Here is a 57,510-nt window from a genome sequence, read left to right as displayed (position 1 = left end):
CCCGGCCGCGCCCGCGTTTCGGCCGCGAGGCGCGGATCAGATGGCCGACCACGTCGCGGATGTGAACCATGCCGCGCGGGTCGTCGAGCGTCTCGCCATAGACAGGCATGCGCGAATGGCCGCAGCGCTCGAACGCGTTCAGCAGGTCGCCGAGCGTCGTGGAAAGCTCGACCGCTTCAATGTCGGCGCGCGGCACCATGACGTCCTCGACCCGCAGTTCGCGCAGCCGCAGGATGTTGTTGAGCATCGCCCGCTCGCCAGGCGAAAAGGCGGTGTTGTCGTGGGTGTGCTGGGACAGCGCGTCGGCGAGATCGTCGCGCAGCGACGAGCCGTTGCGCAGGCCGAGCGCCGCCATCATCCTCTCCCAGAGGGAAAGGCGGCCATTGCCGGCGCCATATGTGGATCTACTCGATCCCTCATCTCCCTCCTCGGGAGAATTCGTCTCGCTGCCAGGCGTCTCGCCCGCGGCGATCATCGTGTTCTCTGTCATGGCCCTGTGGTCGATTGCACCCTTCAGTTATGCATATGGATCGGCAATGGCAAGACTTTCGAGAATATTCCTCTCCAGTCCCTCCATCTCGTCGGCCTCTTCCTCCGTCTCGTGGTCATAGCCCAGAAGATGAAGGAAACCGTGAACGAGGAGATGCGTCAGATGGTCTTCGAAGGTCTTGCCCTCGTCGTCCGCCTCCCGCACCACGGTCGAATACGCGATCGCGATGTCGCCCAGCGGGACCGGGTCCGGCCCGGCGACGGCAGGCGGCGCGGCGGGAAAGGAAAGCACATTGGTGGGCTTGTCCTTGCCGCGCCACGCGCGGTTTATCTCCCTGATCCCGTCATCGTCAGTGAACAGCAGGCTGACGGCGACGTGGTCTTCCAGATCGGCTTCGCTCACCGCAACGGCCGCGCCGATGGCCCGGCGCGTCAGCGCCAGCAGGTCCGCCTCAGGCGGCCAGGCGCCCGCCTCGACCGTATGGTCGAGGACGATGGCAGCCCTGTCCTGAGCATCGATTGCAGCGTTCATCGGCGTTTTCCGGGTCAGCCCCGCGCCTGCCGATCATAAGCCTTGACGATGGCGGCGACCAGCGGATGGCGCACGACATCCTTGTCGTCGAAGCGGACGGTGACGATGCCGGGAACCCCGTTCAGGACTTCCAGCGCCTCGACGAGACCCGATTTCGTGTTCGGCGGCAGGTCGATCTGGCTCGGATCGCCGGTCACGATCATGCGCGCGTTCTCGCCCAGGCGCGTCAGGAACATCTTCATCTGCATCGGCGTCGTGTTCTGCGCCTCGTCGAGGATGACGACGGAGTTGGCCAGCGTGCGGCCGCGCATGAAGGCGAGCGGCGCGATCTCGATGACGTCGGCGGCCAGTGCCCGCTCCACCTTGTCGGCGGGCATCATGTCGTAGAGCGCGTCGTAAAGCGGCCGCAGATAGGGATCGACCTTCTCGCGCATGTCGCCGGGAAGGAAGCCAAGCCGCTCGCCCGCTTCCACCGCCGGGCGCGACAGGATGATGCGGTCGACGGCGCCGCGCTCGAGCAGCATGGCCGCATAGGCGACCGCCAGGAAGGTCTTGCCGGTGCCGGCGGGGCCGATGCCGAACACGAGCTCGGAACGTTCCAGAGCGCGCATATAGGCGTCCTGGTTGGCCGAGCGGGCGTGCACCGTGCGCTTGCGGGTCGAGATCTGCGCCGCCGCGAGCTTGCCCTTGCCCTCCAGCGTCGGGAGGACAAGCTGGTCGTCTGCCGCGATGGCCAGGCGCACTGCGCCATCCACGTCCGAAGCCGCGATCTCCGCCCCGCCCTGCGCCATCTCATAGAGATAGTCGAGCGCGCGGCGGGCCTGCGTCGCGGCCACGCTGTCGCCCTTCACGGAGAGCTGGTTGCCCTTCGAGCGGATGTCGACGCCGAGCGCCTGCTCGATGCGCGCAAGATTCTCGTCGAAGGGTCCGTAGAGGGCGCTGGCCAGCTTGTTGTTATCGAAGGTGAGCACGATGTGCGCCATGTCCGATGCCCCGGAGGGCAGGTTCTTCAACTCAGTGCTGGCGGTCAAACGCCTCTCCTTTAAAACACCGGTTCAGAAAACAGGCTGTTGGAGCCTGCGTCCGTGATTCGAACCCTGATAATGTCGCCGATTTCGCCGGCCTTTTCATCAACAATAACCGGCTGGAGCCAGGGCGAGCGGCCGACGCGCTGGCCCGGCTGGCGACCAGGTTTTTCGAGCAGGACATCGAGCTTCCTGCCGACGAGGCTGGCGGCGAAGCCGCGCTGCTGCTCCAGCAACAGCGCCTGCAGCGCCTGCAGGCGCTCGTTCTTGACGTCTTCGGGTAGGTGACCGTCCATGTCCGCGCCCGGCGTGCCCGGCCGCGGTGAATATTTGAACGAGAAGGCCTGCGCATAGGTCACATCGCGGATGAGGCGCATCGTGTCCTCGAAATCCGCGTCGGTCTCGCCGGGAAACCCGACGATGAAATCGCCGGACATGGCGATGTCGGGCCGGGCAGTGCGAATGCGGTCGATCAGCCGGCGGTAGTCGTCGCCGGTGTGCTTCCGGTTCATCGCCTTCAGGATGCGGTCGGAACCGGACTGCACGGGCAGATGCAGATAGGGCATCAGCGACGGAAGGTCGCGATGGGCGGCGATCAGCGCGTCATCCATGTCGCGCGGATGGCTGGTGGTGTAGCGCAGACGGTCGAGGCCGGGGATTTCGGCCAGCCGGAACAGAAGCTCGCCAAGGCCCCACTCGCGTCCATCCGCGCCTTCGCCATGCCAGGCGTTGACGTTCTGGCCGAGCAGCGTCAGTTCGCGAACGCCGGCCTCGGCCAGTTGCTCGGCTTCGGCGACGATCTGCGCCACGGACCGCGACACCTCGGAGCCGCGCGTATAGGGCACAACGCAGAAGGTGCAGAACTTGTCGCAGCCTTCCTGCACCGTGAGAAACGCCGTCACGCCCCTGGCGCGCACCACCTTCCGCTGCGGCGCGGGCAGATGCTCGAACTTGTCCTCGATGGCGTAATCGGTCTCGACGATCTTCTCGCCGCCCCGCGCGCGCTTCACCACCATCGGCAGGCGGTGATAGGTCTGCGGGCCGATCACCAGATCGACCGCGGGCGCGCGGCGCAGGATCTCCTGGCCCTCGGCCTGCGCGACGCAGCCGGCCACGCCGACCACGGTCTCGCGCCCGAGCGCGCCGCGCTCCTGCTTCAGCTGCCGGATGCGGCCAAGCTCGGAATAGACCTTCTCCGCCGCCTTCTCGCGGATATGGCAGGTGTTCAGCAGGATCAGGTCGGCATCTTCGATCCGCTCGGTCGGCGCATAGCCGTCCGCCGCCAGCGCATCGGACATGCGCTGCGAATCGTAGACGTTCATCTGGCAACCGTAGGTCTTGACGAAAACCTTCTTGCCGTCGGGCCGCGCTTCAACCGCGTCGCGCGTTGCCGTATCGCCAACGCTTTCGAGGGAATAATTCTGTTCCATGCCGGTTTCCTAACGGTTTTGCGTGTCAAAAAACAGACGATTCTTTGTCCGCTCAGGAATTGCCGCCGCGCAGCATCGCCCTCAGCATGCCGCGCACCTGGGCCTCGGCCTGGCGGGCGACCGTCTTGCGGTCCCCCTGCGCCGCGAAGGGGATCGGGTCGCCGTAGCGAACCGACACGTCGAGCGGACGGGCGGCGAAGACAGACCGCAGGTGCGGCACGAGATCGGTATCGCCGATCCAGGCGATCTGCGCGCGCTCGCGCCGGTCGAGGCGAAGCCCGCCCTTGCGCGTGTAGGCCAGCGCCACCGGCTGCACCGTGACCTGTCCGGTCTGCGACCCCGCCAGCGCCATCTGCGCCGCGCTGAACAGGGTGCTGTTGAACGGCAGCAGGCGGTTTCCGTCACCCGTCGTGCCTTCGGCGAACAGCACCATGGGATCCCCGTCCGCCAGGCGCTCGGCGATCTCGCGCGCCTGATCGGGCGAGGCGCGCCGGCGCTCGCGCTCGACGAAGACGGAGCGCTGCTGACGGGCGAAGGTGCCGAGCACGGGCCAGTGGCGCATCTCCGACTTGGCGATGAAGTGGACACCGTCCAGCGAGCCGAGCACAAGGATGTCCAGCCACGAGACATGGTTGGCGGCGATCAGCAGGGGCCGGTCCGCGACCGCCGCGCCCTCGACCTCCAACCGCACGCCCAGAACGCGCAAGGTCATCCGGTGCCAGAGCCGGGGAATGCGCCGGTCGCTCATCAGCGGCGTGCGCAGCGCGATCTCCTGCACCACCAGAAGCGGCAGGGTGTAAAGAGCGACCGTCAGGATCGCGATGAGGAAACGCAGGGTGCTGAGCATCAGCCGGTGCGGCCTTTCGGTTTGAATGTCACCACGCATGGCGCCGGATCGCCGTGCGTCCTTTCGGGCGCTCTAAGGACAATCTAAATCATTGATGGAGCAGCGGAATAACCGAGAACCGGATCCCACTTTCAGTCCGATGCTCTAGCGAAGGTCCCGGCGCATGACAAGCGCGCCGGTGCGCATGCCTTTCGCATCGCGGTAGTAGTCCGGCCGTCCGCCGACCTGATGGAAGCCGAGGCGGCGGTAGAGCGCGATCGCCGCGACATTGTTCTCCTCGACCTCGAGAAACAGGGCTTCCGCCCGGTCGGCGTGCAGCCGGCGCAGCACCGCGTCCATCAGCTGCCGTCCAAGGCCCTGCCGGCGCTGTCCGCGCGAAACGGCGATGGTGAGGATTTCCCCCTCGCCCGCGGCCTGACGCGCCAGCACGAAACCGACGGGCCGGCCCGGGCGCCTGCCGACCGGGGAGACGGCAAAGCCGAAGACGGCATCCTGCGACAAAAGCGCCTCGAACTCGGCGTCGCTCCACGGTCGGGCGAAGTCCTCACCGTGCAGATCCGCGAGGACCAGGCTGTCGGCGACTTCGAGCGGACGCACCGCATGCTCCGTATGTCGGGAGAAGAGCGCCATCAGATCTCCTTGCGCGGCAGAACGAAATTCTGCTGCGGGGTCGCTTCCGGCGCGCGGAGATAGAGCGGCCTGGGTTTTTCCCCGGCGTCTCCCTTTGCGGCGGCGAGACGGGCATAGGTGGCGATGTCGGCGGTGGCGTCCGCCGCGCCCATGTCGAATGTCCTCCCTGAGGCGGCGGCGACAAGTTCCGCCGCGCTGCCGCACAGGACCGGGTTTTCACGCGCGGCCCATTGCGCCAGGATTTCAACGGACAGGCTTGCGGGTTCGAGCAGGACGCCGCCATCGGAGCCGAACGCGGCGGCGAAAAGCTGCTCCGGCCGCTGGCCGAGCACCACGAGAACCGGCCGGCCGGGAAACGCCGCGCGCGCCTCGTCGGCCAGCGCTTCCAGCGTGCTGACGCCGGTGGCCGGAATTTTCAGCGCCAGTGCCAGGCCGCGCGCCGCCGCCACGCCGACGCGTACGCCGGTGAACGATCCCGGCCCGACGCACACCGCTACAGAGGAGAGACCGGCATAGCCGCATCCCGCGGCGCCGAGCGCCTCCTCGATCACGCCCATGACATGTTCGGCATGTCCCTTGCCGAGATCGCGCACGGACCGGCCCAGCTCGGCATTCGCCACGCTGTCGTAAACGGTCGCCGCGCACAGCCGTGCGGCGGTATCGATGGCAAGGATCCTCACGGCGCGACGACACCCTTCAGGGGCAGGCGATACTGCGGCAGAGTGCGTCCCGGGATCGAGCCCGAGGGAGTCCGGCCCGTCAGAACGGCGCCGCAGCGCTCGTAGAACGCGGCAGCCCCGGGATCCGCATCGAGGACGAGCGCCGGCGCGCCGCGTCCCGCCGCCTCGTTCCTCGCCCAGTCGAGCAGCGCCTTGCCGACACCCCGACCCTGAAGGCCGGGTTCGGTGAACAGCTTGGCGAGTTCCGCTTCCCCGTCCTCGAACAGGAGTTCGGCCACGCCGGCGGGGACGCCGTCGATCTCTGCGACCATGATCGCCGCGCCGGGCCTTGCCGGATCGACCGTCAGCTCGGCGCGGCACGCCTCGATGAAGGCCGCGTCATAGCCATGCACGGCTTTCGAGCGCAGGCAGAGCTCGGTCAGGGCCGGCCCCTCGTCAGCCGCCGGTGGCCGCAGTCGCAGCATCCGCCCCGTCCCGCTTCTTGAGTTCGATCCTTCGCGCATGCAGTACAGGCTCGGTGTAGCCGTTCGGCTGCTCGCGTCCCCGGAAGACCAGGTCGCAGGCCGCCTGGAAGGCGATGGAGCCGTCGAAGTCGGGCGCCATCGGGCGATAGAGCGGATCACCGGCATTCTGCCGGTCGACCACGGCGGCCATGCGCTGCATGGTCTCCATCACCTGTGCCTCGTCCGCCACGCCGTGATGCAGCCAGTTGGCGATGTGCTGGGAGGAGATGCGCAGCGTCGCACGGTCCTCCATCAGGCCGACATCGTCGATGTCCGGCACCTTGGAGCAGCCGACACCCTGGTCGATCCAGCGCACCACATAGCCCAGAATGCCCTGCGCGTTGTTGTCCAGCTCCTTCTGGATTTCCTCCGGCGTCCAGTTGGGGCGGGTGGCGACCGGCACCGACAGGATGTCCGACAGTTTCGCGCGCGGCCGGTCCCTGAGCGTCGCCTGCACCGCCTGCACATCGACCGTGTGATAGTGGGTCGCATGCAGGGTGGCGGCCGTCGGCGAGGGCACCCAGGCCGTGTTGGCGCCGGCCTTCGGGTGACCGATCTTCTGCTCCAGCATCGCGGCCATCAGGTCGGGCATGGCCCACATGCCCTTGCCGATCTGCGCATGGCCGGAGAGGCCGCATTCCAGGCCGATATCGACGTTCCAGTTCTCATAGGCCGCGATCCACGCCGCCTGCTTCATGTCGCCCTTGCGGATCATCGGGCCGGCTTCCATCGACGTGTGGATCTCGTCGCCCGTGCGGTCGAGGAAGCCCGTGTTGATGAACACCACGCGGTCCCTCGCGGCGCGGATGCACTCCTTCAGGTTGACGGTGGTGCGCCGCTCCTCGTCCATGATGCCCATCTTGATCGTGTTCGCCGCCATGCCGAGCGCCTGTTCCACACGGCCAAACAGCTCGACCGCGAAGGCCACTTCCTCCGGACCGTGCATTTTCGGCTTGACCACATACATCGAGCCGGCGCGGCTGTTCCTGCGCCGGCCGTCGGGGCCGATGTCGTGCAGCGAGACCAGCGCCGTGAACATGGCGTCCATGATGCCTTCCGGCACCTCTTTGCCGTCGCCGTCGAGGATCGCCGGGTTGGTCATCAGGTGCCCGACATTGCGCACCAGCATCAGCGAACGGCCGGGCAGGACGAGCTTGCCGCCATCGGGCGCGGTGTATTCGCGGTCGGGATTGAGGCGGCGGGTGAAGCTGCTGCCACCCTTCGTCACCTCCTCTGCGAGATCGCCCTTCATCAGGCCGAGCCAGTTGCGGTAGACCGCGACCTTATCCTCGGCATCGACGGCGGCGACGGAATCCTCGCAATCCTGAATGGTGGTGAGCGCCGATTCCAGCACCACGTCGGCGATGCCTGCGGCATCCGTCCGGCCGATCGGGTGATCGCGGTCAATGACCACTTCGGCATGGAGGCCGTTCGTCACGAGCAGCACCGCCGCCGGTGCTTCGGTCGCGCCACGGTAACCGGCGAACTGCGCCGCGTCCTTGAGGCGGACCGCGCCACCACCGGTCTTCACGACAAGCTGACCATCGATGACGGAAAGCCCCGTCGCCTCGGACCAGGAGGCGCCGTCGAGCGGCGCGCTGCCATCCAGGAAGCCGCGCGCCCAGGCGATCACCTTTTCGCCGCGCTTCGGATTGTAGGCCTTGCCCTTCTCGGCGCCGTCCGCCTCGGAAATCGCATCCGTGCCGTAAAGCGCGTCGTAGAGCGATCCCCAGCGTGCATTGGCGGCGTTCAGCGCGTAGCGGGCGTTCATCACCGGGACGACGAGCTGCGGCCCGGCGACCAAGGCGATCTCGGGGTCCACATTGGCGGTGGAAACGCTGACCGCGCCGCCCTCGGGCAGCAGATAGCCGATCTCGCGCAGGAACGCCTGGTAGGCGTCCTGGTCCACCGGCGCGCCATTGTCGCGGTACCAAGCGTCGATCTTTTCCTGAAACGCATCGCGTTTGGCAAGCAGCGCCCGGTTCTTCGGCGCCAGATCCCCGACGATGGCGGCCAGCGCCGTCCAGAAGCGTTCGGGTTCGATGCCGGTGCCAGGCAGTGCTTCACTTACCGCAAAAGCGTGGAGTTCTTCTGCAATCCTCAATCCATGAAGCTCGACACGGCTCGTCATCTCGACACTACTCCTCATCCCGATCGTAGAAATGTCCGTTGCTTTCACCATGCCCGGCGCAGCGGGTCAATTCGCCAGTCGGTTGAAGCTGTATCGTCATGCATCGCGGTGACGGGCGACGCGGGGCCGGCCCGCGGCCTCGGCCGTCACAAACGCTTCGACAAAAGTTCGCTGCCCGTCCGTCTCGACGGCCCGCACGTCGCGTGCGACGCGCAGCTCCGCGTCCTGCGCGCCGGCGGCGACCGCCCGCTCGAACGCCTCGGCGCGCAGCATCTCCTCGGCGAAGGACATCGCCTCTTCCTCGCCGTTGAAATCGTGGATCGCGCCGGCCGTGCCGACACGGAAGACGCCCTCGCGCGGCTGTCCGACATGCGCCTCGATCCGCACCCGCACCTGTCCCACGACCGCGCCGATGGCATTGGCCACGTCCGCATGCTCGGGCAGCACGCATTCCTGTCCCAGAAATTCCGGCAGCTTGGCATAGTGAAGCGGCGCAGAAGCGCCGAGGCCGATCACCGGCCGGTCGAGCGCCAGACCGAGGCGCACCATGCCCACCTCCCGGTCGAGCGCGCGGCGCATCAGCGGGTCCATGACCAGGCTGCCGCCGTCCAGCCCGTCCTCACAGAGCGCGGTTTCGAGGAGCGCTTCGGCGGAACGGCGCGTGAGGCCGTCCAGAACCCTGGCGCTGAAGACTTCCGGAGACGGCGCCAGCGCCATGCCATTGCCGTCGCGGCGGCGGGCGAAGAGCATGGCTCCAAGCCGCGCCGCTTCCGCGTTCCAGCCGGATTGACGCTCCAGAACATGGGCGGCGTCGGATGGCGTGAAGCCGACGAGAAGCGCGAGGCCGCGCGCCACGAGGCGCCCGAGCGTCGCAAGCTGCGCGTTGGAGGTCAGCAGACTTTCCAGCGGCTGGGGCGCCGTTTCGAGCCGTTCATGCAACGCCCGCTCGCCCGGCGTCAGCCCGGCGGCATATCGCGCCGGGACACCGCTCAGGCAGGCAAACCGGCCATCGTGGCGGGCGGCCGTCGCCCTCTCGCCTTGCCGCCTGAGCACCACGAGGACGGCGTCGCCGTGGAGATGGGCGGCGAGCGACAGAGGCACCACCCGTCGCGGCCCCAGAAGAAGGCGCGGCTTCAACACACCTTCCTCGAGCGCCACCTCGGAATCGCCGCCGAGGCCGAAGGTGCGCATGGCGACCGCCTCCACCATCGTGCGATGGCCGCCGACGCTGGCGCCTTCCGGATCGATACGGGGATGGCCATCCTGAAGAACGGCGATGTCGGTGGTGGTTCCGCCGATGTCAGAGACGATCGCGTCGGTCAGCCCCGTCAGGTGCCGGGCGCCGACGAGGCTGGCCGCCGGTCCGGAAAGAATGGTCTCGATCGGACGGGCGCGGGCGAAGGCTGCGGAGACCAGCGCGCCGTCGCCCCGCACCACCATCAGCGGCGCGGCGATGCCGCGGGCCTCAAGAAAGCCTTCCGTCGCCGCCACGAGCCGGTCGATCAGGGAGACGAGGCGCGCGTTGAGCAGCGTCGTCAGCGCACGGCGCGGGCCGCCGAGCTGGGCGGAAAGCTCATGGCTCGCCGTCACCGGAAGGCCGGTGGCGGCGCGGATCAGGTCGCGGACGACAATCTCATGGGCCGGATTGCGCACCGCGAAATAGGCGCAGACCGCAAATGCGGTGACGCTGCGGCCCAGCGCCTCGACCTGTTCCTCCAGGGCGCCGGTGTCGAGCGGCGTCTCGTTGCCGTGAACGTCGTGACCGCCGGGCAGGAACAGCACGGGATCGGACCCCAACGCGCCGCGCAGGCCGGCGCGCTCCAGATCCGCCTCCTTGAAGCCGATCATGACGAGCGCAACGCGTCCGCCCTGCCCCTCGACCAGCGCGTTGGTCGCCAGCGTCGTCGACATGGAAACGAGGCCGATGGCGCCCGGCCGGGCTGCCGCACGCGCCAGGACCGCGTCCACTGCCCCGGCGATCCCTTCGGCCAGGTCGTGGCGCGTCGTCAGCGCCTTCGCCTTGGCGACCACGCCGGCGCGCTCGCCGTAGAGAACAGCATCCGTATAGGTGCCGCCGGTGTCTATGCCGAGCATCAACGTGTCTGGAGACGTGGTCGTATCGTTCATTTCCGATGCCTGGTCCGCGCTGTGACGCCAGGCCCGGATTTACCCCATGCGGCCGTCCGGCGAAAGGGCAGGGTCGAACAGCCGTCCGGCGCCTTGGGCATGCCGGTCGAGGCCGAGCAGGCCCATGGCGCCCCAGGCGCCCGCAAGCGCGCTGGAAACCACCGGCATGCCGCTGCGCCGCTCGACCGGCCCGGTCACCGGCAGGGTCCGCAGGCCGCCGCAGGAGATGAACAGGGCGTCGGCGCCCGGTGCCGCCTTGCCGGCCTCCACCCCCAGATCGATGAGGGCTTCTGTCGTCACCGTGGCGATTGTGTCCACATCCTCGATGTCGAGCGCGCGCAGCGCCGCCACCTCGAACCCAGCCCGCTCCAGATAGTCCGTCAGACGGTCGTTGACCGGATCGCTGTAGGCGGTGGCGACGGCCAGACGGCGCGCGCCCAGCGCCTCCAGCGCTTCGATGACGCTGTCGGTCATGGTCGTTGCAGGCAGGCCCGTGGCCGCCTTCATGCCGGCGATCAGCGCGTCGTTGAACGCCGCCCCGCGATAGAAGCTGAGCGAGGTGCCCATCAGCGAGATGGCCTCCGCGCCGCGTTCCCTGAGGCTGACGGCGAGCGCCTCCACCCGTTCGATCACGGCGTCGTATCCCTCGGGCGACAGCGCCTTCAGCGCCAGCCCCTCGGCAATGAAGCGCGCGCGGCCGCCATAGAGCTCCAGCGGCTCGGGCGGCACGTCGCCGGCCGCCGGAGGCACGATCATGCCGATGGTGGGCAGGGGCCGCATCGCCTTACCCCTTGCCATGGCCGGCAGCCGAGTGCCGCTCGGCGAACGCCTTCACGGCGTCCATGTCGAGATCGAAGCCCAGGCCCGGCCGCTCCGACATCGCCATCCTGCCGCGCTCAGGCTTCGCCAGCCCGGTGAAGATGCGTTCGCAGACATTCACCGCCGGGACGTGATACTCGACCAGGCCGCCATTCGACACGCCGGCATGGAGATGCGCGTTGTGGAAGGGCCAGCCGCCGCCATTGGCGATCGGCGTGGCGAAGGCATCGGCCATGGCCGCGATCTTCTGCGCCTGCGTGAAACCACCGCCGATCACCACGTTCGGCTGCAGGACATCGACGCATTTGCCGGCCAGCAGGTCGCGGAAGCGGAAGGAAAGCCCCTCGTTCTGGCCGCCGGCAAGCGGCACCGGGCTGCGGCGGCGCAGATCGGCCAGCCAGCCGATGTCGTTCTTCAAAAGGGGTTCCTCGAAGAAGTCGACATTGAAGGGCGCGACCGCCTGCGCCAGCTTGTAGGCGCTGTGCGGATCGAGATTGCAGTTGGCGTCGATGAAGAGCTGGACGTCCGGCCCGACAGCGGCGCGCACCGCGCCAACCCGGCGCGCATCCTCGGCGATCAGCGCGGCCACGTCCGTCACGTCGCGGCGGCGCGTCGCCTCGGCCGCGACCGTCATCTTGAGGCGCGTGAAGCCCGCCTCGACCCAGCCGGTCGCCGACTCGACCAGCTGCTCGATGGACAGGAAGTTGAACCCGCAGGTGACGTAGACCGGCACCTCGCTGCGCGCCCCGCCCAGCAGCCGCCAGACCGGCTGACCCAGGATCTTTCCCTTCAGGTCCCACAGCGCGGTGTCGACGGCGGAGATGGCATGCGTGGCATAGCCGGTCTGGCCGCGCGGGCTCATCAGCCAGAACAGCTTTTCCCAGATGGCTTCCGTGGCTAGCGGATCCATGCCCTCGAGCGCCGGCGCGGCGACCTCGCGGATCGCCTCGGCCACGGTGCGTTCCTCGGTGATCGCGGTGAAGCCATGCCCGACATGTCCGTCGGCGGTCTCGATGGTGCAGACCACCGCCGAGAGATCGAGCTTGCGGGTCACGCCCGCCGCCGTGATCTCGGAGGGCACATTCAGGGCGTAGCTGTGGACGCGCGTGATGGCGCGCGTTTTTGCCGAGGGCGACTGCAGCATGGTTATCTCATCAACAAGGAAGGAAGGAACAGGACGATGTCCGGGAACAGGGTGATCAGCAGCGTGCCCAGCGCGAGGATCGCCAGGAACGGCAGCGAACCCTTCATGATCTCGCGCATCTCGACCTTGCGGGCGATGGCCTTGACCACGAACAGGTTGATGCCCAGCGGCGGCGTGATGCAGCCCATCTCCATGTTCAGCGTGACGAAGACGCCGAACCAGACCGGGTCGAAGCCGGCGCTGAGCACGAAGGGCAGGAACATGGGCGCGACGATGACCACGATCGCGAAGGGCGGCAGGAAGCAGCCCAGAACCAGCATCACGCACCAGAGCGCGAACAGGGTCACCCAGCGGTTGTCGAACGCGTCGATCAGGAGGCCGGTGATCGCCGAAACGACGTCGTGGAAGGCGAGGAACTGCGAGAAGGTGTAGGCGAATGCCGCGATGATGAGGATCATCGACGTGTCCTGCACCGTCTTCAGCAGCAGCTCGCGCCAGACCGGCCAGCTGGTGATGCGGTAGATCGCGAGCACCAGCAGGATCGACGCGGTCGCGCCGACGGCGGCGATCTCGGAGGGCGTCGCCCAGCCGCCGTAGAGCGCCAGCATGATGCCGGCCATCAGGGCGAAGAAGGGAACGACCCGCCGGAAGCTGCCGCCTCCGCCCGCCTCGGCACGCTCGGCGCCGAGCGCCTCGAACGCCGCGCGCTCCTGCGGCGAAAGCCGCGACAGGTGCCGCCACATCACGTACCAGGTGTAGATGGAGAACAGCGCCACCAGCATCAGTCCCGGCAGGATGCCCGCCAGGAAGAGCTGGCCGATGGATGTCTTGGTCACCACGCCGTAGAGCAGGAGGACGATCGAGGGCGGGATGAGGATGCCGAGCGTCCCGCCACCGACGACGATGCCGCAGGCCAGCCCCGGCGGATAGCGCCGCGCCAGCATTTCGGGCACGCCGGACGATCCCATCGCGGCCACGGTGGCCGGCGAGGAGCCGGAGATTGCCGAGAACATGGCGCAGCCGGCGATGGTCGACATGCCGAGGCCGCCCGGCACCGGCAGGAGCCGGCTCAACGCCGAGTAGATGTCGGCGCCCGCGGGGCTGACGGCGATGACCGCGCCCATGAAGATGAACATGGGCAGCGCCACCAGCTCGATGGAATCCAGCGACTGGAAGGCGGTCTCGGCGACATAGAGAAGCTCGCCCGGCTCGCCGACCAGAACGGAGGAAGCCACCATGGCGCCGAGCAGCGCATAGCCGATGGGCAGCCCCACCAGGATCAGCGCGAGGAGAATGCCGACAGCGGCGAAGGCGATCGTCAGCGGATCCATCAGTGATGCCCTCCCGCAGGCAGCTCGATGCGCCCGCCGAATGCCCGGATCAGCAGGTCGACCGTAAGCGATAGCGCGAGCAGCGACCCGCCGAGCGGGATCGCCAGATGCGGGATCCACAAGGGCGGGCCCCACAGGGTTTCAGAGCGCCAGCCGCTGTCCCAGGAATGCAGGAACATGATCCAGCCGGAATAGGCGACCAGCAGGAAGAGGCAGAGCGAGACCAGCTCGATGACGGCCACATGCACCCGCGCCGCCGCGCCCCTGAGGGCGCCGGACAGGATCTGCACGCTGATCTGGCCGCCGCTGCGGTCGGTGAAGGCCGCCGACAGAAAGGCGGCGTAGATCAGCAGATAGACGCTGAACTCAAGCTCCCAGACCGTGTTGACGCCGAGCAGCCCGCGCGCGAACACCGCCCATGTGATGACGACTGACGCCACCACGACGCCGAAGGCGGAGACCATGGCGGCGACGGCCGATATCTTCTGCAGCGCACGCCGCAGCCGAAACAATGCTTTCAGCCGCGGCGACTGCCGGTCGGACGCTTCGTGCCGACCGGACCCGGTGTGGTCGAGTGCGCTCATTGCAGGGGCTGTTCGACCGCTTTCAGAACCTCATCGCCATTCGGCACGCTTTCCCGGAAGAAAGCCCAGGCATGCTCGCGCGCCGCCTCGTGCCAGCGCGCCACCTGATCCTGCGAGAGTTCATGGATCGTGACGCCGGCGGAGCGGAAGCTCTCGGTGATGCGCTTGTTGTCCTCCATCGTGCGGTCCGCGAACCAGACCTCGGATTCTGCGATGGCGTCCATCAGCGTCGCGTAGTGCTCCTTGCCGATCTTCTCCTCGACGCCCGGGGCCAGGAGGACGGCATGCATGGCGCCGACGAAGCCCGGCCCGACCATCAGGTGATCGACCACTTCCTGCAGATTGTAGCCCTCGAAAGAGGCGTAGATGGTCATGACGCCGGTCAGCACCCCGGTCTGCAGGGACTGGTAGATCTCCGAGGCCGGCAGCGAGGTGATCGTCGCGCCGTAGCCGTTCATCATGATCTCGGTGGCCTTGCCCAGGCCGCGCACCTTGTGGCCGTCGAGATGCTCCGGCAGCGTGATCGCCTCCCCGCGGTTGCCGATCGTGCCCATGGCCCAGCCGCCGCCGGCAAACACGACGCCGGCCTCCGACACAGCCTCCTGCAGCATCGGCCAGATCCTGCGCTCGCGCCAGACGATGCCGTCCTGCGGCGTGGCGACCAGACCCGGCAGGGCGCCGATCTCGGCCATCGGCACCTTGCCGGAAAGCCAGGGCAACGGATAGATCGACATGTCGATGCGGTCGCGCGCGAGGAAATCGGCCTGCGACCGCGCCTTCGCCAGCTGCTGGTTCGGATAGACCTCGACGGTCACCGCGCCGCGGGTCTTCTCCGCGACGATCTCGGCAATGCGATCGGCCCAGAGGTCGCGCGTGTCCCCGTCGGTGTAGGAATGGCTGAGCCGCAGCACCGTCTGCGCCGAGGCCGCATCCAAGGCAAGGACCGAGGCAGCGCATGCGAGCGCCGCCGCCATGAATCTGTTCATAAGTTCCTCCCGCCGGGTTCCGGCTGATCAATTCCCCAGATTGAACACCAAAGTTATATTTTGGTATACCAAATCGTAGGTTGGACATATCCGGCTTGTCAATAGCCGGAAGAACGGCCATGAAAACAGGGGAACTGGCGTGGGCGTGGTGCAAGGTGACGGCGAAGCACAAGACAGGTCTTGACGGGCAGCCCCTCGCGGACGGGCTGGCGCGGCAGCTCGAGCGGGAGATCATCGACGGGCTGATCAAGCCCGGCGAGGAGCTGGACGAAAGGCGTCTGGCCGAGCGCTTCGGCGTCTCGCGGACGCCGATACGCGAGGCGCTGCGGCGGCTGGACGTGGAGCGGCTGGTGGAACTCAGGCCGCGCCGCAGCGCCATCGTCCGCTCGCTCACCGCGCAGAACCTGGCGCAGATGTTCGAAGTCCTCTCAGGGCTGGAGGCCTTCGCCGCCGAATGCGCCGCGCGGCGGATGAACCAGCAGCAGATCGAGCAGCTGCAGCACATCCATCTGGAGACTGGTGCCGTCGTGAAGGCCGGCGACCGGGACGGGTTCGATCGGCTGAACTTCCTGTTTCACCAGGAGATCTACCAGGGCGCAGGCAATCCCTATCTGCACGAGCAGCTGGAGGGGCTGCGCACCAAGCTCGCGCCCTATCGCCGCTGGCTGCTGCGGCGGCTCGACCGCATGCGCCAGTCGCACAACGAGCACGCCGCCATACTCGCGGCGATCGAGACCGGCGACGGCGCCCGCGCCGCCGCCGAAATGCGCCGCCACATCTGCGATCCGGACCGGCTGGTGGACTTCATGATCATGGAGCAGACGCGGGGATAGGGCCGGGGCAAACCCAGTCCGCGGCGAGGGTCACCCGCGCAGCCTGGTCCTGAAATCGGCTTGCCATCATCTGATGGCAGGACCAATCACCCCGCCTTCCTCTTATAGGCGCGCCACTCGGATGCGAGCGAGTATACCACCGACAAGACGGCGATGGCGAGGAACACCGCACTCACCGGCCGGGTGAGAAGGGGCAGAAAACTCCCCTCATAGATCACGAGACCGGAGCGAAGGCTGGTTTCCGCCATCGGCGTCAGGATGTAGGCGATGATGAACGGTCCGGCCGGGATCCTGGCCTTGTGCATCAGGTAGCCCAGCACCGCGAAAGCCAGCATGGCGCCTGCGTCGAACAACCGATTGGAGACAGACAGGGCTCCAAGGAAACAGAACACGATGATCGGCGGCAGCAGATAGGCCTTATCGACATACATCAGGCGTCCCAGCAGCGGAGTGGAGACCCACATGATCGCAAACATCGCGATGTTGGACGCCAGGGCACCGGCGATGATGATGTAGGCGATATGCGGGTTCTCGACAAACAGCAGGGGGCCTGGATTGAGATTGTGGACCACCATGGCTCCCAGCAATATGGCCGTGATGACGGAGCCGGGGATGCCGAGCGTGATGAGTGGCACGAGCGCGCCTATGGTGCCCGCGTTATTGGCCGTCTCCGAAGCGAGGATGCCCTCCTCCGCGCCCTTGCCGAAACGCTCGGGCGAGGAGGAAATCGCCTTCTCGATGGAATAGGAGGCGATGGATGCGGTCATGCCGCCCACCCCGGGCAGGATGCCGATCCACGTTCCGATTGCCGAGGACCGGATAAAGGTCCAACGGTAACGCACCATGTCGCTCAGACGTATCGCGGCGCGTGCCTGTCCAGCGATCGGAGCTGTGGCCTGCCGAGGAGCACCGCAATCCACCAGGACCTGCCCGAGCACCAGCGACCCGAGCAAAACGGGCAGGAGAGAGAACCCGTTGTCGATCTGGTGAAAACCGAATGTCAACCGCAGCGCCCCGTTGATCGGATCGATCCCCGGCATGGAGACGATCGCGCCGAGGATGGCGGCAAGAAGGCCGTTGATCAGGCTGCCGCGCGACACTGCCGCGATCAGCGTGAGCGCCACCACCGCCATCGCGAATATCTCGTAAGGACCGAAACGGACGGCTACCAGCGACAGCTGTGGCGACAGCAGGGTGAGGACCAGCCAGGCGAGCATGCCACCGACGAAGGACGCGAGCACACCAAGTCCGAGGGCGCGAGCCGGTTCGCCGCGCGCAGCCATCGGATATCCGTCGAGGGTGGACATGATGGCCGCTTCGGTTCCCGGCATGCGCATCAGCGTCGCGCTGATCAGCCCTCCCGTTGTCGCGCCGACATACATGGACACCATGAGAAGGAGCGCATTATCGCCGCTCATGAAGTATGTCATCGGCAGCGCCAGGGAGATGACCATGGCGCCGGAAAGACCCGGGATGCTCCCTATGAATATCCCGACACTCGTCCCGATGATAATCCAGATCAGCCCATCGGTGAAAACATGGGCATAGGCACTTAGCATGTGCAATCCTCAGAGCTTCAGATATCCATGAAGAACAAGCGAGTGAACGCGAAATAGACTGCCGTCGCAAAGACCACCGAGATGGCAGAACCGGATACGGCGAAGCGGAGGCCGCGCCAGCCTACCAGCAAGAGCGTCAGGACCAGCACGAACGCGGCCGTCGCGGCGATGAAATGCACCCACGGGATGGCGAGCGCGGCAAAATAGATGCCGGTGACGGCAACTGCGCCGAGAACCTTTCCCTTGGAATGAGCCGCATCCATGCTTGCGGCCGCCCGGCGGGGAGCCGGGCGTGCCATCACTGTCAGCGCAACAAGTTTGAGCGTCGCCAGAACAAGTGCCAGGATACCCAGCACCATCGGAAACACGGCTCCGCCGATGCTGCCATCACCGTGCGAAACCCCTGTTTCCAGGACAACAAGGACGGATATCGCGACGACAACGATCAAGAACACCGCCATGTGCGAGTTTTCGACCAAGGAACGGAAATTCAAGATTCAACACCCCAGATGGAGATCAGACTCAACTTGCGGCCGCTACTTTCCCGAGGTTTCCTTCACCAAGGGCAGCACCTCCACATATTCCTGATACTCGGCGCTGATCGCTTCCTTCAGCTTCTCGCCGCGCAGCACGGAAGACTCTTCGCGACTGTTGGCAAGATGAGCCTTGACTTCATCGGTCGTCATCGCCGCTTCGATCGCATCGGCAATCGTATCGACAACCTCGCGAGGCGTGCCTTTCGGCGCCCAGTAACGACGGATCAGGCACCCGCTGACGTCAAAGCCAAGCTCGGTGGCGGTTGGGAGGTCCGGCGCTTCCGGGAAACGCTCTTCGCCGAGAGCCGCGAGAGGACGCAGATCATTCTTGCCACGCTCGAGCCATGGGGAGGACATCAGCGCCAGATCGGTGAAGCCTCCCAGCAGGGACGCGAAGCGCTTCGAGGTCCCTCCCGTGGGAACGATTGCCCAGCGCACGCCCGAGAGCGACATCAGCTTCGCCGAAAGGAAATGCGATGAGCTGCCAATGTCGCCAGCCTGCTTGAGCTTTCCCGGATTGTCTTTCGCGTAGTCGAGAAGTTGCTGAAGATCGGCGAAGGAACTGCTCTTGTGGACGGCCAGGAACTCGCAGCTCCGCGCCGCCTGGATAATCGGCTCCAGATCGTCGGGACCATACTCCACCCGGCCAGACACCGAAGCGGCGAACATCTCCTGATGAATCTGAAGGATGGTATACCCATCCGGGTTGGCAGCCAGGACCTGACGGGTGCCCACGGCACCTGAGGCGCCATCCGCATTGACCACGACCAGCGGCATCGGCAGAAGCTCATGCTTCTCGATGGCCGCCTGGATCACCCGGGCAAAACCATCGCTGCCTCCGCCTGCGCCGAAAGGTATGATCAGCTTGATCGGCTTGACAGGAAACTCGGCTCGAGCGGGGGCTACGGCCGCCGAGATTGCACACAGAATTAACACGAAGATCGACGGGCGCATAAGGTTCCTCCCTGCGGCGTGCCGTGGACATCAGACGTCCAGAACTTTGGCGTTGATGCATGGATGTTAGTTTGATAACAAACTTTCTGTGAGTCAACTATTTTTAAAATACCCGCGTTCCGACTTCAGAAAGGAAGCCTCCTTTGGACCTGACGATCCGTGCGGTCACCGCACATCCAGTTACCATCCCCGTCTCCGCCACCCTCGGATCCGTGGAACTTTCAGCACGGATGTCCTGCGCGATCGTCGAGGTGACAACCACCGAAGGAATCGTTGGGCACGGCCTGACGGCCATAACGGACACCGAGGTCGCCGCCTTCATCATCAACCAGTTGGCTGGACCGAACATCATCGGCCTTGACGCACTGCATCGGGAGAAGATCGCGGAGCGCCTTTACTGGCAGCTTACCCCGCGCGGGCAGACAGGCTTTGCAAGCCATGTCGTTTCAGCAATCGACCTCGCGCTCTGGGACATTCTGGGCAAGGCGACAGGCTTTCCCTGCTGGAAGCTGCTCGGCGGCGCGCGTCCCGAAGTGCCGCTCTACGTGACGTTCGGCTTCGCTTCTCTGGACAAGCAGCAGCTCCGGGACGCCGCGCTGCACCTGAAGGGGACGGGTGTCGAGCGGTTCAAGATGGTCGCGGGCCACCGGGCGCTGCAACGACGTGACAATGCGGCGGACATGCATGCCGTCGTGTGTTCCGATCTGGAGCGTGTGCAGGCAGTGCGCGAGGCCATCGGCTGGGAATGCGAGCTCTTTGTCGATGCCAATTGCAGTCTCGATGCCGGTTCCGCCGCCTGGCTGGCCGGCGGGCTGCGCGAACTGAAGGTGTCGTTCTTCGAGGAGCCGGTTCGCGACAACGATCCCGGGCGTTTGGCCGATCTTCGGCGCACATCCGGGTTGAGGCTCGCAGCCGGCCAGAACGAGGGGCAGCTCTGGCGCTTCCGCGACTTGCTCGCCGCCAACGCCGTCGACGTGCTCCAGCCCAACGCGATAATCTGTGGCGGCTATACGGCTGCCATGAAGGTCGCGGCGCTTGCTCAGGCCGGCAACGTCGCCATCGACAATGGCGGCGCATATCCGTTCCACAACATGCACCTCCATGGCGGACTGGCGCATGGCGGCCTGGTCGAATGGCACCTGCTCTCGGTGGAGCTGTGCAAGGCGCTGTTTGGCGGGCTACCCTCGCGCGACGGATCGAAAATGGCGCTTCCCGACACATCCGGCCTGGGCTTCACGCTGGATGCAGCGGCCCTTCGCGACGCGGTTGCGAGCCCTTCGCCACGCCAAAGGAAACACAACTGATGGGTGGTCCAAGCGCCAAACAGTCGCTGATCTGCGCCGATGATCTGAGAAAGATCGCGCGACAGAAGATTCCGCGCTTCGCATTCGACTTCATCGACGGCGGTGCAGGCAGCGAGCTTGGACTCGCCCGGAACAGGGCCGCCTTCGACGCGGAGCTGCTTCATCCACGAATCCTGAGGAACACCGACGGCCAGCTGTCCACGGCAAAGCGGTTTCTCGGGCGCGAATGGTCCGTCCCTTTCGGCATCCCGCCGTTCGGGATGGCCGCCATGGCCGGCTCCGGCACCGATCAGATCCTCGCCGCTTCCGCAGAACGAAACGGCCTGCCCTACGTGGCCTCGACCCCTGCGTCGGCTTCGCTGGAAGAGCTGAAGCGGCTCGCTCCCGCAAATGGATGGTTCCAGCTTTACGTCGGCCGCTCGCAGGACATCGTCGACGGCCTCATCGCGCGCGCCGAAACCGCGGGGTATGAAACTCTAGTCGTCACCGCTGATGTGCCGCGCCCCGGCAAGCGCCGGCGCGACCTGCGCAACGGCCTGACTCTGCCGCTGAAGATGACCCCGCGGATGTTTGTCGATCTCCTGCGACATCCCGGCTGGTCAATGGGAATGCTGCTCAATGGCACACCCCGTTTTGCAAATCTGGAGCCATATGCAGCTTCAGGCGCAGGAACGCATACCCTCGCGCAGTTGATGCAAGGTCAAAGTTCCGGACGGCTCGACTGGGAGCTTCTTGCACGCATCAGGAAGCGCTGGAGCGGACATCTGGTCCTGAAAGGCGTGCTCTCGCCCCTTGATGCGCGAACCGCGCGGGATTCCGGCGTCGATGCCGTCATCGTCTCCAACCATGGCGGTCGTCAGCTCGACGCCGCGCCCGCGCCATTGCAGATGCTCGGCGGCATTCGAGCAGAAGTCGGCACGGACTTTCCACTTGCGATTGACGGAGGACTTCGTTGCGGAGAAGATATCCTCAAAGCTCTTCTGGCGGGCGCCGATTTCGCGTTTATCGGGAGGCCCTTTCTCTACTCCGTTGCGGCGCGAGGCAGGGAGGGACCGGATCAGCTGTTCAATCTTCTGCAGGATGAGCTTCTCAATGCGATGTCGCAGATTGGCCTAAGATCCATACAGGACCCATGAAGAAAATCCAGTTCTCATATCTGCTCTTTTCGATCTGTATATTGAAGAATAAAAGAAAGAAAATTTATGTCCGCAGATAACAAGATCAATCTTGGGATACTTGATAAGGCAATTGGATTTCACATAAATCTTGCCTACAGCGCTTCGCACAACCATTTCGCCAGGATCCTCGGCGCCGATACGCTGAAACCCGGTAGTTTTGCAGTGATGACCCTGATCCACGAGAACCCCGGTATCACCCAGGTCGACTTGGCCCGCACCAGCGGGCGCGACAAATCAAGCATCACGGCAGCGCTCAGGAACCTCGAAGATGCAGGTCTTATCCGTCGCGATCGGCTGGAGGATGATCGCCGGTCATATGCCAGCACGCTCACCGAGGAAGGCGAGAAAGCCTATACGAGGATACTGGACAAGGCGAAGATCCATATAGACGCCATCGATCACCTCATAGGGGAAGAGAAAAAGAAGGATCTCATAAACGCCCTGAGAAAAATATCTCAGATGTCGTAGAACCCATCCTACTGATTTCCACTTCTGCCTTGCTTCCCACCGCTGCTTCACTCTCTCCTTTTCCCGAACCCGCCTGCGCCATCAGCCCAGACCCATGTAACCGAGCGGCTCACCGTTCTCATGCACGGCGAGCCGCCCTGCCGGGCTGACCCATTGTCCGGGCCGAAGCGTCGCCGCTTCGGCCCGGATGCCCTACATCGCTCCGGCGACCAACAGGATGACGCCGATCATCGCGCCGGTGGTGAACAGGGCCAGCGCGCAGAAGCCCATGATGTCCTTGGCGCGCAGCCCGGCGATGGCCAGTGCCGGCAGCGCCCAGAACGGCTGGATCAGGTTGGTCCAGGCGTCGCCCCACGCGAAGGCGACGATCGTCGGGGCGGGATTTGCGCCGAGCGCCCGCGCCGCGTCGATCGCGATCGGCCCCTGGATCGCCCATTGCCCGCCGCCCGACGGCACGAGGATGTTGAGCAGGCCGGCAGAGAGGAAGGTCAGGAACGGGAGGGTCGCCGCGGTCGCGATCTCGCTGAAATAGCGGACGAGATCGACGGACATGCCGGAGCTCGCCATCATGCCCATGATCCCGGCATAGAAGGGGAACTGGATCACGACGCCCGTCGCGCCGGAAACGCCTTCCTTCAGCGCCCGCAGATAGGCGGCCAGCGAACCGTGCAGGATCATGCCCACGAAGATGAGGATGAAGATCACGGCGTTCAGGTCCAGCCCGCCAGCCTGGAGGAAGTAGACCGTGATGGCCGCCAGACCAAGGAGCCCGGTGAGGATGCCCAGCAGGCGCGAGTTCTCCATGCGGGTTGCCGGCAGTCCGTCGTCTTCCTCGACGCTGTCGGTCTTTTCCGGAAGGGCCGACTGGGGAATGCCGACCGGCTCGGTAATCGACCGGCTGAGCAGGTAGAAGGTGAGGATTAGCGTCAGTCCCACCAGAATGGACAGCGACAGGTTCAGCGAGGAGAAGATGGTTTCCGAAACCGGGATCAGACCACCCGCCGCTTCCTGAAGGAAGTTGCCCTCCGTCGCCATCAGCAGGGTGGCCGAGCCGGACAGGCCGCCATGCCATGCGATGAAGGAGCTGTAGGCCGCGGCGATCAGAAGGCGATAATCGACGCCCCTGACGTTGCGCGCCAGCTCGCGCGCGAGAACCGCGCCCGCGACGAGGCCGACGCCCCAGTTGATCCAGCAGGCGACCAGCGTGAAGCCGGTAACCAGTATGATGGCGCGGCCCGGCGTGGTCGCCAGCTTGGCGACCTGGTCCACAAGCCAGCCGAAGGCCGGGCTGCGCGCCAGCGCGTAGCCGCCCACAAGGACGAGGATCATCTGCATGGCGAAGGCATGCAGCTTGAAGAAGCCGCCATACCACGCCTCGGTCATGCCGACGGGGCTGACGCCCTTCAAGATCATGCCGGCGATGAAGACGGCGAAGGTCAGCACGGCGGCAAGGATCAGCGGATCCGGCATGTATCTTTCGAACAGCCGGACAAAACCACGATTCACGATGTTCATTGAAGTCCCCCTCAGGTCACTTTTCTGTTGCTTCGAACTTGGTTGGCATTCCTATCCATCCAGGATCAGGTCGCTGGCAGGCACGGTGCTGCATGTGAGGCACAGTTCCGGGTTGCTCGGGAGGTCCCCGCTCAGCGGCTGGGTCTTTCCCTGGATGATTCTGACGGCACAGCTTTCGCACTGGCCAGCGCGGCAGCCGCTGGCCATCTCAAGCCCTGCCTTCTCGGCGAAATCAAGCAGCGTTCCGGAGTCCCTGCTCCATGTGAGCGTCCTGCCGCTGCGCCGAAACTCGACGATGAAAGGCCCTTCGGGCAATTTTCCGGGTTGCGGCAACGCCGGCGCTCCGAAGGATTCGCTGTGGATCAGTTCGGCCGGATGGCCCGCCTCCTCCAGCATCGCCTCGACGGCGCGCATCATCAGCGGCGGGCCGCAGTGATAGACCTCCGGCGCCTCGGTCAGGTCGGCAGGGAGGATATCGGTCAGCGCGATGCGCCCGGCGCGGTCGAAGTCGCGTCCTGGACGATCGCCCTCGTCCGGTGCGTCGTAGAGCGAGACGAGGCTCATGCCCGGCAGAGCCTCGCCAAGCGCCTCAAGCCGCTCGCGATAGGCATGGCTGCGTCCGTTGCGGTTGGCGTAGACTAGGTGCACCCGCGCCGGCGAACCGCTGGCCGCCAGCGTTTCCAGATAGCAAAGGAACGGCGTGATGCCGATGCCGCCTGCCACCATGACGACGGGACGTTCCGGCTCGAGCGGCAGGGTGAAGCGGCCTTTCGGCGCCTGCAGTTCCACCATGCTGCCGACCTGCAGGCCGTCGTGCACCAACGTCGAGGCCCGGCCCGGCGGCAGATCGCTTCGTCCGGCGGGCACGCCCACCCGGCGCACCGTGATGATGTAGCTTCCCCTGTTCGCATCGCGGGCGGAGCCGACGAGCGAATAGCAGCGCGTTACCGGCGCCGCACCATCCGGCGCGGATATGCGCAGCACGATATGCTGGCCGGGCGCGTAGTCGGGCAGGGTTTCATGGCCTTCCACCGCGAAGCCGACACGCATGCAGTCCCCGGCGACCGGCTGGTGCTCGACGACCCGCGCGGCACGGAAGCCGCGCCAGGCCAGCGCCCCTTCGTCGAGAGGCAGCACCGCGCAGCGGGTCGAGCGGTGCGGCAGAACCCCGCTGACGGGATCGGCCTCGTCCAGGGCGATCAGCCGGTTGAAATTCGCCCCCTTGTCGGAGAAGGGATCGTATCCGGGCAGTTTCAGCCGCGGGTTCGCCTGCCAGAAGCCATAGTCGGCGACGGCCGTGCCGGGATCGAGCGTCCGGTCGCAGGCAAGCTGCATGCGCACCTCCCCCGTCTCCGTGCGGAGGCGCACGGTCTCGCCGTGCTCCAGCCCGTAGAGCGCGGCTGCGTCGGGATGCAGGCGCACCTGCGGCTGCGGCGCCCGCTTGCGCAGCGACGGGATGGAACGGTACTGGCTGTGGCAGTAGTAGGGGCTCTTGGCCGTCGTCAGAAGCAGCGGGAAGTCGCGGCTCGGCTCGGGCGGCGCGCCGGTCATGCGCGGCACGGGCGGCTGTCCGTGACGGCGCAGCAGATCCGAATAGATCTCGACCAGCCCCGTGTCCGTCGCGAAGCCGCGCTGCCCTCCTTCGGTCTCTTCCGCGTATTTGCGATGTCTCTGGGACTGCGGCACCGTGATCCCTTCTGGCTTCGCCCGCAGTTCCGCCACGCTCAGGCCGGCGGGCTTCAGCTGCCAGTCGCGCGCCGCGTCGATGTCGCCGCCGAAGAACATGTCGCTCATGCCCAGCCTCGCGGCCAGCGCAAAGACGATGTCGGCATCCGAACGGCTTTCCCCCGCCGAGGGTAGCGCCGCCTGCCTCAGCTGGACGAGGCTCTCGGCCTCCTGGCTGACCTCGAAACCGACACGCAGCGCCTCCCGTTCCCACGGAGTGTTGGCCGGCAGGATATAGTCCGCGAACTGCGCGGTCGGCGTCATGACCCGGTCGCAGTGCACGTGGAACTCGAGCTGCCGCAACGCCTCCACGGCCAGGTCGGCGCCGGCTTGCGACACGGCAAAGTTCGCGCCGAAGGAAACCAGCCCGCGAACCCGGTAGGGCTGCGCGTCGAGGATCGCGCGATAAACGTCGAGCGCCCGCACCCATCCCATGGCCGGTGGGCCGATGGGGCGTTCGTCATAGCCGATGGCGCGGGAAACGAATTCGGGCGTCAGCCACTCGGCGCCGTTCACCGGATTGGTGGGAACCTTGGTGAAGGCGACATTGCCGCCCGGCGCGTCGTGCCGGCCCTTGAGGGCGGTAAGCAGCGCTATCGCCCGATCCGTCTGGGTGGCGTTCCGGTGCTGGCCGACGCCGGTCCAGCAATAGTAGGCGATGGAACCGGTGCGGCTCAGAAGTTCCGCCGCACGGTCCTGTGCCTCCGGGGCGACGCCCGTCAAACGGGCGACATGCTCCGGCGAATAGGGTTCCACCGCCTCGCAAAGATGGTCGAACGCCGGCCGGCAGGCGATGCCGGCCACCGTCACCGTGCCGCGCAGCGACAGGTGCTCGACGCCCGCGTCGAAACGGCGTCGCGCGGCATCGTAGAACACGGGCGCGCCGTTCCAGGCCACATAAGCGCCGGCGTGGGCGGCTTCGCCGATGTCCCCGGCCCGGAGGAAGGCGCCCGTATCCGTCCGTACCAGAAGGGCCGCATTGGTCCAGCGGCGCAGGAACGCCTCGTCGTAGCCGCGCCGCGCGATCAACTGGCGCAGCAGGCCCATGGCAAGCGGCAGGTCGCTTCCGGGTCGCAGCTTCAGCCAGTGGTCGGCGCCGCGGGCATAGCCCGCGGCACGCGGGTCCACCGCGACGATCTTCGCGCCCCGGGCCCTCGCCTCGGCGATCTGGGTTGCCTGGTCGAGCCAGACGGCGCTCGGATTGAACCCCCACAGAAGGATCGTCTCGGTGTTCCGGTAGTCGGGAAAGAGGATGCCGCTGCCGGTGGTGAAGGCGTGGGCGTAATCCTTGTGCCAGTTGCACAGTTCCGTGGCGTAGATCGTGTTCGGGCTGCCGAAGCCGCGAATGAAGCGCTCGACCCAGTCTATGGAATCGCTCATCGGCGTGCCGCTGGGCGTCGTCACCCCGAAGGCGACCACTTCGGCGCCGGACCGGTCGCGGATCGCGCCGAGCCTTGCGGCGATGTCGTCCAGCGCCTCATCCCAGCCGACGGGCACCCAGCCGGGATCGCTGCTGCCCTTGGGCGCGGTCCGGCGCAGGGGCGTCAGGAGCCGATCCGGATCGGCCACGATCTCCGGCGCGGCACGGCCCTTCGTGCAGAGCGCCGAACCGGTCGGGTGCGAGGGTTCGGGATGGGCGGCCACGAGCCGACCTTCGCTGATCTCAAAACGCGCGCCACAGCGCGAGCGGCACAGGGCGCAGAACCCGGTTTTCAGCATCGGACCTTCGGAAGCAGCGGCGACGTGGATCATCGCGGCACGCTAGGCATCCCGCCGCAAAATAACTAGTTTAAATACCTGAACCGAGATATTGATAGAATTTATGCTTCCAACCGTCCGACAGCTCCAGTATTTCGTCGCGGCTGCCCGCAGCGGCCAGATCTCGCGCGCCGCCAACGACATGAATGTCACGCAGTCCTCGATCACCATCGCGATCCGGGACCTCGAGGACAGGCTGGGATACCGGCTGTTCCACCGCAAGGCGAAGGGCGTCGAACTCACCGCCGCCGGCCAGCTCTTCCTGCAGAACGCCACGGGCGTGCTTGCCGGACTGGAAGACCTGATGACGCTGAGCGTCGAGGACGACCTGCAGATCGGCGGCGAGGTGCGGCTCGGCGTGACCGATACGGTTTCCGGCTACTACCTGCCCCGCATCTGGCGCGAGATCCGGCGTAAGGCGCCGAGCCTGAAGCTGCATGTGACCGAACTGCCGAGGCCGGAGGTGGAAAAGGGCGTGCTCGACGGCCGCTTCGACCTGGGCATCATCCTGATCTCCAACATGGGCAACAGGGAGGACTTCGAGCACGAGACGCTGCTGGTTTCGCAGAGGCAGCTCTGGATCGGCGCCGGACATCCCTTCGCGGCGCGCGAGGACATCGCCTTCGCAGATCTGGTGGACGAACCGTATTTCCTGCTGCAGACCGACGACCACGAGCACACGATGACCGCAAACTGGGGGCGCTACGGTTTTCAGCCGAGGGTCGTCTTCCGCAGCTATTCGATCGAGGCGGTGCGAAGCCTCGTCGCCGCCGGTCACGGGATCACGGTGCTTTCCGATATGATCTATCGCGCCTGGTCGCTCGAAGGCCAGCGCCTCCTGCGGAAACCGCTCGCCGACAGGATCGAGACCATGAACACGGGTGTCATCTGGCCGCGCTCGCGCAGCCTGAGCAAGGCCACCGCGCTGTTCCTGCGCATCCTGACCGCCGACACGAAGGCGCAGCGCGACGCCGACCGCGGACCCTTCGCCGGCTAACGCTGTCCCCGCCGACACCCGCCCCTCCTGCCGGGGAGGGGAGAAGCCGCGCCAGCGAGAATAAAAATCACCGCCGATGGAATAGATCCGTTTCCCTCACGTTTTCCGACACCAGAGACGGTTTTCTGACAGTTATGTGACAGATTTCTGACAGCGACCATGACCAACAGAATGAGGAAAACAATGCTGGAAACGCTCGCACTCGGCGATACCCCCATCCGCTTCGCCATCGACGTCCTGTCGATGACGGCCCTGGTCTTCGGCCTGTATTACAGGCGCTATCGCGACAAGGAGCTGGTGACCGCGGCGTCGCTCTTCAACATCTTCGCCTTCGGCGTTCTCTCCATCCTTTCGGCGGTCGAATTCTCGCTTGCGGCGGGCTTCGGCCTCTTCGCCATCCTGGCGCTGTTCACGCTGCGCTCGGAGCAGATCTCGAAGGTCGAGATCACCTATTTCTTCGGCTCGGTTTCCATCGCCGTGATCTGCGCCATCCCCGGAACGCCGATCGCCATCGTGCTCGCCGTCGTGGCGCTGGTGCTTCTGGGCGCCTATATCCTCGACCACCCGGCGATCCTGCGCTCCTCGGACGGCGTCAAGATCACGCTCGACAAGATCGACCACGAGGCGCTTTCGCAGCCCGAGAAGATGCGCCGCGACCTCTCCGAACGCCTCGGCGTGGACGTCATGTCCTACCAGATCACCACGCTCGACTACATCAACGACATGGCCCGGATGAACGTGTTCTTCCGCAAGCCCCGGCGCTGATCGGACGGCAAGGAGGCACTCCCATGGACCACTCCATCGCGACCGAACTGACCGGCTTCCAGCCCCTCTCGCTCGACGAGCTAAACGGCAAGGCCGCCATGCTGGAACGGCTGGACAACAAGTACATCGTTCCGGCCGACCGGCTCCGCCCCGCGCTGAACGCCTTCTCGGACTTCTTCGACGTGCTCGAGATCGACGGCATCCGCGCGTTCACCTACGCCACCCGCTACTACGACGATGACGGGTTGCGCAGCTACTACGACCACCATCAGGGACGCCGGAAGCGCTGCAAGGTGCGGGTGCGCGACTATATAGACAGCGGCCTCAGCTACCTTGAGGTGAAGCTCAAGAGCAAGCGGCAGATCACCGTCAAGAAACGGCTGAAGCTGCGGGAGCCGGGCGCGGGCCTCGACCTCTCCGGTGAAGCCTTCATCGATACATGCCACCGCGAGATCTACGACAGCCCCTTCGACCGGCCCTTGGTGCCGGTGATCGGGATGCGGTACAGGCGCATCACGCTGGTCGCCAAGGAAGGCGGCGAGCGCATGACCATCGATACAGAGCTTTCGTTCGACGCGGGTGGCGTCAGCCGCCGGGTCCGGCCGGACATCTCCATCGTGGAGACGAAGTCGGCGCGCGGCAACGGCATCGCCGACGCGATCCTGCGGGGGCTGCATGTCCACCCGACGAAACGCTGCTCGAAATACTGCGTCGGCATGGCCGCGACGGGGCAGGTGGCGCGGCACAACCGCTTCCTGCCGGCGCTGCGGCGGCTACAGCTTCTGGACGGCCGGGCCCTGAGCCCCGCCTGAACCTCATCTTTGCCATCGAAAGGAGATGACCATGCGTACGCATGTCAGCCCCGCTTTGCCTGAATCCGGCTATATGGCGAGCCTCGCGAAAGCCCGGTCGGACCTCAGGGACCTCGCTCCGTTTCTCGGGCGCCTTCTCGTCGCCCTATCCTTCGTCGTCGCGGCGATGGTCTATGCGCTGGTGCGCGCCCAATCGGGAGGCAATCCCGAATTCGCGCTCTGGATCGCGACGGCCGCCGGTTTCGGCGCCTACATGGCGCTCAACATCGGCGCGAACGACGTGGCCAACAATGTCGGCCCTGTCGTCGGCGCCGGCGTCATTCCGCTCGGCGGTGCGCTGATCATGGCGGCGCTGTTCGAGTTCGGCGGCGCCCTCATCGCCGGCGGCTCGGTGATCAGCACCGTGCGCGGCGGGATCGTGATGCCGGAGGCGCTGGCCGACCGGAACGTCTATGTCTGGGTGATGATGGCCGCGCTGCTGGCCGCCGCGTTGTGGCTGAACCTCGCGACGGTTCTCGGCGCGCCCGTCTCCACCACCCATTCCATCGTCGGCGGCGTGATGGGCGGCGGCATAGCGGCCGCCGGCCTCTCGGCCGTCGACTGGTCGGTCATGGCCAACATCGCCGCAAGCTGGATCGTCTCCCCGTTTCTGGGCGGGCTGTTCGCGGCGCTGTTCCTCTACGCGATCAAGCGCTTCGTCACCTATCAGCCACAGGTGCTTGAGGCCGCGCAGAGGATCGTCCCGCTGCTGGTGGCCGCGATGACCTGGTCTTTCGGCACCTACCTGATCCTGAAGGGGCTCAAGAAGATCTGGGCCGCCAGCCTGCTCGAGGCGGGCATGATGAGCGCGCTCATCGCCCTGGTGACCTGGGGCATCGCCCGCGCACTGATCAGGCGCCGGCTGCCGAGGCTCCGCAACGACAAGTCGGCGGTCAACCAGCTGCTCGCCCTGCCGCTCATCTTCTCCGCCGCGCTGCTGAGCTTCGCGCACGGGTCCAACGACGTCGCCAACGCCATCGGCCCGCTCGCCGGCATCTACGACGTGCTGAGCAATGCGGCGATGCAGGAGGAGGCGGTCATTCCGCTCTGGGTCATGGGTCTCGGTGCCGCCGGCCTCGCCATCGGCCTGCTGCTGTTCGGCCCCCGCGTCATCCATACGGTGGGCGCGGAACTGACGAAGCTCGACGCCATGCGCGCCTATTGCATCGCCATGGCGGCGACGATCACGGTGATCGCCGCCAGCCAGCTCGGCCTGCCGGTTTCCACCACCCATGTGACCGTCGGTGCCGTGCTCGGTGTGGGCTTCCTGCGCGAATGGCTGAAGCGGCGCCATGCGCTGATCCTGTCCGACATCCGCGCGCTTCACGCGGATCGCGACACGGCGGAATGCGACGCCTTCATCGCCCGGCTTCACGCAACGCCCTTCGCGCAGCGCAAGGCCATGATCGCGCAACTGCGCAGGGAGCGGGTGGCGGACAACGGCGCCACGGTGAGCCGCAACGCAGCCTGCCGGAGCGATGCCCTCGTCAACCGGGCACTGATGGCCAGGGTGCTGTCGGCATGGATCATAACCGTCCCGCTGACCGCGCTCATTTCCGCCCTGATCTACTTCACCCTTCGCGGAATCATGCTGTGACGCGCCGGGCGCTGCGGCCAGGAACCGGAGCGCCCCCGCCTTCCACCGACAGCATCCGCCAAACTGGAGGTTTGAACCTTGCGAACCATTCTCATCACCCCGCTCCTCGCCCTCGCCACGACGCTTGCAGCCAATGCCGAGCCGATGACGGCAAGGGTGCTCGATCACAGGATCCTGCCCGCCATCGATGTCGACGGACAGACGATGGCCGAACTGTCCGGCCTCGCCTACGACCCCGAAAAGCAGATCGTCTACGCGGTCTCGGACAGGGCGACGCTCTTCGGCCTCGCCTTCGCGACCGAGGGCGAGAAGATCGCGACCCTGGAACCGCAAAGCGCCTACAGCCTCACCGACACGGACGGCGCGACGCTCGCCGATCAGGGGTTCGGTCCCGAGGAGCTTGTCATCAGGCCGGGCGAAGCGGGCGTCCCCGCCTTCGCCATCCTCAGCGAAAGCGGCCCGCGCGCGGCCCTTTTCGATCAGGAGGGACGCTGGCTGAAGGAGATCGACCTGCCGCTCGGCGTGCGCGACAGCAGCCGGCAGGCCGGTAAGAACCGCGGCCTCGAGGCGATGACCCACCATCCGGAGCTCGGCCTCGTGACCCTTCCCGAGGAACCCTACCAACCGGCGCCGCGCAGCCAGCACAGACTCCACGCCGAAGGCGGCGAGACCCTCACCTGGTCGAGTGGCGACATCGGCGAATCCAGGGTGAAGGCGATCACGACCCTCCCCGACGGCAGGCTGCTGGCGCTCGAGCGCGTCAAGGAGGGCAAGGCCCTCATTCCGCATCTCCGCCTGATCGACCCGCAGGCCTGCCAGCCGGACACCGACTGCGAGACGAGCGCCGTGCGCCTCGACATTCCGGGCATCAACGACGCCGACTTCGAAGGCATCGTTGCCGTTTCGCCGACGCGCTTCCTTCTCGTCAGCGACGACAGGATCGACAAGCAGCAGCGTTCCGTCTTCGCGCTGGTGGAGGTGGGGTTACCGTCCGGCCGTTAGCCGTCACAGGCTGGAAGGCCGGTCAGTCTCCCAGCCCCGCCAGCGACTGACAGGTCGCACAGACGAAGAACAAGCAAAACCGTGCCTTGGCCGATGATTGCGTCCTATAGGCCGCTTTCGTCCCCTCACCCTTTGATACCGCAGACATCAGGATGCTTGTTCCATTGCTGGAACGGGCAGTCCGACCAAACTGCCGCTCGCGGACGAAGCCCATGCGGGCAATCTGCGGCAGCGGCTTACAGCGGCAAACATCGAGGCTGTGCCCCATCCTCGGCCGCCCGCAGAACGCCATCCCCCTGATCGCAAAACCCATCGACGACGGATCGTCATCGAAAGCTCTTCTGCGGGGCTCGGGAACCGCCGGCGCTTCGTCACGATATGCTCACCCCTCCAACTTCCCTATCAGCTGTCGCGCCCTTGGACGCCGCGATCTCCAGCGTTTGAATGTGTCCTCATCCAGGGATGCTTGCAGCGAAATGGAAACGGCCAACGCCCGGAAAGACGCAGGAAAGGAGAACGATGGACCCGTTCACCGAAGCGTTGAACGTTGTCTAATCGACGGCCAGCGACGAGGAGCACAGATTGCCCGCCTGCAGCAGCCCGTATCCGAAAACGGGGTCCTTGCCCTCCGCGCCCAGATCGAGCGCGCTCGCGGCGAGGATCCTTTTCACGGCATCGAGATTCAGTTCCCCAACCTGGCGCTTCAGCATCGCCACCGCCGCCGTGACGAAGGGGGTTGCGAAGGACGTGCCGGTCTTCGGACGGGCGCCCGAGATCGACGCGGCGGTCCAGACCCTCACTCCCGGGGCGGCGAAGTCGATATGCTCGCCCTGCCCGGCACGGCGGTAGACCCGTCTGGCGCGATCCACCGCGGTGACCGCGATCACCGTTTCATAAGCGGCGGGATAGACCGGCGCCGCCCGCGGGCCATTGTTGCCGGCGGACGCGACGACGATGGTGCCGGCTTGTGCCGCTTCGTCGACGATGCGCTCGACAACCTCGTTGGCGGCACCCCCAAGGCTCAGATTCAGGACGGCGACATCGCGGTGCAGAACGGCGTCGATTGCCGCGATGAGATGGTAGGCGTCGGCGCGCTCGTCGCCCGATTCCCTGTAGAAGGGGTCGGCCGCCACGAGTTGGGTTTCGTGCAACAGCCCCGGCGACCGGCTCTCTCCAGACCCGATCAGGATGGCGGCGACCGCCGTGCCGTGCTGTCTGCCCGACCGGTTCCCATGCGGTTCCTCGGTGCCGACGAATTCGATATTGCTGCCGTCGAATGTCGTGTGTTCGGGATTGATGCCGGTATCGATGATGCCGACCCGGACAGGCGCACTACAGGCCGGGTCGCGCCTTTCGGACGTAGCCCATCCCACCAGCGCCCTGTCGGCACAATGCGGCCCGTCGCAGGCGAGCGGTTCCGGAACCGAGGCGTTGCCGGGCGCGGAGGGGCGGTAATAGTGGTTGAGGTCCAGCAAGGCGTCGGGCTTCAGGGCGCGGACCGCCTCGCGGGCGCTCTCCAGCGTCTGACGCGCCGGGATCCGCAGGCGGTAGAGGGTGGCGGCCAGCGACAGCAGATCGACCTGTTCCAGGACGGCGAAGCCATCCTCGGCAAGTGCCCGGATCTCGTCCTCGTCCAGCCCTATCGCGATGATCTCCCGCTCGGCATGGATGGCCGGCGGCGGAGTGGCGCGGCGAACGGTCCGGCCGCGGCGCTGCGTGCGCGGCGCGGGGCTGAAACGCTCCCGCAGCTTGTCGAACAGCGGCAGGCGGGAGGAGCCCGGACGCTGGAACGAACCGGAGGAACCGCCGGACGAGCCGCCCCGCGCGGATGAACCACCGCCCGCATCATCGTCATCATCGTCGTCGTCGTCATCGTCGTCGGCAAGGGCATGGCCCATGGGGTCGCCCAAAAGAACCGGCGCGACGGCAAGCGGCGCGCCCAAGAGGAGGATGAGCAACAGGCGCAAGAGGGTGCGATAGCTGTGCGTTTTATTCATGAAGCCTTCCAATCGACGCCTCATTAGCATTTTTTCGAGTGCGAACGAATAAACGGGCAAGCCGGACGTTTATTCCACATCATTCACGGAGAAGGCGCCAGGATCTGAGCATGAAGTCCAGTTTTGCGGATGACGTCGTCGACCTGCTGCCGAACCTGCGGCGCTATGCCTTCGTGCTCAGCCGCTCCCTCGACGTGGCCGACGACCTTGTGCAGCAGACCTGCGAGAAGGCCTTCGCGAACCGGGGCAGCTATGCCCGCGGCACGAATCTTTCCGCCTGGCTGCTGCGCATCATGCGCAACACCTGGATCGACCGGGTGCGGCGCGACAGGACGCGGGGAGAAAGCATCGACATCGCCGACCGGCCGGATGCGATCTTCACCGATGGCGCGCGCGACACGGAGACCCATCTGATGCTTGGCACCGTGGCGCATGCGCTTCAGGACCTCCCCGAGGATCAGCGCGAGATCATCGTGATGATCTGCGTCGAGGAGCTTTCCTATAAGGAAGCCGCCGCGACGCTCGGCATTCCCATCGGCACGGTGATGAGCCGGCTCGCCCGTGCCCGGACCAACCTCGCCAGCAGGCTCGATCTCAACTGACAAGGACGCCATGACCTTGCACGACAGGACCGAAGACGATGCATGAAGACAAGTTCACCGATGACGTTCTGATGGCCTATGCGGATGGCGAGCTGGACGCACAGACCCGCCGCCGCGTGGACGATGCCATCGGCCGCGATGCCGAACTCGCGCAGCGCGTGGCGCTGTTCGTGAAGACCCGCGCGCTTGTGGCGGAAACGCTGGGAACGGCGAAGGTCTCGATACCCGACGATCTCGAAGCGCGCGTGCGGCAGATGGCCGCCGCGGCGGAGGCGGAGGATGCGGCAGGCGCCGACGTGGTTCCATTCGCGCCGCGCCGCGCGGCGGGGAAGGGACACGCCGCCCAGCGCTTCTTCCTGCCGATCGCTGCTTCGCTGGCGCTCGTCGCCGGCGGGCTGCTCGGCTACATGGCCGCCGGCCAGCCGGAACGCGCCGCGGGCATCGAGATTGCCGGCCTGGCTGGCGAACGGATCGTCGAAGCCCTGAACACCTCGGCCTCGGGGGAGACGGTCGAACTCGGCCCGGAGGCAAGCTTCGAGGCGATCGCAACCTATCGCGACGGCGCGAACGCGCTCTGCCGCGAGTTCGAGGCAAGCGCCGGCGGCATTTCGCACGTGGCGGTCGCCTGCCGCGACGACGAGGCCTGGCAGCTCCGCTTCGCCGCTTCGCAGGTCGATGCCGAGGGCAGGTTCGTTCCCGCATCGTCGATGGAGGCGCTGGACGCCTTCCTCGACGCCAGCGGGGCCGGAACCCCGCTTTCGGTCGATGAAGAGCGGAAGGCTCTCTCTGGTCTCCGCTAGCGCCTGGCCCGGCACGGGAGCGATGCCGGTTCGACTGGCAACGCTCCACTTCCGCCTGCCACCGGACGGGATTGCTCGCCCAGCCGACCGCGTTCGTTCCGCAGACGCCACCAAGGAAGCGGGGCACGGCTCCATTTCGCCGTTGATGCGCCGAGGCGCTTCGGCTATGTAGGCTGCGCGTCGCCGCTTCGCCACCGGCGCAGATCGGCCAGCACCCGTAGCTCAGCTGGATAGAGCGCTGCCCTCCGAAGGCAGAGGTCACAGGTTCGAATCCTGTCGGGTGCGCCATTTCATTACAGAACTCTGAACGCCGAACGCCGCCGTTTCTACGCTAAAAGCGGTGACCAGCGTTCGCAGCAATTCCGGCTTCGATGGCGTCAAAGAGGCGACTGATCCGCTGGTCGGCTTCCGCGATTCGCCTTTTTGAAGCTCGGCAGGGTGTTCACGGCGGCGTTCGGCGCATTCCTGCCGGTGGTCGATGACGCTGGCGAGCGATCTGGCCGCTTGCCCCGAGAATCGGGGCTTTGGTCATTGTCCTGGCGCCTCGTTCAAATGCTTCCTCAAGAACGGCACCAGCTTTTCGAGCGCGAGGCCGACGGGCTCGGGCTTGTCGTAGAGATCGTAGTGGGACCAATCCTCGAGCGAGACGATCTGCCGGTCCCTTGAGGCTGTGGCGCGCCCGTAGATTTCCATCCCGTCACGATAGGCGCCAAAGGCGCCGACCTTCTGGTCGATCACCACCATCATCGGCTGGGTCATCAGCATCTCGGCAAAGGCGAAAGCGTCCCAGCCAAGCGTGTTCTGCGCGCGGCTGAACAGCATCCGCGTCCAGCCGCCGGGCTGCTCTCCGCGCGGCGTCTTGTAATAGTCGGTCGCCTCGAACACGTCGCGTTCGGTGAGACCTGCGGCCCTGGCCGCATCGGGGTTGGCAGGGAGAAGTTCGTTGACCTGCAATTCGCCGCCGCGCGCTTCCTTGGTTCGCTGCGCCGCCATCGCTTCCAGCGCGCCGAGCGGGTCGTGATTGCTGAAACCCTCGCGGAACAGCCGGCCAATATTGACCGGGGTGATCGTGACGACGGCCTTGATGCGCTTTTCGGTCAGCGTGGCGTTCAACACATAGCCACCGCCACCGCAGATGCCGATCACGCCGATCCGGTCGGCATCGACATAGGGAAGCGTGACGGCGTAATCGATAACGTGGCTGATATCCTCCACCCGCTGGGTCGGATCTTCGATCCAGCGGGGCTCGCCGCCGGATTCGCTCTGGAAGCTCGCGTCATAGGCGATGACGACGAAGCCCTGCTCGGCGAGCGCCTTGCCGTAGACGTTGCCCGACGTCTGCTCCTTGCAGCTTCCAAACGGATGAACGGCGACGATCGTCGGCCAGGTCTTGGCTGCGTCGAAGTTCGGTGGGAACCGGATGTTGGCGGCGATGTGCCAGGCCATGTCCCGGTTCTGGATTTTCACGGATTCCATGATCGCTTCCTCTCGGTAGGGGCGGCATCGGGAGGCCCCCCCGATGCACGTTCGCTTCGTTACTCTGCCGCCTGCGCAGCCGTGGCCTTGACCGAGAGCTTCGCTGTGAAGAACGGCGCCAGGACGGATACGGCCTCGTCGACGAATGTCTGCCCGTCATAGAGATCCATGTGATTGGCGCCCTCGACGACATGGAAAGACTTGTCCGTGCTCGCGGCACGGTCGAAGAGGTCGTCGCTCATCCACTTGCTTCCCGCCACGCTGCCGGCGACGATCTGGATCGGCTGGGTCAGATAGACGTCGGCCATGTGATAGGCGTCGTAGGTGATGATCTGATTGAGGCTGCGCAGCGTCGCGAAGCCGGGCGCGGTCGCGCATTCGGCGCGCGGTGTGTGGTAATATTCCCAGGCCTGCCGCAGCTCCTCGTTCGGTGCATCCTTCTCGGTGAGCGGCGCCAGTGGCATGGTCGTGTAGCCCTTGCCCTCGGCATCCGACGTGCGGGCATTCGAACCCGCCTCGACATAGGGCAGCGCATCGACCGACTTGACGGTGTTCTCCCAGCCATTGCGGAACATCGAGCCGATGTTGACCGCGCTCACCGTGCCGACCGCCTTGATGCGCCGGTCCTGGATCGCGGCATTGGCGGTGTAGCCGGCTCCTGCGCAGATGCCCATGGCGCCAATCCGCTCCTTATCGACGTAAGTCAGCGTGGTCAGATGGTCGATAACGGCGCTGACATCCTCGGTGCTGACATAGGGGTTCTCGAGCTGGCGCGGTTCGCCACCGCTCTCGCCCTGATAGGAACGGTCGAAGGCGATGGTGACGAAGCCCTGTTGGGCGAGTTTCTTGGCGTAGGTGCCAGCGGTCTGCTCCTTCACGCCGCCACCGGGATGCGAGACAACGATGGCGGGATAGCGCTTTTTCTCGTCGAAGCCTTCGGGAAGGTTGATCACCGCCGACATGGCGATGGTTGGGTTGTTCGAATTGTTGAAGCTGATCTTGCCCATTTCCAGTCTCCTTGTGTTGAACCGGGGGCCGTTCGCGATGCTTGCGAGGTATCCCCTTGCCGATGGATGCAATCTAGGCCAGAAAGATTGTGTCGATTAGACGGGGAATTAATATTGAGCTTATCACTGGAGTGATAAATGCGACGAGATGAGATTGCCGATCTGGCGGCCTTCGTCGTCGTCGCCGAGGAGCGCAGCTTCACCAAGGCGGCGGCACGCCTCGGCATGGCGCAATCCGCGCTCAGCCAGATCGTGCGGCGGACAGAGGAACGGCTGGGGGTGCGGCTTTTGTCGCGCACGACACGCAGCGTGGCGCCGACCGAAGCGGGCGAGCGGCTGATGGCGACGCTCGCTCCCATGCTGCACGACCTGGATGCGGCAGTTGCCTCGCTGGGCGAGCTTCGCGCTCGGCCTTCCGGTACGATTCGGATCACCACTGTCGAGCATGCCGCAAAGACCATCATCGTCCCGACCATGAGGCGGCTCCTTCCGGATAATCCGAACATCACGGTGGAACTCACCGTCGACTACGGTCTTTCCGATGTGGTGGCTGACCGGTTTGACGCCGGTGTCCGGCTCGGTGGGGAGATGGCGAAAGACATGATCGCAGTGCGCATCGGGCCCGACATCCCGATGGCGATCATCGGCGCGCCGGACTATTTCCGCACGCACGCTGCCCCGAATTCGCCGGGGCAACTGATCGATCACCGCGCGATCAATCTGCGCTTGCCGACCTCCGGCACGCTGAACAGATGGCGATTAATGCGCGGCGGCCGCGAGACGCGGGTAAGGGTCGATGGGCCGCTCGTTTTCAATACGATCGACCTGATCCTCGATGCCGCGCTCGACGGTCACGGTCTTGCTTACCTCCCGCTCGATCAAGTCCAGCGCCATCTGGACGACGGCCGACTGGTGCGGGTCCTGGACAAGTTCACGCCCGACCTTCCCGGCTATCATCTCTACTATCCGCACCGGCGACATGCTTCGTCCGCATTCACCCTGCTGGTGGAGACGCTGAGATTTCGCGGGTGAAAGCGATTGTCCAGGATTGCCGCCAAATGCCTCCAAGCCAGTGAGCGGCGGCAGTTCCTTTCAGAAATGGCGACAGGTCAGCCTTGGGAACAGCCTTGGAGGGCTATGGAGGAGACATCGCTCTCTTCTTCTCCTGCAACGGCGCGTCGATCGCCCGCCTGGATCGGTAAGCTTCTATGCGCTTCCGAGGATCTTGCGCAGAAAGCCTGCAAGGGTTCCCACAAGCCTGTCAGGCGCCACATCGTCCACAAACAGCCGACGGCCGGGCATCCCATCGAACAGCGCCAGGATCAGGAAGGTCGCCGCTTCCGGGTCGAGCGACGGATCAACGTCGCCGCGCCCCTGCCCGCGCTTGAGGGCGTCGACGAGCGCGCCGCGAAGCTCGGTTTCGTTTCTGGCGAACACCTCGGCGATGGCGGGATTGCGCGCGGCTTCCGCGCCGATCTCGATCGTCAGACGGCCATACTGCTCGTCCCCCGACAGCGCGACGATCTCGGGCAGAGCCTGGCACAGTCCCTCGACGATGTCTTCCGAAGGGGTCAGATGCGCGATCAACTCGGCGTTCTCCAGGCGCTCCTGCTCGGCGAGCGCGAAGATGATCGCATCCTTGCTCTCGAAATAGCGATAAAGCGCGCCGGCGCTGATGGCGGCGGCCTCGCAGATCTCCTGCATGCTGGTCTGATGAACGCCCTTGGCGGCGAAACAGAGCGCCGCGGCACTCAGGATCTCCGATTTTCTGCGCTTGTGCAAAGCCTCGTCGCGTGTTCTCAAAGCGGCCTCCTTTCAAAAAGCGAACGCTCGTTCTCATTATTTTCTTGACAACAGAATGGACCAATTCGATTTATAAAGCGAACGATCATTTTAAGAAAGATACGCTGTGGCATCCCACAATCCCGATGAGCGCGGCGCGGATCGCTCCATCGATGGCGCATCCGTTTCCGCGAAGCTCAGGCGCCGCCGCCGCAGGCGCTGGTGGATGGCCGGCATCGCGTTTCTGGCCGTAACGCCTGCACTCATCCTCCTGGCACCGGAGAACGCGCCGGAAGGACTGCCGGCGGCAGGTGAGCAGCGCGAGGCACCGCCTTCCGTGGCCGTGGTTCCGGTCACGCGGAGCAACCTCGTCCAGTGGCGTGTTTCCCAGGGCATCGCGGAAGCGGTCCAGAAGCGCTACCTCACCTTCGAGGCTGCGGGCACCGTGGCGGAGATCGGCATCGATGCCTCCGGCGCGCCGCTGCGGGAGGGGTCGCGCGTGGAGGGGCCCGGCACGGGCAACGGCGGACAGGTGCTGGCGAGACTGGACGACCGCGAGGCCTGCGCGCGGCTCCTGCAGGCCGAAGCGGAACACAGGCGCACGGAGCGCCGCCTCGCCGTGGCCGAGGCGGCGTTCGACCAGGCCCGCTCCGAGCTGGTGCGCGCCGACACCCTGGCGGCGCGCGGCATCGCCTCACGCAAGGCGGCGGAAGCCGCCGAAATCGCCCTGCGGACGGCGCAGGCGGAACTGAACGCCGCCCGCGCGGAAGTCGATTCCGCCGGAGCACAGGTCCGGCAGGCCGCCCTTCTGGTCGGGAAGATGACGCTGCGCGCGCCCTTCGACGGGCGCCTCTCCCTCGTCAATCTGCGCGTGGGCGACCACATCGAGGGCGCGGCCGTGCAATCGCGCCTGTCGCGCGAGAAAAGCGCGGCCATGGTCCTCGTCAACGACGATGCGTTCGAGATCACCCTGAACCTGCCGCTGCGGGACGCCGGCGACCTCGCGCCGGGGCAGCGCGTTCTGGCGAGCGGCAACGCGCCGGCCCTCGCGCAAGCGGCCGGGACGGAGAAGGTTCACCCCGATGTCGGAAGCGGGGAGATCTGGTCGGTCAGCCCCTCCATAGGGCTCGGCAGCCGTGCGGTTCAGGTCAAGGTGCGGGTCCATGGGGGCGACATCCGCGACGGCATGTTCGCGACCGTCTGGATCGCCGCGACGGAGGCGTCCGACGTCCTCACGCTGCCACGCTCCGCCCTTTCCCACAGCGGACAGAACCCGTTCGTCTTCATCGCGTCCGGAAGCGGTCCGGTAGTCGAAAGGCGGGAGCTGGCGCTTGGACTGGAAACGCATGAGCGCGTGGCCGTGCTGACCGGGCTGACGGACGGCGACCGCGTGGTCGTCGCCGGCCAGCACCTGCTCGACGACGGGATGGCGGTCAGGATCGTGCAGTCTCCGTCTCCGGGGGTTGACCAGCGAACAGCTGCTGCGGGCCGGCTTCACGGAAACACGCCGGCCGGTGGAGCCCGGCCGTGACGTACCGCAGCCCGGTCGGGTTCTTCCTTCTCAATCCTACACTGGCCCTCGTCCTCCTGGCCGCGTGCATCATCGGCGGGGTCATCGCCACGTTCGGCATGGTCCGCGAGAACTACCCCGACCTCGCCATTCCACAGGCGGTCATCGCCACCGAATGGCCGGGCGCCTCGCCGGAGCAGATGGAGAAGGAGGTCACGAAGCCCATCGAGGATGCCGTTCGGGCGCTTCCACGCCTGAAATTCTACGAGAGCAGTTCCGGCAATTCCCTGTCTCTGGTGATCCTCCAGTTCGAGGCCGATGTTCCGATCCCCTTCGCCATGCAGGAACTGCGCGCCAGAATGAGCGAGGCGGAAAGCCGGTTTCCGGCCGGGGTCAAGAAGCCCGACATCCAGCAGGTCTCCGTCAACGACATGCCGGTTGCGAGCTTCGTCCTGTCGGGGAACGTCTCCGAGGAAACGCTCAACAGCCATGCGGACACCCTGAAGCGCAAGCTCGAGGAACTGCCCGGCGTGCGCGCCGTCCGGCTGCAGGGAGCGAGACCGCGCGCCGTCCATGTACGGCTCGATACCGGGCAACTCGCCACGCTCGGCATCTCCGCCACCACGATCCGCGAACGCGTCCGGATGGCCAACCGGGACCTCACCTGGGGAGACGTCGAAACCGACACGGCGACGCGTCCGCTCTACCTTGCGGGACGGGCAACCAGTGTCGATGACCTCAAGGCCATCCGGATCGCCACACGCGATGACGGTACCGTCCTGCGGCTGGCGGATGTTGCCGACGTCTTCATCGGCCTCAGCCAGCAGGACGGCACCACGCGCACCAGCACCGGCGGCGCGGCCTTTCGCCACGCGATCAGCCTTTCGGTCCTCAAGCGTCCGGGAAACGACACGGTGGCCACCATCGACGCCGTGAGCCGGCAGATCGACCGGATCACCGGCGCGGCGGATTGGCCGCGGGCCATGGAGGTCTCCATCCTCAGCGACGAGCGCGAGGTCATCCGCAACAGTTTTCGCGACGTGACGACCAACCTCATCCAGGGGGCGTGTGCGGTCTTCCTGGTGCTGCTCGTGGCGCTTTCCTGGCGCGAAGCCGTCGTTGCCGCGCTGGCCATGCCGGTCGCGCTGCTGGGCGCGCTGCTCGCCATCGACCAGCTGGGCTACACGCTGAACACGCTGACCATTCTCGGCATGGTCATCGCTCTCGGGCTTCTGGTCGACGTCTTCATTCTGGTGATGGAGGGCATGCATGAGGGCCTGCATCTGAAGGGGTTGAGCTTCAACGATGCGGCGCTGGCGACGGTGAAGGCCTATCTCATGCCGGCCATCGCCGGTCAGGCCACGACGATCCTCGCCATGGCGCCGCTGATGCTGATGGGCGGCATCGACGGAACGTTCATCCGGCTGATCCCGGTCACGGCCATCGCCTGCCTGGTGGCGAGCCTCGCCGTCGCCTTCCTCATCGCCATTCCCCTGTCGCGCTTCGTCCTGTCGCACAGGACGAGGCCGGCGGCGACACCGGCCGACCGCGCCACCCTCTACCTCGCCGCCCGCGTCGAGGCCTGGCTTCGCAGCGGCCCCCTGGGCAGCAGGATGCGGGCGGGCGCCACGGTCGGGCTGGCGCTGCTCGGCTTTCTCGCCGCCGGGTTGCTCGCCGATTCGCTGCCGTCGATCCTCTACCCCAAGGAGGACCGCCGAACCCTCGGCATAACGCTCTCGCTTGCGCCCGACGCAACGCTGGACGATGCCGAGCGCGTCGCGGTTAAGGCGGGAGAGGCGTTGCGTGATCTCCCCTATCTCGCCAGCGTCACCACCCATGCGGCGGAAAAAAGCCCGTTCGCCCTGCACACGATCGACGAGTATCTGCTGCCTCTCTACGGGTATCCGATGACCGGCATATCCGTTCTGTTCAAGCCGAAGAACGATCGGGACATCGCCGCCTACGACGCCCTGCCCGAAATTCGCGGCCGTCTGGCAGGTGCGCTCGCCGACGAGCCGGGCCTGCGGGTTCTGCTCAGCCCCGATCTCGGCGGCGCCACCTCCGCCGATCCCGTGCAGATCAGGCTGACCGGCGACGATCCGGAGCGGCTGCGCGCGCTGTCGCAGAGCATCCGGCGGGCGCTCGCGGCGGTTTCCGGCGTCACCGACATTCGCGACACGATCGGTCCCTTCAGGACCGAAACCCGGTTCACGCTGGAACCCGACGTGCTGGCGATGCATCGGCTGAGCGAGGCGGAGGTCCTGCAGCAGGTGCGCTTCGCCCTCACGACCGACAAGATCGACACTTTCCAGATGGCGGGAACCGAACCGGACCTCGATATCCAGATGGGCGCCAGCCATGCCAGCCGCCTGGGCGCGCTGGGCGGCCCCCGCGCGCCGCACGAGCTGGACACCGTCTGGGTGGTGGCCGATGACGGAACGGCGCTTTCGCTGCCGCTGCTGGCCACGCCGAGCGCCGTCGCCGTGCCGGACATCTACCTGCACAATGGCGGCCGCCGCACCAACACGGTGAAGGCCCGCCTCGACCAGGGCATGACGGCAACGGAGGTGGCGGAACGGCTTGCTCCGCTGGTCGCGGAACTCAGGGAAACGCTCCCGCCGGGTTACGACATCAGCTTCGCCGGGGAGATTGCGGCGACCGAGGAAGCCTTCGGAAGGACGCAGACCTCCCTTGCTCTGGCCGGCCTGCTGGTCGCGGCCATTCTCATCCTGCTGTTCGGCTCCTTCCTGCAGCCGTTGATCATCATGGCGATGGTTCCCGTGGCGCTGACCGGAACGCTGGCCGGGTTCTACGTCCTGTCGATTCCGATGTCCTTCCCGGCCATGATCGGCATCATCGCGCTGGTCGGTATCGTCGTGAACGACGCCATCGTCATGGTCGAGGTGATCAACGAGCGGCTGCGCGAGGGCCGGACGGTGCGCGACGCGGCGGCCCTCGGCGCGGCCGACCGGCTGCGCCCGATCCTCACCACGTCGCTGACGACGATCGCCGGCCTCCTGCCGCTCGCCTTCTCCGCCCCTGCCTGGTATCCGCTCTGCATGGCGATCATCCTGGGCCTGGCAGTGGCGACGCTGCTCGTGCCGCTGATCGTCCCCTGCCTCTACATCCTCCTGACGTCATCGCGCCGCGAAGAGAAAAGCGTGGCCGATCCCCTCGCCTCACCCAAAGCCCCATGAAGGAAGAAACCACGATGACCGCAGGAAAAGAACCTGGAAGACGGGGCTGGCGGCTTGCCGTGATTGGTGCCGCTCTTCTGGCACTGGCAACCGGCGCCGTCCTCCTGGAGGATGACGGGCTGGTCCGCCATGCGATCAGCTTCCAACATGCCGGCGACACCGTGAACGGCGCCCTGATCCTGCCGACCGGGGTCCGGAAACCGCGCGGATGCATGGTCTTCGTTCATGGATCGGGCGACATGCCCCGGGATGCGCATGGCTATTACGAACCCCTCTGGCGCTTCTTCGCCGACAAGGGCTGGTGTTCCCTTTCGTGGGACAAGCCGGGTGTCGGCGCTTCGGGCGGCGACTGGCGGCAGCAATCGATGGTCGACCGCGGCATAGAGGTCTCGGCGGCGATCGACATGCTGCGTGCGAAAGGCGGTTTCGAGGAAACGCAGATCGGCCTCATCGGCTTCAGCCAGGCGGGCTGGGTCATGCCCAAGGTCGCCAACTGGCGTGACGACATCGCCTTCATGATTTCGGTCTCCGGGGCGGTGAACTGGATGGAACAATCGCGCTATTCAGGACGCCGGCGGATGGAAGCGGAAGGCATGACCGCGACAGAGATCGAAGCGGAAGAGGAGGCCGACGGGAAGGTCGATGCCCTCATCCGCAACGATGCTCCCTATCGGGAGTATCTCGACCATGTCGCAGGAACGACCGGGGCGACGCCGATGAGCGAGGCGTTCTGGGGTTTTGCAAAACGCAACTGGCGCACGGATGTCCGCGAGGATCTGCGCAGGATGGACGTTCCGGTCCTCGCCCTGTTCGGTTCCCATGATGCCTATGTGGACCCGGTCGCCAGCGCCGAAACCTACCGGGAAGAACTCGGCCGCTCGCAGGCGCCCTTCTTCGAAATCGAGACCCTCCAGAATGCCGATCACGGCATGCTGGAGACCGATGAAGTCAAGCCCGCGCATCGGGGCCTCGACGCCTGGCTGATGCTGGCGAGCGTCTGGTTCGAAGGAAAGGAAGCGTTTGCGGACGGGTTCTTCGAAACGCTTGCCGCCTGGCTGGAGCGCACCGCAGATGCGCGAAACGGAACGGACGCCTCGACGAAGCACCCGACCCTTGCCGTTCGATGAAACCCATGCTGGTCTTGATAGCCTGTGCGATCCTGGCTCCTCTCGCGCTCTTTGTGTCGATGGAACTCAATGCCATCGCGCTCCCGCGCATTTATGTCTCGAAAGCGGCCACGCTGCCGGACAAGATTCGCGTGTTGAACAGATGGATCGACAGGATCGAGCAGTCCGGCAAGTTCAACGGCGCAATTCTGATCGCCAGGAACGACACTGTTCTCCTGGAGCGCTATGTCGGTAGTGCCGATGAAACCGGCCGTCCCATCACTGCGGAAACCTCCTTCAACCTGGCATCGGTGTCGAAGCAGTTCACCGCCTTCGCGATCCTGCTGCTGGCACACGAGGGGAAACTCTCCCGGCAGGACGTGATCGGCCGGTATATTCCAGAGCTTGAACGCTTCGGTACGCTGACCATCGATCATCTGCTTGCACACATGTCGGGCCTTCCGGATTATGCAAGGGATACCGGTCTTGCGCTCCGCATGGATGAGGAAGCGCGCGTCGTCACGGTCCCGGATCTGATTGCCTGGCTCGGAGAGAACCCGCAGGTACCGCTATTCCACCCCGGCGAAAGGGAGCAGTACTCGAACACGAACTATGTGCTCCTCGCCGAGATCGTCGCACGCGTATCGGGACAGTCCTTCGCTGATTTCATGCAGCTCCGCTTCTTCAACCCGCTTGGGATGCGGCATACCACGGTGGCGAGCAGATCGACCAACCTCCATGCGCTGCCAGACAGAGCGCGGGGATTTCGCAAACGTTTCGTGCATTTCGGCCCGAAGGTCGAACACGACCTGAGCCGGATGGATGGTGTCGCCGGAGATGGAAACATCTATGCCAATGGGCGCGACCTGGTAGCCTGGGACGCCGCGTTGCGGGCCGGCTCCCTCCTGCCCGACGACGTGATCCAGCAGGCCTATGCTCCCGTGCACCTCGACAATGGCGAACCCGTCCGGGAAACCGTGTTCGGGAAGGTCATTCAGCCCGGGCTCGGCTGGAACGTCCAGGATTTTCCGGAAGTGACCTCCTATGGACACTGGCAGGGCTTCTCCAACTTCTATTGGCGCAGCATTCGGGATGGGACCGTGCTGGTTGTTCTGAGCAATTCCGGTTTCTTCCTGCGAACCGCCATGATCGGCGAAAAGCTCGCCGAAGCGGCTGCGGCCCTTGAGGACGGTGTCGAACTTCGGCGGTGAGTGTCAGGGATCACCGGATTCGAACTCCGTATTCGTTCCTGGTTCAGACTGCTGCAAGTCCCTTTTCCCGGATGGTTTCGCTCACCAGCTGGGCCACGCGGTGTGGATTCTCCTCCGCCAGAAAGTGATGCCCCGGCCCGAAGGGCTTGACCTGCAGTCCGGGCAGCAGCGCCTTGAAGCGCTCGAACTTCGCCTGCGATGGAGGATAGTCCTCCGAGACGATGACGCCGGGGCTGGGCATGAGCCATGTGACCGGCAGGCGGAGCCCCGGCAGGCGGGCGCGGATCTCCTCGATGAAGCGCACGCTCTCGCGCGGCCTGCCATGCAGCGGGTTGAGCCGAACGAGTTCGAGCATGGCGCGCCGCGAGCGTATGGTCGGCATGCTGTCCATGTAATAGCGGATCCCCTCTTCCGTGATCGGGCAGTGTTCCGGGATCAGCTTTTTGACCATCAGATTGAAGACCTGCACCATGAAATAGCCGGCCGGCCCGCGCATGAGACGGAAGGGGAGGCGGAACTTCGGGTGGAAATCGTCAGCGAAGGTGAAGGTCCATAGGAACGTCTCCATCAGGATCGCTGCCCGGTAGAGCTGCGGTTCGTGAACCAGATGATGCATGCCGAGCGGACCTCCCCAGTCCTCGGCCACCAGCACGATGTTTGACAGCCCCAGCGCGGCAACCACGCCGGCGATGATGTCGCGATGGAGGTGCAGCGTGTGCCGGAGACGGTCCGGCTTGTCCGACTTGCCGAACCCCAGCAGGTCGAGGGCGATGCAGCGCCGCCCTGTCGCTCTGGCAACTCCCGGCATCACAGCGCGCCAGACATAGGAAGATGTGGGGTTGCCATGCAGGAAGAGTATCGGGTCGCCCGCGCCCGTCTCGACGCAATGGATCCGGTGACCCGCAATCTTCAGACTGCGCTCAACAAACGAATGGCGGGGTCCGGCAGAAGGGTTGGGGGCAATCATGTCGCCAAACGCCCCCACCGTTCGTGGATGGAGCCGAGCGCCAGCCCGAACAGCGCGAACTGAAGAAGACTGGCCGTGGCCTCCACGGCGAACCATTCGACCCAGGAGGAGACGAGATATTTCGAGGGTTCGCCGAGCGCGATGTAGCTGCCGAGAAAGGCGCCCATCAGCAAGGCAAACCACAGCCCTCCGGTCACGCCGGGAAAGGCCGGACGCAGCCGGGAGTAGAGAAAGGTCAGGACAGCGCCCTGCACCAGCATCGAGGCAACACCGCCGGCGAAAATCGGCTCCGGGGCGACGATGCCCTGCCGGGCATAGTGCGCGGCGTTGACGACGAGATGATTGCTCGCCTGAACGGCGAATGTGATGACCAGGTACGCCAGGACAGAGAGGGTATGGGCCAGCAAGTTTTGTCCTCCCGAAGGTTCGTGCAGGCGCGCAAGCGTGCGACACCGGTCGACCGCCGCCCGCGCAGAATGCGGCAGATCAGGATATGTTCAAGAACATGTTCCGGCGCCGGGCACGCGCCCGCAGAGCGGCGGTTCAGCCAGGCGTCAGATGCCTTGTCGATTTCCAGAAAACCAGGGCCACGGCGCAAATCGACGCCCCAAGCAGGCAGACGCCGTTCCAGCCCGCCTGCGCATAGGCGAGCGTCGATGCGATCGAGCCGATGGCGGATCCGATCGAGTAGAAGATCATGTAGCCTGCGGTGAGACGGCTCTGGGCTTCCGGGCGCACCCGGTAGACCAGACTCTGGTTGGCGACATGCACCGACTGGAGTCCGTAGTCTATCGCGACGACGCCGATCACCAGGGCCCACAAGGAATGGGGCAGCAGGGCGATCGGCACCCAGGAAGCGAGCATGACCGCTAGGCCGATCCCCGTCGTCTTCTGGGCCAGCCCGCGATCCGACAGGCGCCCGGCACGCGATGCGCCCAGTGCGCCCGCCGCACCGGCCAGCCCGAACAGGCCGATCTGCGTGTGGGAAAGCGAGAAGGGCGGCGCGGCGAGCGGCAGCACCATCGGGGTCAAGAGAACGGTGACCGCCGCGAAGATGAGCAGGGCGAGGACCGCGCGGATGCGCAACACGGGTTCCTGCGCGAACAGCAGGAACACCGAGCCGATCAGGCGGGGGTAGGATATCCGGGCGCCGGGCTTCGCCTGACGGGGCAGGCTCCTGGACAGGAGGCCGGCGACGATCAGCGTCGCGACGGCCGAGACGGCGTAGACGGAGCGCCAGCCGAACAGGTCCGACAATGTGCCGGACACGGTGCGCGCGAGCAGGATGCCCAGAATGATCCCGCTCGTGACGATGCCGACGGCGCGACCGCGTTCCGCCGGGTCGGCGAGGATCGCCGCATAGGCGACCAGCACCTGCGTCACCACGGCCAGAACGCCGACTGCCCACATGGCGCCCAGCAGAACGGTGCCGTTCGGCGCGAGTGCCACGACAAGCAGCGCAAGCACCGACAGGAGCGACTGTCCGAGCACCAGCCGGCGGCGATCCAGCAGGTCGCCAAGCGGCACCACCAGCAGCAGGCCCAGGCCATAGCCGATCTGCGTGACGGTGATGACGATGCCGATGGAGGCGCGGTTCATGGCGAAGGTGTCGGCGATCACGTCGAGCAGCGGCTGGGCGTAATAAACATTGGCGACCGCAAGCCCGCAGGCGACGGAGAACAGCAGCGCGACGCCGCGCGAGAGGGCTTGAGCGGCAACGCCCCCGCGCGCCTGCGCAGTCGGGATTTGGTTCCGCCCCGCCTCATGCTCTTCGTCCTGCGGCTTTCCGCATCCATCGGACGCTTCCGCCTGATTGCAGAGTGCCGGAGAAACCGCCGCGCCGTTCAGACTCATATTCGCCTCGGAAAAAAGGTTGCGTTTGGATCAAAGCTCCCCCGCCGTCGTCTCCGCAGAAGGCAGTCGGCCCTTGCGGAGAGGGGAACCGCGCCGGCAGGACAGCGGGCGCGGACCGATGGCAGATGGCCAAACCCGGGCGCGCGGTCAGAGCGCCGCGGCGAACCGCCTGATGTGCCCGGCGATCACCTCAGCCTGCTCCTCGAGGGCAAAGTGACCCGTATCGAGAAGATTGAAATCGACTTTCTCCAGATCCCGGCGATAGGGGTGCGCGCCGGAAGGGGGGAAGATGACGTCGTTCTGTCCCCAGACGATCAGCGTCGGCGGCTGATGTTTTCGGAAATAGGCCTGCCATTCGGGATAGAGGCCGGGGTTCGTCCGGTAGTCGTAGAGGAGATCGAGCATGATCTCCTTGTTGCCAGGCCTGTTGACGAGAGCGGATTGCAGCACCCAGCTGTCCGGGCTGATTTTCGTCACGTCCCGCACGCCGTGCGTGTAGTTCCATTCCAGCGCCTCGTCGGAAATTCCCGCCTCGCGGATCCTGCTGAAATTCTCCGGCGACGGATCGTCCCACAGGGCACGGACGGGCGACCAGAAACTGTCGGGCAGGCCCTCGTCATAGGCATTGGCGTTCTGAACGATGAGGAAGGTCACCTTCTCCGGACGCCGGACCGCAAGGCGGAAGCCGACCGGCCCGCCGAAATCCTGCATGTAGAGGGCGTATTTCTCGATCCCCAATTGATCGACAAACCGCTCGATGATGTCTGCCAGGCGGTCGAAGCTGTAGGTGAACTCCGCATTCGAAGGCGCATCGCTGTAGCCAAACCCCGGATAATCAGGCGCGACAACGTGAAACCGGTCGGAAAGCCGGCAGATCAGGTCGCGGAACATGAACGACGATGCCGGGAAACCGTGTAGCAGAAGCAGTGTCGGCAGATCGCGGCTTCCCGCCTCCCTGTAGAAAATCCTGCGCCCGTCGATGTCGATGGTGCGGTAGTGCGTCATCATTGTCTCCTCTGCATGGAACCGGTGCGCGGGTGCGCCGGGATCGCAACCCCGAGCCGCGCGTGTCAGGCGAAGCCCGCCTGGCTCTTCGTTCCGTCCAGCCGGTGGCGCCATGTGGTTTCATATTAAAACCATATCTCGATATCAGATAAGGTTTTATGTTGCAACCAATATTGCTGGTCCCTAAAATGGCGAACATTCGAGCGTATCGGCGCTCTGGAGCATCGGACCGAAAAGTGGTGGCCGGTTTTCGGCTGTTCCGATGCTCCATCGATGATTTAGATCGTCCTTCGTGCGTCCAACAGGACGCAAGGCGATCTAGCCGGCAGGGAGCGGACGAACATGGTCAAACGAACCAGTCACAGGGACGCGGATTGCCCGGTGGCGCGGCCTCTGGATGCGATCGGGGACTGGTGGTCCCTGCTGATCGTCCGCGATGCGTTCGACGGGCTGCGCCGGTTCGGCGAGTTTCAGAAAAGCCTGGGCCTCGCCAAGAACATCCTTTCGGCGCGGCTGAAGAATCTCGTCAGCCACGGGATTCTGGATACGGTTCCGGCCTCGGACGGCAGCGCCTATCAGGAATATGTGCTGACCGGTAAGGGCCGCGGGCTGTTCCCCTTGCTGGTGGCGCTGCGGCAGTGGGGGGAAGATCACTTCTTCCAGCCGGACGAGAGCCATGTGACCCTGCTCGACCGCGGAACGGGCCTGCCGGTTCGCCGACTCGAACTGCGTTCGCAGGACGGGCGGCTGCTGGAACCGGAAGATACCGTCGTGAAGCGCCTGCCGCCTTCGGAGAAGGGCGATGGCTGAGGCGTAACAGAACGTTCCGTCCTTCGTGCCGCAGATGGCATCTCCCAAAATTCGTGGCCGGATGACAGAAAGATATAAACATGTCTTTATGTAAATATTGACATCGCCGCGATATTGGTCATTATTGTGCCGTCGTGGTTCTCTGCGCCAGTTTCTGGCCAGAGCTAAGAGGGAATCCGGTGCGCCCCAGGGCAAGGCCGGAGCTGCCCCCGCAACTGTAGGCGGCGAGCCTCCATCCGATTGTGCCACTGAAGCCATCCGGCTTCGGGAAGGCGGGATGAAGGCCGTGACCCGCGAGCCAGGAGACCTGCCGTGACAGCATGAAACGTCCTCGGGCGGGGTGTCCCGGTGGTCGCGCGTTCCACCGGCTCATCTGCCGGCGCATGCACGCGTCCGCTCGGCCTTTGCCCCCAACATCATGGGGTTGAGCCGATGTCTCTACTATCGCTTCCTGTCAGTACTCTCGGCGTGCCGCGGATGGGCCCGCGCCGCGAGCTAAAATTCGCCCTCGAATCCTACTGGTCCGGCAAATCCGACGCCGCCGCCCTTCTTGAGGCAGCGGCCGGCCTGCGCGTTGCACATTGGGCGCGCCAGAAAGCGCTTGGCGTGACCAACATCCCGTCGAACGACTTCTCGCTCTACGACCATGTGCTCGACACGAGCGTGATGGTGGGTGCCATCCCCGAGGCCTATGGCTGGACGGGCGGCCCCGTGCCACTCGACATCTATTTCGCGATGGCGCGCGGCAGCCAGGGCGGCGACCAAGGCACTGCATGCTCGCACGGTGGACACGGCGACAACGGCGAAGCCCGCGGCGTTCCGGCTCTCGAAATGACCAAGTGGTTCGACACCAATTACCACTACATGGTGCCCGAGTTCACGAAAGGGCAGAAGTTCACGCTGGCTTCGACCAAACCGGTGGACGAGTATCTCGAGGCCAAGGCCCTCGGCTACGAGACGCGCCCGGTCCTGCTCGGGCCGGTCTCCTATCTGAAGCTCGGCAAGAGCACGGACCCGGCGCTCGACCCGCTGTCGCTCATCGCCGACCTGCTTCCGGTGTATGTCGAGGTGCTCCGGCGCCTTTCCGAGAACGGCGCGGACTGGGTGCAGATCGACGAACCCTGCCTCGTGCTCGACCTCGACGCGACGGCGCACGAGGCGCTTCGCCAGGCCTATCGCGTCTTCGCCGAGGCGCTGCCGGGATTGAAAATCATGCTGACAACCTATTTCGGCGGGCTCGGCGACAATCTCGACGCGGCGCTCGGCCTGCCGGTCGCCGGCCTGCACCTGGACCTGGTGCGCGCGCCCGAACAGCTTGACGGCGTGCTTGCAAAGGCGCCGCAGGGGCTCGTTCTGTCACTCGGCGTCCTCGACGGCCGCAATGTCTGGCGCGCCAACCTGCCGAGCCTCCTCGACCGCCTCGAGCCCGTTGTGGCCCGGCACGGCCCGGAACGCGTCGAGATCGCCCCCTCCTGTTCACTTCTGCATGTCCCGATCGACCTCGACCTGGAAACGGGCCTCGATCCCGACCTGAAGGAATGGCTCGCCTTCTCCGTCCAGAAGATGGGCGAGCTCACCGTGCTGGGGAAGGCCCTGGTCGAGGGCCGCGAGGCGGTGATGCAGGAGCTTGCCGATTCCGCCGTTGCCGCCAGCCGGCGCGAGGCCTCGGAGAAGGTGCATGATCGCGCCGTCGCCGCGCGCATCGCCTCGATCACGCCTGAACTGACCAAACGCGCCACCCGGTTCGCGGAGCGCGCACGTCAGCAGCGGGCTGCGTCGAACCTGCCGCCGTTCCCGACGACGACCATCGGCTCGTTCCCGCAGACCGAGACCGTGCGCAAGGCGCGGGCAGCCCATGCAAAGGGCGCCATCAACGATGCCGACTACGAAACCTTTCTCCGGAAGGAAACGGAGACGGCCGTGCGATGGCAGGAGGAGATCGGCCTCGACGTCCTGGTGCATGGCGAGTTCGAACGCAACGACATGGTCCAGTATTTTGGAGAACAGCTCTCGGGCTTCGCCTTCACCAAGCACGCCTGGGTGCAGAGCTACGGCTCGCGCTATGTTCGGCCACCGATCCTGTTCGGCGACGTGTCGCGACCGCGGCCGATGACGGTGGAGTGGTGGCGTTACGCCCAGTCGCTCACGGAGAAGCCCATGAAGGGCATGCTCACCGGGCCGGTCACGATCCTCAACTGGTCCTTCGTGCGCGACGATGTTCCCCGCAACCTGGCCTGCCGGCAGATCGCTCTTGCGATCCGTGACGAGGTGCAGGATCTCGAGGCGGCAGGCGCCTGGATGATCCAGATCGACGAGGCGGCGCTGCGCGAGGGTCTCCCGCTCCGCAAGGCCGACTGGAAGCTCTATCTGGACTGGGCGGTCGAGAGCTTCCGGATTGCCTCGTCGGGCGTGTCGGACAGGACGCAGATCCACACCCACATGTGCTATTCCGAGTTCAACGACATCATCGACGCGATCGCAGCAATGGATGCCGATGTCATCTCGATCGAGACCTCGCGCTCGAAGATGGAGCTTCTCGACGCCTTCCGGACCTTCAGGTATCCGAACGAGATCGGACCCGGCGTCTTCGACATCCACTCGCCGCGCGTGCCGGATGCCGTGGAGATGGCGAACCTGCTCACTCTCGCACGGGAGCGGATCGCCGACGAACAGCTCTGGGTCAATCCCGACTGCGGCCTGAAAACCCGGAAATGGGAGGAGGTGCGCCCCGCGCTTGTCAACATGGTTGCCGCGGCGCGGCAACTCCGCCTGGCGATGAACTGATCGGCCTGACCGAAACCGGCCAGCGACAGCGACGCCGGGACCGGTCGCAAGCCGTTTCTCAGGCCCACGAAACGCGAGGGACAGGATCAGCCGCCCTGCCCCTCGCGCCGCAGCGGAAGCGATATCCCTGCTACATCTGAAGGCACTCGGCGACCTCGATCGTGCCGCCGAGAGCGAAGATCGGGTTCCTGCCCGCGATCTTTAACGCCGCCTCGATGTCGGGAGCTTCGACTACGGAGTATCCCGACAACGGATCGCCGGCCTTCTCCTCACGGCCCGGTCTGGACAGAAAACGCGACTTGCCAAAGCCGGCGCCCTTGTCGACCAGGCTGGAGCCGAGAGCTTCCATCCAGCCATTCCAGTCCGTCATCATCTTCTGCCCTTCCTCAGGGCTCTTGGGCATGCCGCCGCGAAATGCGAGAATGAATCTGGGCACGACAATCCTCCTTGGTTGCAACGGGGAAAGAATGCGTCACGCCAGAATATGATCAAGAACATATTCTGGCGTCTGCTATCGTGCCGCCTCCGGGAGGAGCCACCATGCCATACCCCAAGGACCACAAGGCGAAGACACGGGAGCGCATTCTCGAGGCGGCGCGCGTGCTGTTCAACCGGCGCGGCTACGATCGGGTCACCATCGATCAGGTCATGGCCGAGGCCAATCTGACACGCGGCGGATTCTATGCGCATTTCTCCAGCAAGGAAGAGCTTTTCGCCGACGCGATGATCGGCTTCCTCGAGGGCCGCGGCGCCCGATGGCGCGCCGAGGAGAAGGTGGACCCCACCGCATGCCAGCTCGTGATGGCGCAGCGTATGGTGGACGCCTATCTCTCCCGCCGCCATCTGGCGGACCGCGACGGGCAGTGTCCGCTGATCGCCTACGCGACCGATGTCGCCAATGCCGGCCCGCGCGTCCGCGACAGCTACCGGCACCTCGTGGAGGCGATGGTCTGGCTGTTCGAGATGAACCTCGAGGGCGACCCGGCCGCGCGGCGCTCGCAGGCCCTCTCGCTGACGGCGCTGTGCGTCGGCGGGATGATCCTCGCCCGGGCGATTCCGGAAACCAGGATCGCGCAGGAGGTTCTGGACGCCGCCCACGCCGCGGCGACCGGCATCTGGAACCGGCCCGCGGCCGTCGCTCAAGCGGGCCCCTCCACAGGACAATGGCCGCGCGAGGAGGCCTGAAGCCCATGACCGCCGCATGTCACAATCCGCCGGGCACTCCTGTCATGTCCTTCGTAGCGTTCGCGAAGGAGCCGAGAATGTACAGCAGGGAAACAACAGGCGAATCCAGTTCCATCGGGTCGATGGCAAGGCCGCCCGCCGCCCGCATCGCCATCGTCCATCATTCGGGCTACGGCCATACCGCCCGGCAGGCGGAGGCGGTCCGGGCCGGCGTCGAACAGGTGCGCGGCGCCGAGGCCCTGCTCCTGACGACCGATGAGGCGCAGAGGCGCTGGGAGGAGCTGAACGCCGCTCAGGCGATCATCTTCGGCGCTCCCACCTATGTCGGCGCCGGCTCGGCGTCGTTCAAGGCGTTCCAGGAGGCCAGCTCCAGTGCCATCATGGCCAGAGGCTATCTGTGGAAGGACAAGATCGCAGCGGGCTTCACCAATTCCGGCTCTCGGTCGGGCGACAAGCTGTCGACGCTCCTGCAGATGGCGCTGTTCGCGGCGCAGCACGGCATGCACTGGGTGAGCCTCGACCTGCCGCCGGCAAACTGTTCCTCGACGGGTTCGGAGGAAGATCTGAACAGGCTCGGATTCTGGCTCGGCGCAGCGGCGCAGTCGAATGTCGACCAGGGGCCGGACCTGGCACCGCCCGAGGCGGACCTCGCAACCGCGCGGCACCTGGGCCGGCGCGTGGCGACCGTCGCCCTGCAGTTCACGCTCGGGCGCGAACCCGCGATGGCCGCACTGGCAGGATAGGCGGCGATGCAGGCGACCGACACCGAGGCGATCTTCTCCGGTCTTCGGCCAAGGCTGACCCGGCTCGCCTACCGCATGCTGGGTTCGGTCGCCGACGCGGAAGACATCGTCCAGGATGCCTGGCTGCGCTGGCTGAACCATGATCGCCGCAATGTCCGCGAGCCGGCGGCCTTTCTGCAGACGATCGTCACCCGGCTCTGCGTCAACGAGCTGAAATCCGCCCGCCGCCGGCGCGAGACCTATATCGGCCCCTGGTTGCCCGAGCCATTCTTCGACCCGGAAGACGAAGAGGATGTCTTGGAGGACATCACGCTGCCGCTGATGATGGCGCTCGAAAGGCTGTCCCCGCTCGAGCGGGCGGCCTTCCTGCTGCATGATGTGTTCGGGGTCGGCTTCGAGGAGATTTCCGGAACGCTCGGCCGTGACGCCGCCGCATGCCGCAAGCTCGCCAGCAGGGCGCGGCTCCACATCCATCAGGCCCGCCCCCGCTTCAACGCCACGAAGGAGGAAGGGCTGGCGCTTGCCGCCGCTTTCTACACGGCCTCACGGACCGGCGACATGCAGGCCCTGCGCGGGCTGCTCACGAAGGATGTCGTGATCTACACGGATGGCGGCGGCCGGGTTGCCGCGCCCACATCACCATCGACCGGGATCGACGCCGCCCTGAAACTGTTCCGGGGGCTGGCCCGCTACTTTGCGCGATCGCCCTCGCGCTTCGTCCGCTATGCCGCCATCGACGGCCTGCCCGGCTTCGTCACGATCGAGGCCGGGGGCATCGCACAAACCTCCGCCTTTCTGGTGGATAAGGGGAGGATCGCAGCAGTCTATGTGACACGCAATCCGGAGAAACTGCATCATCTCAGAGCATCGGACCGAAAGGTGGAATCCGGTTTCCGGCCTGTTTCGATGCGCGATGAATGACCTGGATCGTCCCTTGTGCGTCCGAATGGACGCAGGGCGATCTCGTGAAAAGGCTGCATGACAGCGGAGCACTGCAATGCCGAAACCGGACATCCAGCTCATCAAGGCCCTGCGCGAGCGCACGGCAGCCGGGGTGATGGATTGCAAGCGCGCTCTGATTGCGGCCGAAGGGAACCTCGACCGCGCAGCCGAAAGCCTGCGCGCGACGATGCGTGCGGCCACGCGGGTCCATCGCCGGCCAACGCCCGAGGGC

The 57,510-nt window shown here is 65.7% G+C and carries 51 protein-coding genes, 1 tRNA gene and 1 riboswitch (2 of these 53 only partly in view); of the genes, 23 read left to right on the top strand and 29 right to left on the bottom strand.

Annotation, left to right across the window (positions count from 1 at the left end; genetic code table 11):
• The 15 genes from NA2_RS08130 to dctP all read right to left on the bottom strand — a co-directional run.
• On the bottom strand, positions 1-490 hold the 5' portion of the coding sequence (locus NA2_RS08130; RefSeq protein ID WP_040677182.1) for a hemolysin family protein. Its footprint begins 572 nt before the window's first position; 490 of the gene's 1,062 nt are visible here — the first part of the coding sequence; it begins with the start codon at positions 488-490; its stop codon lies beyond the left edge, outside the window.
• A gap of 27 nt (positions 491-517) precedes the next feature.
• Complete coding sequence (gene ybeY / locus NA2_RS08125) at positions 518-1,021, bottom strand: rRNA maturation RNase YbeY (protein ID WP_008596096.1); 504 nt, start codon at positions 1,019-1,021, stop codon at positions 518-520.
• Between the two features lie 14 nt (positions 1,022-1,035).
• Positions 1,036-2,004 (bottom strand): PhoH family protein, encoded by a 969-nt coding sequence (locus tag NA2_RS08120; protein ID WP_051011606.1) that lies wholly within the window; start codon positions 2,002-2,004, stop codon positions 1,036-1,038.
• Positions 2,005-2,063: 59 nt separating this feature from the next.
• Positions 2,064-3,476: a tRNA (N6-isopentenyl adenosine(37)-C2)-methylthiotransferase MiaB gene (miaB, locus tag NA2_RS08115; RefSeq protein WP_008596093.1), complete on the bottom strand. Its 1,413-nt coding sequence runs from the start codon at positions 3,474-3,476 to the stop codon at positions 2,064-2,066.
• 52 nt (positions 3,477-3,528) lie between these two features.
• The gene (olsA, locus tag NA2_RS08110; RefSeq protein WP_008596091.1) at positions 3,529-4,323 is read right to left on the bottom strand and encodes a lyso-ornithine lipid O-acyltransferase; all 795 of its coding nucleotides are present in this window, start codon (positions 4,321-4,323) and stop codon (positions 3,529-3,531) included.
• Between the two features lie 144 nt (positions 4,324-4,467).
• Entirely contained in the window at positions 4,468-4,953 is a 486-nt protein-coding gene (gene rimI, locus NA2_RS08105) for a ribosomal protein S18-alanine N-acetyltransferase (RefSeq protein WP_008596090.1), read from the bottom strand.
• A complete protein-coding gene (tsaB, locus tag NA2_RS08100) occupies positions 4,953-5,633 on the bottom strand; it encodes a tRNA (adenosine(37)-N6)-threonylcarbamoyltransferase complex dimerization subunit type 1 TsaB (protein ID WP_008596089.1) in 681 nt (226 codons plus the stop codon). The genes rimI and tsaB overlap by 1 nt, the downstream gene beginning before the upstream one ends.
• On the bottom strand, positions 5,630-6,097 hold the full coding sequence (locus NA2_RS08095) for a GNAT family N-acetyltransferase (RefSeq protein WP_008596088.1): 468 nt from the start codon (positions 6,095-6,097) through the stop codon (positions 5,630-5,632). Before NA2_RS08095 ends, tsaB begins: the two co-directional genes overlap by 4 nt.
• The gene (locus NA2_RS08090; RefSeq protein ID WP_008596087.1) at positions 6,069-8,267 is read right to left on the bottom strand and encodes a malate synthase G; all 2,199 of its coding nucleotides are present in this window, start codon (positions 8,265-8,267) and stop codon (positions 6,069-6,071) included. Before NA2_RS08090 ends, NA2_RS08095 begins: the two co-directional genes overlap by 29 nt.
• Before the next feature lie 96 nt (positions 8,268-8,363).
• A complete protein-coding gene (locus tag NA2_RS08085; RefSeq protein WP_040677180.1) occupies positions 8,364-10,394 on the bottom strand; it encodes a hydantoinase/oxoprolinase family protein in 2,031 nt (676 codons plus the stop codon).
• Positions 10,395-10,433: 39 nt separating this feature from the next.
• Positions 10,434-11,174, bottom strand: coding sequence for an arylmalonate decarboxylase (locus NA2_RS08080; protein WP_008596085.1), 741 nt, complete (start codon positions 11,172-11,174; stop codon positions 10,434-10,436).
• A gap of 4 nt (positions 11,175-11,178) precedes the next feature.
• The gene (locus tag NA2_RS08075) at positions 11,179-12,357 is read right to left on the bottom strand and encodes a mandelate racemase/muconate lactonizing enzyme family protein (protein WP_008596084.1); all 1,179 of its coding nucleotides are present in this window, start codon (positions 12,355-12,357) and stop codon (positions 11,179-11,181) included.
• Positions 12,358-12,359: 2 nt separating this feature from the next.
• A complete protein-coding gene (locus NA2_RS08070; protein ID WP_008596083.1) occupies positions 12,360-13,688 on the bottom strand; it encodes a TRAP transporter large permease in 1,329 nt (442 codons plus the stop codon).
• The gene (locus tag NA2_RS08065; protein WP_008596081.1) at positions 13,688-14,272 is read right to left on the bottom strand and encodes a TRAP transporter small permease; all 585 of its coding nucleotides are present in this window, start codon (positions 14,270-14,272) and stop codon (positions 13,688-13,690) included. Before NA2_RS08065 ends, NA2_RS08070 begins: the two co-directional genes overlap by 1 nt.
• Positions 14,269-15,258 carry a TRAP transporter substrate-binding protein DctP gene (dctP, locus tag NA2_RS08060; protein WP_008596080.1) on the bottom strand — a complete coding sequence of 330 codons (990 nt, stop codon included), beginning with the start codon at positions 15,256-15,258 and terminating at the stop codon, positions 14,269-14,271. Before dctP ends, NA2_RS08065 begins: the two co-directional genes overlap by 4 nt.
• Before the next feature lie 119 nt (positions 15,259-15,377).
• On the opposite strand from dctP, the gene NA2_RS08055 reads away from it, so the two are divergent.
• Positions 15,378-16,091, top strand: coding sequence for a GntR family transcriptional regulator (locus NA2_RS08055; protein WP_008596079.1), 714 nt, complete (start codon positions 15,378-15,380; stop codon positions 16,089-16,091).
• Positions 16,092-16,177: 86 nt separating this feature from the next.
• On the opposite strand, the gene NA2_RS08050 is transcribed toward NA2_RS08055, so the two are convergent.
• The 3 genes from NA2_RS08050 to NA2_RS08040 form a co-directional block, all read right to left on the bottom strand.
• Positions 16,178-17,650 carry a tripartite tricarboxylate transporter permease gene (locus tag NA2_RS08050; RefSeq protein WP_008596077.1) on the bottom strand — a complete coding sequence of 491 codons (1,473 nt, stop codon included), beginning with the start codon at positions 17,648-17,650 and terminating at the stop codon, positions 16,178-16,180.
• A 17-nt stretch (positions 17,651-17,667) separates the two neighbouring features.
• On the bottom strand, positions 17,668-18,111 hold the full coding sequence (locus tag NA2_RS08045) for a tripartite tricarboxylate transporter TctB family protein (protein ID WP_008596075.1): 444 nt from the start codon (positions 18,109-18,111) through the stop codon (positions 17,668-17,670).
• Between the two features lie 75 nt (positions 18,112-18,186).
• The gene (locus tag NA2_RS08040) at positions 18,187-19,140 is read right to left on the bottom strand and encodes a tripartite tricarboxylate transporter substrate binding protein (protein ID WP_008596073.1); all 954 of its coding nucleotides are present in this window, start codon (positions 19,138-19,140) and stop codon (positions 18,187-18,189) included.
• A 143-nt stretch (positions 19,141-19,283) separates the two neighbouring features.
• Between NA2_RS08040 and NA2_RS08035 the strand changes: the two genes are divergently transcribed.
• From NA2_RS08035 to NA2_RS08025, 3 genes are all read left to right on the top strand, one after another.
• The gene (locus tag NA2_RS08035) at positions 19,284-20,444 is read left to right on the top strand and encodes a mandelate racemase/muconate lactonizing enzyme family protein (RefSeq protein ID WP_051011593.1); all 1,161 of its coding nucleotides are present in this window, start codon (positions 19,284-19,286) and stop codon (positions 20,442-20,444) included.
• Positions 20,444-21,580 (top strand): alpha-hydroxy acid oxidase, encoded by a 1,137-nt coding sequence (locus NA2_RS08030; RefSeq protein WP_008596071.1) that lies wholly within the window; start codon positions 20,444-20,446, stop codon positions 21,578-21,580. Before NA2_RS08035 ends, NA2_RS08030 begins: the two co-directional genes overlap by 1 nt.
• Before the next feature lie 66 nt (positions 21,581-21,646).
• Positions 21,647-22,090 (top strand): MarR family winged helix-turn-helix transcriptional regulator, encoded by a 444-nt coding sequence (locus tag NA2_RS08025; RefSeq protein WP_008596070.1) that lies wholly within the window; start codon positions 21,647-21,649, stop codon positions 22,088-22,090.
• Positions 22,091-22,282: 192 nt separating this feature from the next.
• Here the strand turns inward: NA2_RS08025 and NA2_RS08020 are convergent, their stop codons facing one another.
• Together NA2_RS08020 and NA2_RS08015 are read right to left on the bottom strand one after the other, a co-directional pair.
• Entirely contained in the window at positions 22,283-23,605 is a 1,323-nt protein-coding gene (locus NA2_RS08020) for a short-chain fatty acid transporter (protein ID WP_008596069.1), read from the bottom strand.
• 51 nt (positions 23,606-23,656) lie between these two features.
• Positions 23,657-27,049 (bottom strand): molybdopterin-dependent oxidoreductase, encoded by a 3,393-nt coding sequence (locus NA2_RS08015; protein WP_040677248.1) that lies wholly within the window; start codon positions 27,047-27,049, stop codon positions 23,657-23,659.
• 103 nt (positions 27,050-27,152) lie between these two features.
• On the opposite strand from NA2_RS08015, the gene NA2_RS08010 reads away from it, so the two are divergent.
• The 5 genes from NA2_RS08010 to NA2_RS07990 all read left to right on the top strand — a co-directional run bounded on the left by NA2_RS08010 (position 27,153) and on the right by NA2_RS07990 (position 32,300).
• Complete coding sequence (locus NA2_RS08010) at positions 27,153-28,085, top strand: LysR family transcriptional regulator (protein ID WP_008596067.1); 933 nt, start codon at positions 27,153-27,155, stop codon at positions 28,083-28,085.
• Between the two features lie 159 nt (positions 28,086-28,244).
• The gene (locus NA2_RS08005; protein WP_244423609.1) at positions 28,245-28,850 is read left to right on the top strand and encodes a DUF4956 domain-containing protein; all 606 of its coding nucleotides are present in this window, start codon (positions 28,245-28,247) and stop codon (positions 28,848-28,850) included.
• A 23-nt stretch (positions 28,851-28,873) separates the two neighbouring features.
• Complete coding sequence (locus NA2_RS08000) at positions 28,874-29,662, top strand: polyphosphate polymerase domain-containing protein (protein WP_008596064.1); 789 nt, start codon at positions 28,874-28,876, stop codon at positions 29,660-29,662.
• A gap of 31 nt (positions 29,663-29,693) precedes the next feature.
• A complete protein-coding gene (locus tag NA2_RS07995) occupies positions 29,694-31,298 on the top strand; it encodes an inorganic phosphate transporter (RefSeq protein WP_008596063.1) in 1,605 nt (534 codons plus the stop codon).
• A gap of 78 nt (positions 31,299-31,376) precedes the next feature.
• Complete coding sequence (locus tag NA2_RS07990; protein ID WP_008596062.1) at positions 31,377-32,300, top strand: esterase-like activity of phytase family protein; 924 nt, start codon at positions 31,377-31,379, stop codon at positions 32,298-32,300.
• 551 nt (positions 32,301-32,851) lie between these two features.
• Here the strand turns inward: NA2_RS07990 and NA2_RS07980 are convergent.
• Positions 32,852-34,297, bottom strand: a complete 1,446-nt coding sequence (locus NA2_RS07980; protein WP_040677239.1) for a S8 family serine peptidase — start codon at positions 34,295-34,297, stop codon at positions 32,852-32,854.
• Between the two features lie 110 nt (positions 34,298-34,407).
• On the opposite strand from NA2_RS07980, the gene NA2_RS07975 reads away from it, so the two are divergent.
• The 3 genes from NA2_RS07975 (at position 34,408) to NA2_RS07965 (ending at position 35,987) form a co-directional block, all read left to right on the top strand.
• Complete coding sequence (locus tag NA2_RS07975) at positions 34,408-34,899, top strand: RNA polymerase sigma factor (RefSeq protein WP_008596060.1); 492 nt, start codon at positions 34,408-34,410, stop codon at positions 34,897-34,899.
• A gap of 38 nt (positions 34,900-34,937) precedes the next feature.
• A complete protein-coding gene (locus tag NA2_RS07970; protein WP_008596058.1) occupies positions 34,938-35,699 on the top strand; it encodes an anti-sigma factor family protein in 762 nt (253 codons plus the stop codon).
• A gap of 211 nt (positions 35,700-35,910) precedes the next feature.
• A tRNA-Arg gene (locus tag NA2_RS07965) sits at positions 35,911-35,987 on the top strand.
• A 240-nt stretch (positions 35,988-36,227) separates the two neighbouring features.
• Here the strand turns inward: NA2_RS07965 and NA2_RS07960 are convergent.
• Positions 36,228-37,175, bottom strand: a complete 948-nt coding sequence (locus tag NA2_RS07960) for an alpha/beta hydrolase (RefSeq protein ID WP_008596057.1) — start codon at positions 37,173-37,175, stop codon at positions 36,228-36,230.
• 59 nt (positions 37,176-37,234) lie between these two features.
• On the bottom strand, positions 37,235-38,182 hold the full coding sequence (locus NA2_RS07955) for an alpha/beta hydrolase (RefSeq protein ID WP_008596056.1): 948 nt from the start codon (positions 38,180-38,182) through the stop codon (positions 37,235-37,237).
• A 138-nt stretch (positions 38,183-38,320) separates the two neighbouring features.
• On the opposite strand from NA2_RS07955, the gene NA2_RS07950 reads away from it, so the two are divergent.
• The gene (locus tag NA2_RS07950; protein ID WP_008596055.1) at positions 38,321-39,214 is read left to right on the top strand and encodes a LysR family transcriptional regulator; all 894 of its coding nucleotides are present in this window, start codon (positions 38,321-38,323) and stop codon (positions 39,212-39,214) included.
• Positions 39,215-39,388: 174 nt separating this feature from the next.
• Here NA2_RS07950 and NA2_RS07945 read toward each other — a convergent pair whose 3' ends face one another.
• Entirely contained in the window at positions 39,389-39,985 is a 597-nt protein-coding gene (locus NA2_RS07945; protein ID WP_244423608.1) for a TetR/AcrR family transcriptional regulator, read from the bottom strand.
• 106 nt (positions 39,986-40,091) lie between these two features.
• Here NA2_RS07945 and NA2_RS07940 point away from each other — a divergent pair, with 106 nt between their 5' ends.
• Genes NA2_RS07940 through NA2_RS07925 form a run of 4 tightly spaced genes read left to right on the top strand, consistent with a single transcriptional unit; the run spans position 40,092 to position 46,988 of the window.
• A complete protein-coding gene (locus NA2_RS07940; RefSeq protein WP_008596052.1) occupies positions 40,092-41,495 on the top strand; it encodes an efflux RND transporter periplasmic adaptor subunit in 1,404 nt (467 codons plus the stop codon).
• Positions 41,492-44,671: an efflux RND transporter permease subunit gene (locus NA2_RS07935; protein ID WP_008596051.1), complete on the top strand. Its 3,180-nt coding sequence runs from the start codon at positions 41,492-41,494 to the stop codon at positions 44,669-44,671. Before NA2_RS07940 ends, NA2_RS07935 begins: the two co-directional genes overlap by 4 nt.
• Before the next feature lie 14 nt (positions 44,672-44,685).
• A complete protein-coding gene (locus tag NA2_RS07930; RefSeq protein ID WP_051011602.1) occupies positions 44,686-45,798 on the top strand; it encodes an alpha/beta hydrolase family protein in 1,113 nt (370 codons plus the stop codon).
• On the top strand, positions 45,795-46,988 hold the full coding sequence (locus tag NA2_RS07925) for a serine hydrolase domain-containing protein (protein WP_040677173.1): 1,194 nt from the start codon (positions 45,795-45,797) through the stop codon (positions 46,986-46,988). The genes NA2_RS07930 and NA2_RS07925 overlap by 4 nt, the downstream gene beginning before the upstream one ends.
• 43 nt (positions 46,989-47,031) lie before the next feature.
• On the opposite strand, the gene NA2_RS21245 is transcribed toward NA2_RS07925, so the two are convergent.
• The 4 genes from NA2_RS21245 to NA2_RS07905 form a co-directional block, all read right to left on the bottom strand.
• Positions 47,032-47,955 carry an alpha/beta fold hydrolase gene (locus NA2_RS21245; RefSeq protein ID WP_008596047.1) on the bottom strand — a complete coding sequence of 308 codons (924 nt, stop codon included), beginning with the start codon at positions 47,953-47,955 and terminating at the stop codon, positions 47,032-47,034.
• Positions 47,952-48,362 carry a hypothetical protein gene (locus tag NA2_RS07915; RefSeq protein WP_008596044.1) on the bottom strand — a complete coding sequence of 137 codons (411 nt, stop codon included), beginning with the start codon at positions 48,360-48,362 and terminating at the stop codon, positions 47,952-47,954. The genes NA2_RS21245 and NA2_RS07915 overlap by 4 nt, the downstream gene beginning before the upstream one ends.
• A gap of 136 nt (positions 48,363-48,498) precedes the next feature.
• Positions 48,499-49,809, bottom strand: a complete 1,311-nt coding sequence (locus NA2_RS07910) for an MFS transporter (protein ID WP_008596043.1) — start codon at positions 49,807-49,809, stop codon at positions 48,499-48,501.
• A 147-nt stretch (positions 49,810-49,956) separates the two neighbouring features.
• Positions 49,957-50,814 (bottom strand): alpha/beta fold hydrolase, encoded by an 858-nt coding sequence (locus NA2_RS07905; RefSeq protein WP_040677233.1) that lies wholly within the window; start codon positions 50,812-50,814, stop codon positions 49,957-49,959.
• A 342-nt stretch (positions 50,815-51,156) separates the two neighbouring features.
• On the opposite strand from NA2_RS07905, the gene NA2_RS07900 reads away from it, so the two are divergent.
• Together NA2_RS07900 and metE are read left to right on the top strand one after the other, a co-directional pair.
• Entirely contained in the window at positions 51,157-51,624 is a 468-nt protein-coding gene (locus NA2_RS07900) for a winged helix-turn-helix transcriptional regulator (protein ID WP_040677171.1), read from the top strand.
• A gap of 118 nt (positions 51,625-51,742) precedes the next feature.
• Positions 51,743-51,953: riboswitch (cobalamin riboswitch) on the top strand.
• A 103-nt stretch (positions 51,954-52,056) separates the two neighbouring features.
• Complete coding sequence (metE, locus tag NA2_RS07895) at positions 52,057-54,408, top strand: 5-methyltetrahydropteroyltriglutamate--homocysteine S-methyltransferase (RefSeq protein ID WP_040677169.1); 2,352 nt, start codon at positions 52,057-52,059, stop codon at positions 54,406-54,408.
• Between the two features lie 130 nt (positions 54,409-54,538).
• On the opposite strand, the gene NA2_RS07890 is transcribed toward metE, so the two are convergent.
• The gene (locus NA2_RS07890) at positions 54,539-54,844 is read right to left on the bottom strand and encodes a YciI family protein (protein WP_008596039.1); all 306 of its coding nucleotides are present in this window, start codon (positions 54,842-54,844) and stop codon (positions 54,539-54,541) included.
• 104 nt (positions 54,845-54,948) lie between these two features.
• Between NA2_RS07890 and NA2_RS07885 the strand changes: the two genes are divergently transcribed.
• From NA2_RS07885 to tsf, 4 genes are all read left to right on the top strand, one after another.
• On the top strand, positions 54,949-55,593 hold the full coding sequence (locus NA2_RS07885) for a TetR/AcrR family transcriptional regulator (protein WP_008596037.1): 645 nt from the start codon (positions 54,949-54,951) through the stop codon (positions 55,591-55,593).
• A gap of 122 nt (positions 55,594-55,715) precedes the next feature.
• The gene (locus NA2_RS07880) at positions 55,716-56,336 is read left to right on the top strand and encodes a flavodoxin family protein (RefSeq protein ID WP_008596036.1); all 621 of its coding nucleotides are present in this window, start codon (positions 55,716-55,718) and stop codon (positions 56,334-56,336) included.
• A gap of 6 nt (positions 56,337-56,342) precedes the next feature.
• Positions 56,343-57,257, top strand: a complete 915-nt coding sequence (locus NA2_RS07875) for a sigma-70 family RNA polymerase sigma factor (protein ID WP_008596035.1) — start codon at positions 56,343-56,345, stop codon at positions 57,255-57,257.
• A gap of 76 nt (positions 57,258-57,333) precedes the next feature.
• Positions 57,334-57,510, top strand: the 5' portion of a protein-coding gene (gene tsf, locus NA2_RS07870) for a translation elongation factor Ts (protein ID WP_008596034.1). Its footprint extends 1,113 nt past the window's final position; the window shows 177 of its 1,290 coding nt (coding positions 1-177); its start codon is at positions 57,334-57,336; its stop codon lies off the right edge, out of view.

Origin of the sequence: Nitratireductor pacificus pht-3B (assembly GCF_000300335.1) — a bacterium.
Lineage (GTDB): Bacteria > Pseudomonadota > Alphaproteobacteria > Rhizobiales > Rhizobiaceae > Nitratireductor > Nitratireductor pacificus.
Note: the sequence above shows the minus strand (reverse complement) of the source record. Positions and strands in the feature narration are given on the sequence as shown.

Coding starts and splice junctions, on each gene's coding strand:
- ybeY (WP_008596096.1), bottom strand. CDS start 1,021: ATGAACGCTGCAATCGATGCTCAGGACAGGGCTGCCATCGTCCTCGAC.
- NA2_RS08120 (WP_051011606.1), bottom strand. CDS start 2,004: ATGGCGCACATCGTGCTCACCTTCGATAACAACAAGCTGGCCAGCGCC.
- miaB (WP_008596093.1), bottom strand. CDS start 3,476: ATGGAACAGAATTATTCCCTCGAAAGCGTTGGCGATACGGCAACGCGC.
- olsA (WP_008596091.1), bottom strand. CDS start 4,323: ATGCTCAGCACCCTGCGTTTCCTCATCGCGATCCTGACGGTCGCTCTT.
- rimI (WP_008596090.1), bottom strand. CDS start 4,953: ATGGCGCTCTTCTCCCGACATACGGAGCATGCGGTGCGTCCGCTCGAA.
- NA2_RS08095 (WP_008596088.1), bottom strand. CDS start 6,097: ATGCTGCGACTGCGGCCACCGGCGGCTGACGAGGGGCCGGCCCTGACC.
- NA2_RS08090 (WP_008596087.1), bottom strand. CDS start 8,267: ATGACGAGCCGTGTCGAGCTTCATGGATTGAGGATTGCAGAAGAACTC.
- NA2_RS08085 (WP_040677180.1), bottom strand. CDS start 10,394: ATGAACGATACGACCACGTCTCCAGACACGTTGATGCTCGGCATAGAC.
- NA2_RS08080 (WP_008596085.1), bottom strand. CDS start 11,174: ATGCGGCCCCTGCCCACCATCGGCATGATCGTGCCTCCGGCGGCCGGC.
- NA2_RS08075 (WP_008596084.1), bottom strand. CDS start 12,357: ATGCTGCAGTCGCCCTCGGCAAAAACGCGCGCCATCACGCGCGTCCAC.
- NA2_RS08070 (WP_008596083.1), bottom strand. CDS start 13,688: ATGGATCCGCTGACGATCGCCTTCGCCGCTGTCGGCATTCTCCTCGCG.
- NA2_RS08065 (WP_008596081.1), bottom strand. CDS start 14,272: ATGAGCGCACTCGACCACACCGGGTCCGGTCGGCACGAAGCGTCCGAC.
- dctP (WP_008596080.1), bottom strand. CDS start 15,258: ATGAACAGATTCATGGCGGCGGCGCTCGCATGCGCTGCCTCGGTCCTT.
- NA2_RS08055 (WP_008596079.1), top strand. CDS start 15,378: ATGAAAACAGGGGAACTGGCGTGGGCGTGGTGCAAGGTGACGGCGAAG.
- NA2_RS08050 (WP_008596077.1), bottom strand. CDS start 17,650: ATGCTAAGTGCCTATGCCCATGTTTTCACCGATGGGCTGATCTGGATT.
- NA2_RS08045 (WP_008596075.1), bottom strand. CDS start 18,111: ATGGCGGTGTTCTTGATCGTTGTCGTCGCGATATCCGTCCTTGTTGTC.
- NA2_RS08040 (WP_008596073.1), bottom strand. CDS start 19,140: ATGCGCCCGTCGATCTTCGTGTTAATTCTGTGTGCAATCTCGGCGGCC.
- NA2_RS08030 (WP_008596071.1), top strand. CDS start 20,444: ATGGGTGGTCCAAGCGCCAAACAGTCGCTGATCTGCGCCGATGATCTG.
- NA2_RS08025 (WP_008596070.1), top strand. CDS start 21,647: ATGTCCGCAGATAACAAGATCAATCTTGGGATACTTGATAAGGCAATT.
- NA2_RS08020 (WP_008596069.1), bottom strand. CDS start 23,605: ATGAACATCGTGAATCGTGGTTTTGTCCGGCTGTTCGAAAGATACATG.
- NA2_RS08015 (WP_040677248.1), bottom strand. CDS start 27,049: ATGCTGAAAACCGGGTTCTGCGCCCTGTGCCGCTCGCGCTGTGGCGCG.
- NA2_RS08010 (WP_008596067.1), top strand. CDS start 27,153: ATGCTTCCAACCGTCCGACAGCTCCAGTATTTCGTCGCGGCTGCCCGC.
- NA2_RS08005 (WP_244423609.1), top strand. CDS start 28,245: ATGACCAACAGAATGAGGAAAACAATGCTGGAAACGCTCGCACTCGGC.
- NA2_RS08000 (WP_008596064.1), top strand. CDS start 28,874: ATGGACCACTCCATCGCGACCGAACTGACCGGCTTCCAGCCCCTCTCG.
- NA2_RS07995 (WP_008596063.1), top strand. CDS start 29,694: ATGCGTACGCATGTCAGCCCCGCTTTGCCTGAATCCGGCTATATGGCG.
- NA2_RS07980 (WP_040677239.1), bottom strand. CDS start 34,297: ATGAATAAAACGCACAGCTATCGCACCCTCTTGCGCCTGTTGCTCATC.
- NA2_RS07975 (WP_008596060.1), top strand. CDS start 34,408: ATGAAGTCCAGTTTTGCGGATGACGTCGTCGACCTGCTGCCGAACCTG.
- NA2_RS07970 (WP_008596058.1), top strand. CDS start 34,938: ATGCATGAAGACAAGTTCACCGATGACGTTCTGATGGCCTATGCGGAT.
- NA2_RS07960 (WP_008596057.1), bottom strand. CDS start 37,175: ATGGAATCCGTGAAAATCCAGAACCGGGACATGGCCTGGCACATCGCC.
- NA2_RS07955 (WP_008596056.1), bottom strand. CDS start 38,182: ATGGGCAAGATCAGCTTCAACAATTCGAACAACCCAACCATCGCCATG.
- NA2_RS07950 (WP_008596055.1), top strand. CDS start 38,321: ATGCGACGAGATGAGATTGCCGATCTGGCGGCCTTCGTCGTCGTCGCC.
- NA2_RS07930 (WP_051011602.1), top strand. CDS start 44,686: ATGACCGCAGGAAAAGAACCTGGAAGACGGGGCTGGCGGCTTGCCGTG.
- NA2_RS07925 (WP_040677173.1), top strand. CDS start 45,795: ATGAAACCCATGCTGGTCTTGATAGCCTGTGCGATCCTGGCTCCTCTC.
- NA2_RS21245 (WP_008596047.1), bottom strand. CDS start 47,955: ATGATTGCCCCCAACCCTTCTGCCGGACCCCGCCATTCGTTTGTTGAG.
- NA2_RS07910 (WP_008596043.1), bottom strand. CDS start 49,809: ATGAGTCTGAACGGCGCGGCGGTTTCTCCGGCACTCTGCAATCAGGCG.
- NA2_RS07905 (WP_040677233.1), bottom strand. CDS start 50,814: ATGACGCACTACCGCACCATCGACATCGACGGGCGCAGGATTTTCTAC.
- NA2_RS07900 (WP_040677171.1), top strand. CDS start 51,157: ATGGTCAAACGAACCAGTCACAGGGACGCGGATTGCCCGGTGGCGCGG.
- metE (WP_040677169.1), top strand. CDS start 52,057: ATGTCTCTACTATCGCTTCCTGTCAGTACTCTCGGCGTGCCGCGGATG.
- NA2_RS07885 (WP_008596037.1), top strand. CDS start 54,949: ATGCCATACCCCAAGGACCACAAGGCGAAGACACGGGAGCGCATTCTC.
- NA2_RS07880 (WP_008596036.1), top strand. CDS start 55,716: ATGGCAAGGCCGCCCGCCGCCCGCATCGCCATCGTCCATCATTCGGGC.
- NA2_RS07875 (WP_008596035.1), top strand. CDS start 56,343: ATGCAGGCGACCGACACCGAGGCGATCTTCTCCGGTCTTCGGCCAAGG.